Source organism: Bradyrhizobium sp. I1.14.4, assembly GCF_050435825.1.
Taxonomy (GTDB): domain Bacteria; phylum Pseudomonadota; class Alphaproteobacteria; order Rhizobiales; family Xanthobacteraceae; genus Bradyrhizobium.
Map to the genome: position 1 here is coordinate 1 of NZ_JBNDLA010000030.1, position 57,531 is coordinate 57,531.

Annotated in this window: 52 protein-coding genes and 6 pseudogenes (1 of these 58 only partly in view); 14 read left to right on the plus strand and 44 right to left on the minus strand. The window is 59.1% G+C overall.

What is annotated here, in order from left to right; all coding sequences use genetic code 11:
• Positions 1-687: 687 nt before the first annotated feature.
• Positions 688-1,143, minus strand: coding sequence for a hypothetical protein (locus tag ABIB78_RS33815; RefSeq protein ID WP_429032732.1), 456 nt, complete (start codon positions 1,141-1,143; stop codon positions 688-690).
• A gap of 701 nt (positions 1,144-1,844) precedes the next feature.
• Entirely contained in the window at positions 1,845-2,933 is a 1,089-nt protein-coding gene (locus ABIB78_RS33820) for an IS630 family transposase (protein WP_429032735.1), read from the minus strand.
• Between the two features lie 1,583 nt (positions 2,934-4,516).
• On the opposite strand from ABIB78_RS33820, the gene ABIB78_RS33825 reads away from it, so the two are divergent.
• The 4 genes and pseudogenes from ABIB78_RS33825 to ABIB78_RS33840 all read left to right on the plus strand — a co-directional run.
• Positions 4,517-5,029 (plus strand): hypothetical protein, encoded by a 513-nt coding sequence (locus tag ABIB78_RS33825; RefSeq protein WP_429032738.1) that lies wholly within the window; start codon positions 4,517-4,519, stop codon positions 5,027-5,029.
• On the plus strand, positions 5,026-6,162 hold the full coding sequence (gene modC, locus ABIB78_RS33830; protein ID WP_429032741.1) for a molybdenum ABC transporter ATP-binding protein: 1,137 nt from the start codon (positions 5,026-5,028) through the stop codon (positions 6,160-6,162). The genes ABIB78_RS33825 and modC overlap by 4 nt, the downstream gene beginning before the upstream one ends.
• Before the next feature lie 706 nt (positions 6,163-6,868).
• Complete coding sequence (locus tag ABIB78_RS33835; protein WP_429032858.1) at positions 6,869-7,423, plus strand: peroxiredoxin; 555 nt, start codon at positions 6,869-6,871, stop codon at positions 7,421-7,423.
• Positions 7,424-7,429: 6 nt separating this feature from the next.
• A pseudogene (locus ABIB78_RS33840) lies at positions 7,430-7,537 on the plus strand (alkyl hydroperoxide reductase); the annotation flags it as partial.
• A 353-nt stretch (positions 7,538-7,890) separates the two neighbouring features.
• On the opposite strand, the gene ABIB78_RS33845 reads toward ABIB78_RS33840, so the two are convergent.
• The 7 genes from ABIB78_RS33845 to nifH all read right to left on the minus strand — a co-directional run bounded on the left by ABIB78_RS33845 (position 7,891) and on the right by nifH (position 15,772).
• A complete protein-coding gene (locus tag ABIB78_RS33845; RefSeq protein WP_429032743.1) occupies positions 7,891-8,187 on the minus strand; it encodes a ferredoxin family protein in 297 nt (98 codons plus the stop codon).
• Positions 8,188-8,226: 39 nt separating this feature from the next.
• On the minus strand, positions 8,227-9,534 hold the full coding sequence (locus ABIB78_RS33850; RefSeq protein WP_429032745.1) for an FAD-dependent oxidoreductase: 1,308 nt from the start codon (positions 9,532-9,534) through the stop codon (positions 8,227-8,229).
• 11 nt (positions 9,535-9,545) lie between these two features.
• The gene (locus tag ABIB78_RS33855) at positions 9,546-10,655 is read right to left on the minus strand and encodes an electron transfer flavoprotein subunit alpha/FixB family protein (RefSeq protein WP_429032747.1); all 1,110 of its coding nucleotides are present in this window, start codon (positions 10,653-10,655) and stop codon (positions 9,546-9,548) included.
• Positions 10,656-11,653: 998 nt separating this feature from the next.
• Positions 11,654-11,995 (minus strand): nitrogenase stabilizing/protective protein NifW, encoded by a 342-nt coding sequence (nifW, locus tag ABIB78_RS33860; protein WP_429032749.1) that lies wholly within the window; start codon positions 11,993-11,995, stop codon positions 11,654-11,656.
• A 474-nt stretch (positions 11,996-12,469) separates the two neighbouring features.
• A complete protein-coding gene (gene nifV, locus ABIB78_RS33865; RefSeq protein WP_429032861.1) occupies positions 12,470-13,657 on the minus strand; it encodes a homocitrate synthase in 1,188 nt (395 codons plus the stop codon).
• A 363-nt stretch (positions 13,658-14,020) separates the two neighbouring features.
• Entirely contained in the window at positions 14,021-14,755 is a 735-nt protein-coding gene (locus ABIB78_RS33870; protein WP_429032751.1) for a nitrogen fixation protein NifQ, read from the minus strand.
• A 132-nt stretch (positions 14,756-14,887) separates the two neighbouring features.
• The gene (gene nifH, locus ABIB78_RS33875) at positions 14,888-15,772 is read right to left on the minus strand and encodes a nitrogenase iron protein (protein WP_429032754.1); all 885 of its coding nucleotides are present in this window, start codon (positions 15,770-15,772) and stop codon (positions 14,888-14,890) included.
• A gap of 892 nt (positions 15,773-16,664) precedes the next feature.
• On the opposite strand from nifH, the gene ABIB78_RS33880 reads away from it, so the two are divergent.
• The gene (locus ABIB78_RS33880) at positions 16,665-16,895 is read left to right on the plus strand and encodes a hypothetical protein (protein ID WP_429032756.1); all 231 of its coding nucleotides are present in this window, start codon (positions 16,665-16,667) and stop codon (positions 16,893-16,895) included.
• Positions 16,896-17,103: 208 nt separating this feature from the next.
• Positions 17,104-17,847, plus strand: coding sequence for an OmpW/AlkL family protein (locus ABIB78_RS33885; protein ID WP_429032757.1), 744 nt, complete (start codon positions 17,104-17,106; stop codon positions 17,845-17,847).
• 578 nt (positions 17,848-18,425) lie between these two features.
• Here the strand turns inward: ABIB78_RS33885 and ABIB78_RS33890 are convergent.
• The 16 genes and pseudogenes from ABIB78_RS33890 to ABIB78_RS33965 form a co-directional block, all read right to left on the minus strand.
• Positions 18,426-18,773, minus strand: a complete 348-nt coding sequence (locus ABIB78_RS33890) for a (2Fe-2S) ferredoxin domain-containing protein (protein WP_429032758.1) — start codon at positions 18,771-18,773, stop codon at positions 18,426-18,428.
• A gap of 155 nt (positions 18,774-18,928) precedes the next feature.
• Positions 18,929-19,165 carry a hypothetical protein gene (locus tag ABIB78_RS33895; RefSeq protein ID WP_429032760.1) on the minus strand — a complete coding sequence of 79 codons (237 nt, stop codon included), beginning with the start codon at positions 19,163-19,165 and terminating at the stop codon, positions 18,929-18,931.
• 999 nt (positions 19,166-20,164) lie between these two features.
• Positions 20,165-20,638: a Rieske (2Fe-2S) protein gene (locus ABIB78_RS33900; protein ID WP_429032761.1), complete on the minus strand. Its 474-nt coding sequence runs from the start codon at positions 20,636-20,638 to the stop codon at positions 20,165-20,167.
• A gap of 582 nt (positions 20,639-21,220) precedes the next feature.
• A complete protein-coding gene (locus ABIB78_RS33905; RefSeq protein ID WP_429032862.1) occupies positions 21,221-22,375 on the minus strand; it encodes a DegT/DnrJ/EryC1/StrS family aminotransferase in 1,155 nt (384 codons plus the stop codon).
• Positions 22,376-22,419: 44 nt separating this feature from the next.
• A complete protein-coding gene (locus tag ABIB78_RS33910; protein WP_429032763.1) occupies positions 22,420-22,689 on the minus strand; it encodes a DUF6129 family protein in 270 nt (89 codons plus the stop codon).
• Positions 22,690-22,723: 34 nt separating this feature from the next.
• Complete coding sequence (locus ABIB78_RS33915; protein ID WP_429032765.1) at positions 22,724-23,083, minus strand: DUF3024 domain-containing protein; 360 nt, start codon at positions 23,081-23,083, stop codon at positions 22,724-22,726.
• Positions 23,084-23,098: 15 nt separating this feature from the next.
• Positions 23,099-23,338, minus strand: coding sequence for a nitrogen fixation protein NifZ (locus ABIB78_RS33920; protein WP_429032766.1), 240 nt, complete (start codon positions 23,336-23,338; stop codon positions 23,099-23,101).
• A complete protein-coding gene (locus ABIB78_RS33925; protein WP_429032768.1) occupies positions 23,335-23,655 on the minus strand; it encodes a nitrogen fixation protein NifZ in 321 nt (106 codons plus the stop codon). Before ABIB78_RS33925 ends, ABIB78_RS33920 begins: the two co-directional genes overlap by 4 nt.
• Before the next feature lie 378 nt (positions 23,656-24,033).
• Positions 24,034-24,270, minus strand: a pseudogene (locus tag ABIB78_RS33930) (hypothetical protein); the annotation flags it as partial.
• Positions 24,271-24,611: 341 nt separating this feature from the next.
• Positions 24,612-24,825 (minus strand): annotated as a pseudogene (locus tag ABIB78_RS33935) (ferredoxin).
• A gap of 8 nt (positions 24,826-24,833) precedes the next feature.
• Complete coding sequence (gene nifB / locus ABIB78_RS33940) at positions 24,834-26,393, minus strand: nitrogenase cofactor biosynthesis protein NifB (RefSeq protein WP_429032771.1); 1,560 nt, start codon at positions 26,391-26,393, stop codon at positions 24,834-24,836.
• A gap of 342 nt (positions 26,394-26,735) precedes the next feature.
• Positions 26,736-27,599 carry an SIR2 family NAD-dependent protein deacylase gene (locus tag ABIB78_RS33945; RefSeq protein ID WP_429032773.1) on the minus strand — a complete coding sequence of 288 codons (864 nt, stop codon included), beginning with the start codon at positions 27,597-27,599 and terminating at the stop codon, positions 26,736-26,738.
• Positions 27,596-27,820 (minus strand): putative nitrogen fixation protein NifT, encoded by a 225-nt coding sequence (nifT, locus tag ABIB78_RS33950; RefSeq protein WP_429032775.1) that lies wholly within the window; start codon positions 27,818-27,820, stop codon positions 27,596-27,598. Before nifT ends, ABIB78_RS33945 begins: the two co-directional genes overlap by 4 nt.
• Positions 27,817-29,010, minus strand: a complete 1,194-nt coding sequence (gene nifS / locus ABIB78_RS33955) for a cysteine desulfurase NifS (protein ID WP_429032776.1) — start codon at positions 29,008-29,010, stop codon at positions 27,817-27,819. Before nifS ends, nifT begins: the two co-directional genes overlap by 4 nt.
• 11 nt (positions 29,011-29,021) lie before the next feature.
• Complete coding sequence (locus ABIB78_RS33960) at positions 29,022-29,312, minus strand: NifU family protein (RefSeq protein WP_429032779.1); 291 nt, start codon at positions 29,310-29,312, stop codon at positions 29,022-29,024.
• Positions 29,313-29,332: 20 nt separating this feature from the next.
• Positions 29,333-29,653, minus strand: a complete 321-nt coding sequence (locus tag ABIB78_RS33965) for a HesB/IscA family protein (RefSeq protein WP_429032781.1) — start codon at positions 29,651-29,653, stop codon at positions 29,333-29,335.
• 276 nt (positions 29,654-29,929) lie between these two features.
• Here ABIB78_RS33965 and ABIB78_RS33970 point away from each other — a divergent pair, with 276 nt between their 5' ends.
• On the plus strand, positions 29,930-30,520 hold the full coding sequence (locus tag ABIB78_RS33970; RefSeq protein ID WP_429032782.1) for a hypothetical protein: 591 nt from the start codon (positions 29,930-29,932) through the stop codon (positions 30,518-30,520).
• 9 nt (positions 30,521-30,529) lie between these two features.
• On the opposite strand, the gene ABIB78_RS33975 is transcribed toward ABIB78_RS33970, so the two are convergent.
• From ABIB78_RS33975 to ald, 16 genes are all read right to left on the minus strand, one after another.
• Positions 30,530-30,925 (minus strand): Rieske (2Fe-2S) protein, encoded by a 396-nt coding sequence (locus tag ABIB78_RS33975; RefSeq protein ID WP_429032865.1) that lies wholly within the window; start codon positions 30,923-30,925, stop codon positions 30,530-30,532.
• Positions 30,926-31,434: 509 nt separating this feature from the next.
• Complete coding sequence (locus tag ABIB78_RS33980; protein WP_429032785.1) at positions 31,435-32,244, minus strand: host specificity protein; 810 nt, start codon at positions 32,242-32,244, stop codon at positions 31,435-31,437.
• 280 nt (positions 32,245-32,524) lie between these two features.
• On the minus strand, positions 32,525-32,827 hold the full coding sequence (gene fdxB, locus ABIB78_RS33985) for a ferredoxin III, nif-specific (protein ID WP_429032787.1): 303 nt from the start codon (positions 32,825-32,827) through the stop codon (positions 32,525-32,527).
• A gap of 13 nt (positions 32,828-32,840) precedes the next feature.
• Positions 32,841-33,041, minus strand: a complete 201-nt coding sequence (locus ABIB78_RS33990; protein ID WP_429032789.1) for a CCE_0567 family metalloprotein — start codon at positions 33,039-33,041, stop codon at positions 32,841-32,843.
• Positions 33,042-33,049: 8 nt separating this feature from the next.
• Positions 33,050-33,514 carry a NifX-associated nitrogen fixation protein gene (locus tag ABIB78_RS33995; protein ID WP_429032791.1) on the minus strand — a complete coding sequence of 155 codons (465 nt, stop codon included), beginning with the start codon at positions 33,512-33,514 and terminating at the stop codon, positions 33,050-33,052.
• Positions 33,515-33,520: 6 nt separating this feature from the next.
• A complete protein-coding gene (gene nifX / locus ABIB78_RS34000; RefSeq protein WP_429032792.1) occupies positions 33,521-33,916 on the minus strand; it encodes a nitrogen fixation protein NifX in 396 nt (131 codons plus the stop codon).
• A 12-nt stretch (positions 33,917-33,928) separates the two neighbouring features.
• Positions 33,929-35,320 (minus strand): nitrogenase iron-molybdenum cofactor biosynthesis protein NifN, encoded by a 1,392-nt coding sequence (nifN, locus tag ABIB78_RS34005; RefSeq protein ID WP_429032794.1) that lies wholly within the window; start codon positions 35,318-35,320, stop codon positions 33,929-33,931.
• 9 nt (positions 35,321-35,329) lie between these two features.
• Positions 35,330-36,976 (minus strand): nitrogenase iron-molybdenum cofactor biosynthesis protein NifE, encoded by a 1,647-nt coding sequence (gene nifE, locus ABIB78_RS34010; protein ID WP_429032797.1) that lies wholly within the window; start codon positions 36,974-36,976, stop codon positions 35,330-35,332.
• 98 nt (positions 36,977-37,074) lie between these two features.
• The gene (gene nifK / locus ABIB78_RS34015; RefSeq protein WP_429032800.1) at positions 37,075-38,631 is read right to left on the minus strand and encodes a nitrogenase molybdenum-iron protein subunit beta; all 1,557 of its coding nucleotides are present in this window, start codon (positions 38,629-38,631) and stop codon (positions 37,075-37,077) included.
• A 66-nt stretch (positions 38,632-38,697) separates the two neighbouring features.
• Positions 38,698-40,200: a nitrogenase molybdenum-iron protein alpha chain gene (gene nifD / locus ABIB78_RS34020; protein WP_429032803.1), complete on the minus strand. Its 1,503-nt coding sequence runs from the start codon at positions 40,198-40,200 to the stop codon at positions 38,698-38,700.
• A 473-nt stretch (positions 40,201-40,673) separates the two neighbouring features.
• Entirely contained in the window at positions 40,674-41,921 is a 1,248-nt protein-coding gene (locus ABIB78_RS34025; protein WP_429032806.1) for a cysteine desulfurase, read from the minus strand.
• Entirely contained in the window at positions 41,918-43,240 is a 1,323-nt protein-coding gene (gene sufD / locus ABIB78_RS34030; RefSeq protein WP_429032867.1) for a Fe-S cluster assembly protein SufD, read from the minus strand. The genes ABIB78_RS34025 and sufD overlap by 4 nt, the downstream gene beginning before the upstream one ends.
• Before the next feature lie 18 nt (positions 43,241-43,258).
• Positions 43,259-44,011 (minus strand): Fe-S cluster assembly ATPase SufC, encoded by a 753-nt coding sequence (gene sufC, locus ABIB78_RS34035; RefSeq protein WP_429032807.1) that lies wholly within the window; start codon positions 44,009-44,011, stop codon positions 43,259-43,261.
• A gap of 61 nt (positions 44,012-44,072) precedes the next feature.
• Entirely contained in the window at positions 44,073-45,569 is a 1,497-nt protein-coding gene (gene sufB / locus ABIB78_RS34040; RefSeq protein ID WP_429032809.1) for a Fe-S cluster assembly protein SufB, read from the minus strand.
• A 191-nt stretch (positions 45,570-45,760) separates the two neighbouring features.
• On the minus strand, positions 45,761-45,955 hold the full coding sequence (locus ABIB78_RS34045; RefSeq protein WP_091956552.1) for a 4Fe-4S binding protein: 195 nt from the start codon (positions 45,953-45,955) through the stop codon (positions 45,761-45,763).
• 751 nt (positions 45,956-46,706) lie between these two features.
• Positions 46,707-47,819, minus strand: coding sequence for an alanine dehydrogenase (ald, locus tag ABIB78_RS34050; protein WP_429032812.1), 1,113 nt, complete (start codon positions 47,817-47,819; stop codon positions 46,707-46,709).
• Positions 47,820-47,979: 160 nt separating this feature from the next.
• On the opposite strand from ald, the pseudogene ABIB78_RS34055 reads away from it, so the two are divergent.
• Positions 47,980-48,486 (plus strand): annotated as a pseudogene (locus tag ABIB78_RS34055) (IS630 family transposase); the annotation flags it as partial.
• Here the strand turns inward: ABIB78_RS34055 and ABIB78_RS34060 are convergent.
• From ABIB78_RS34060 to ABIB78_RS34070, 3 genes and pseudogenes are all read right to left on the minus strand, one after another.
• On the minus strand, positions 48,459-48,836 hold the full coding sequence (locus ABIB78_RS34060; protein ID WP_429032815.1) for a hypothetical protein: 378 nt from the start codon (positions 48,834-48,836) through the stop codon (positions 48,459-48,461). The pseudogene ABIB78_RS34055 and the gene ABIB78_RS34060 sit on opposite strands and share 28 nt — an antisense overlap.
• A 422-nt stretch (positions 48,837-49,258) precedes the next feature.
• On the minus strand, positions 49,259-49,777 hold the full coding sequence (locus tag ABIB78_RS34065) for a 2Fe-2S iron-sulfur cluster-binding protein (protein ID WP_429032818.1): 519 nt from the start codon (positions 49,775-49,777) through the stop codon (positions 49,259-49,261).
• Positions 49,778-49,992: 215 nt separating this feature from the next.
• Positions 49,993-50,309, minus strand: a pseudogene (locus ABIB78_RS34070) (GntR family transcriptional regulator); the annotation flags it as partial.
• 203 nt (positions 50,310-50,512) lie between these two features.
• Between ABIB78_RS34070 and ABIB78_RS34075 the strand changes: the two are divergent.
• The 6 genes and pseudogenes from ABIB78_RS34075 to tnpA all read left to right on the plus strand — a co-directional run.
• Entirely contained in the window at positions 50,513-51,880 is a 1,368-nt protein-coding gene (locus ABIB78_RS34075; protein ID WP_429032820.1) for a dicarboxylate/amino acid:cation symporter, read from the plus strand.
• Positions 51,881-52,759: 879 nt separating this feature from the next.
• Positions 52,760-55,423 carry a PAS domain S-box protein gene (locus ABIB78_RS34080; protein WP_429032823.1) on the plus strand — a complete coding sequence of 888 codons (2,664 nt, stop codon included), beginning with the start codon at positions 52,760-52,762 and terminating at the stop codon, positions 55,421-55,423.
• Positions 55,420-56,097, plus strand: a complete 678-nt coding sequence (locus tag ABIB78_RS34085) for a response regulator transcription factor (protein WP_429032826.1) — start codon at positions 55,420-55,422, stop codon at positions 56,095-56,097. The genes ABIB78_RS34080 and ABIB78_RS34085 overlap by 4 nt, the downstream gene beginning before the upstream one ends.
• Before the next feature lie 93 nt (positions 56,098-56,190).
• Positions 56,191-56,577 (plus strand): response regulator transcription factor, encoded by a 387-nt coding sequence (locus tag ABIB78_RS34090; RefSeq protein ID WP_429032829.1) that lies wholly within the window; start codon positions 56,191-56,193, stop codon positions 56,575-56,577.
• 116 nt (positions 56,578-56,693) lie between these two features.
• Positions 56,694-56,864, plus strand: a pseudogene (locus tag ABIB78_RS34095) (IS701 family transposase); the annotation flags it as partial.
• 387 nt (positions 56,865-57,251) lie between these two features.
• A protein-coding gene (gene tnpA, locus ABIB78_RS34100) for an IS66-like element accessory protein TnpA (protein WP_429032831.1) crosses the window boundary here: on the plus strand, positions 57,252-57,531 show its 5' portion. 134 nt of this gene lie beyond the right edge of the window; only the first 280 of its 414 coding nucleotides appear in the window; the start codon lies at positions 57,252-57,254; its stop codon lies beyond the right edge, outside the window.

The following is a 57,531-nucleotide window of genomic DNA, read 5'->3' on the forward strand; positions in this document are numbered from 1 at the left end:
GGGCATTCCTTGAACCACCGCAAAGTCCTTCTCGCAAAAGAACTTTCGCTGATTCGCGCCCCGATGCGCCTCAACACTGTGAGAAATCCGGGTTAAATGCCTCTCTGACGTTCGTATTTGATCGCGCACCGATCATCCTGTAGAACGCAGGAATTGTGCAGCGCAGAGGATCTGGACGCCCGAAAAACGTAGCGATCCTCTGCAAATTCTCGTCATAAGCCCGGCGTAAGGTGATAGTGATTGACAACAGCCTTGCATCGAACCGGTCGCCACTTCCGCCGAGGAATGGGCGGCAATCTGCACGTTCTCAGACGCAACCAATCGGCATGAATACGGAGCCATGGACCGGCTGCACACTGAAGACCCGCATGGTTGATCGTTTCCAAGACCAGTGAACCAACATCTGTGATGACGTCGATTGATGATAGATTAAGTGAGATCAGATGGGTGCGGAACGAGATCTGGCGTTGTCGTAGATTGCTTAAAACGGAGCTGCCTCACGTAGAACGTAAGGTCGTTGAGAAGCGTCTACTTGAACAGCTTTCTGCCTTTGAACGGCTCTTGAGCTTCGCCTTTCCTTTGGCCTTGCGCTGTGAAGTGGATTCGACCAAAAGCACCACAATCGGACCGAGCGACTCTACTGAAGCGCCCATCTCGAACGCCGGAACGGCATAAACCCGGCTCCTCTCAGGGGTCGATGCGTGCCGAATCTCCGCCCTCGCGGCCGACAATCAAGGCCAAGCTAATCCCGCACAGAGCCGCTCTGAGTTGGAAGGCCACCCGGGGATGAGCTTCCCGACGTTCACGTTCATCAATTTTTGGCCAGCTATAGCCGATTTGGCCAGTTGCCGGAAACTTTGAGCTGTCGACGATATCGCCATAGATTGACGGATCCATGGATTGATGAACCGTACGGATTGCCGAACGAAGTCCGGCCGTAACCACCTCAAGCGTGCACGCCGATATATTCTCCGGACCAGTTCCAGCGAACTGATGGCAACTCATCAAATTTCTCCGAATTGGCTGCACGGCCGTTGATGACCGCAAGCGGTGCAGCCGCCAAATACGCACTTCAGATCGGATCACCATCTCGCGATGCGCGCACGCGCCCTCTCGATTCGCGCAATCGCGCTTATCATTCATGCAGCTCACGTGCCGCCGGTGACTCAATTGCGAGCCGGCAGGATGACGCTTGCAGCTCGATCAGCTCTAGAGAGAGACCTACCTGGCGAAAGCTCAGCGGCCCATTAGTTTGGGGCACGCGTCGCTTATGTTTCAAAACTTCCGTTCGGGCGGTTCACTCTCGCTGGAGGACGATCGGACATTTGTTGACGCGTCGTTTCGGTCCTCCCTTTCTCTGCGCCGCGGCTGGCATTACGCGGCGACATTCGATACCTAAGCTTTTGAAGTTGTCCTTGAGACAAAATATGGCAGCGTCCACGTCGCTACGTCCTGTAAAGTTGTCACAGAGGCGCATCACGTCTGGCCTGCACGACGTCAAGACCTCCTCTGCGCGCCGCTCTCGCGCCCGAGCGTATCCCGTGCAGCACGTGGCAGCGATCGCAATTGCCGCGAAGACAGTTGCATGGCGATGCGAATTGTAAGTCCAACCCATTCGTCGTTTTCGATTCACCGAACCCCTCTTAAGTCGCATAGGCTTCACTATTCTTCTTCCCCGTGGCCCTCATCTGTTTGCCGGAAACTAGACAAACGCCGCGGCAGCGAGATGCGGGCCCGCCGTTCATTGCGGCACTCACCCAATCGTCGTGCCCGGCCCCGCGCAACGCACCTACTGCGAGCACCAAGACACGACAGAGATCGGCCACACTAGTGTTCTGACTCATTCATTTGCATCCGGCTTTAGCGATCGCGAGCGCTTTTTTGGCTCTGCGGTGCTTTGCAAGGATGGATTTGGCGCTGGCGGTCCACTTGAAGGGCTTTGGGTTTTGGTTTCGATGCTCGATCCACTCGTCAATCGTGGTCTTGAGTTCGGTGACGTCGTTGAAGGTTCCTCGCCGGATGCGCTGGCGAGTGATTTCGGCGAACAGCCGCTCGACGAGGTTGAGCCAGGAACAGGATGTCGGCGTGAAGTGCAGTGTGAAGCGTTTGTGTCGCGCCAACCAGCGCTTAACGGCCGGCGTCTTGTGGGTGGCGTAGTTGTCGAGGATCAGGTGCAGATCGAGATGTGCGGGCGTCTGGCGGTCGATGGTTTTCAGGAACGACAGGAACTCGTCTGCCCGATGGCGCGCCAGACATTCGCCAATGACCGTACCGGCCGCCACATCGAGCGCGGCGAAGAGCGTTGTGGTGCCGTTGCGCTTGTAATCATGGGTCATCGTGCCGGCACGGCCCTTTTTCAAGGGCAAGCCCGGCTGCGTGCGGTCGAGTGCCTGGATTTGGCTCTTCTCATCGACGGAAAGCACCAGCGCCTTCTCCGGCGGATCGACGTAAAGGCCGACGATGTCCTCGACCTTCGCGACGAAGTCGGGATCGTTGGAGATCTTGAAGCTGCGCACGAGATGCGGCTTGAGGCCGTGTTCGGCCCAGATGCGCTGCACGCTCGTGTGGCTGATGCCCATTTCTTCCGCCATCGATCGCACGCTCCAGTGCGTGGCATTGGCGGGGCGTTCCTTCACGGTCTTCTCGACGACCTTGAGCTTCATGGCAGCGCTGAGTGGCTTTCGGCCTGGCGGCTTGGAGCGGCCCTTGACCAGACCACCGATGCCGGCCTCCGCAAAATAGTCCTGCCAGCGCCAGACGGTGGTCTTCGAAACCCCGACCTCACGCATAATCGCCACGACACCATGTCCGTCCGCCGTCATCAGCACGATCCTCGCTCGCTTAGCGATCTTCTGAGCCGTGTTTCCATCGGTGAGCAGATGCTCCAGTTCCCTGCGAACCTTGCGATCAAGTACAATCAAGTCATTTCCCATGCCGCGAGTGAATCATGTTCGCGACAAGTTTGGATTCAAATGTCAGTGACAGAACACTAGCAGCGCGCACTTTGCGCTTGTGACATTCGCGACGTTAGCTACCAATATGATGCTTCTGCAAAGGTCTCCGATTCTGCTTCGCAATGCCTACAACCTGACGCCACGGTCGATTCAAGCACTTTGGGTGTCGCGCAAGTGTGAATACGCTCTGAGACGAGCACATCTGCATCTCGACGTGAGCCAGCAGGGCACACCCTCGACAACTGCACGCCTCACCGGCCGCGGCGCGCGCGAAACGTCATCCAATGTTGGTTATCCCCCGCCCAGTGTGGGGGTAAAGGGCGTCGCAATGTGCACAGCGATTCCGTCGAATCGACCACCGACAAGTTGCGTCAACGCAACTACTTTGTTCGGCGTCCGGCCATGTCATAAACCGGCAGACTAACTAAATGCAGCTTTCGGTGCTAAGCGTCAAGGCGTGAGGTGATGGGCCAGAATACCTGATCTGGACGGTAATTGTCGCGTCTGTGACGGACGCTTGATTCCGCAGGTCAGTCCGTGGTCCTCACGGTAGCAACACTCCGCGCTGTGAATGCCGAGGAATACGGCGCAGGCACTCAGGCCCGCCGTCACGAACTCAAGATGCACGGCCTCTACGCGCAGCTCTCAGTCGGACAAGAAAATTGCGGACTTCTGAGCTCCTGCCCCTACCGGTAGGCTTTCGCGACAGTCGCTTGGGCTTGCGGCCAGGCCCTGAGAGGTTGCCAGCCGCGACTGCTACCTCAGGCGCGATGAGCTCCTCAACGGGTCGTTCGGTTGTGAACCGCCTTTCGCTTTCAAATGCTGAACAAGGCGTGCGTTTCGGGACGCGATCGTGCGAAGTGTCACGGCCTCGACCCGAATGACCTTCGCCTCATTTGTTCTTCGGCAACTCGATCGCTAAGGCGTTCCAGTTAGGCGGTCTCTGACCGAGTAGTTGCGAACAAAGAAGTCCAGCAGCTTGAGCTCGGCATAACCGCCGGAGTGTTCCGTGATCGGCGCCGGTGTTGATGAAATCAGGAGATCGTTCAGGAGTTCGCGCGTGGCGCCTCATCCCTCGGTGTTGCGGGGGCGATCGCGCGAGGCTGCGGACAGGGCTCGGCCGTGATCCACATGAAGTGACGGCAGCTCGCGTCTTTGAACTGTCCATCCGAGGGATCACTAACTTTCTGGTGAAGTGGTCAAAAGCCCTCGGTGCCAATGAGCCAACCTTCTCCTACGCGCAGATCGGAAGGTGCGGACAAATTGGATGGTGCCAGCTTATGTTCTACTCTAACGGGATCGTCAAAACACCATCAACGCAAGAGGCAATGGTATCATCCTTAGCCCCCATCTCGTCCCTCCTGCATGTCGGGTTGATGACGCGAACGTCCGAAACTTAACAATACGATGTGGTCAGCCGCGCGCTGGGCCCGACTCTATGCGAGTTTCCCATGACCAAGCCGGCCGCGCACGGTATTCCTTGAATCGGCACGGGGATTGCTGGATGAGGAGCAAGGAGTTGCCGGAAGAAAGCGGTCGCGGCGGACATCCTCGGGGTCCCAATGAGGCTTATCCAATTGACTCTAATCGATCTGGCTTTGACGCTGCTTGCGCCTGAAATTACAGAAGCCATGGATGTGGGCTCCCGCGCGAACTTCGCATTGGCTACCAAAGCTGTGGCGCTGTTCAAGCGGGTTGTCCACCCCCAGGCGGTATTGAGCTCTGGTGATAGGCGACACTTCTACAGCCGAACAACACAAGCCGTACAGTTCGTGCCAGCGGACAGCCACGGTAAGGCCAAGCTGGCTGAGAGTTCCGCGATTTGCCTGTTTCACCGGCAAGCGCGCGCGGCAGCGTTCGATTGCCACGATCCTCGATGGCGCGGAGACGCTCAAGATGCCAGGTGTGCGGACACCATCGATCTGCAATCCGGCCGCCGCAAATTATGGCTTCCTCGGAGCGGAGACGCCGCGCTGGAGCAAAAGAGGCTGTCTTGTCGCCGGCATGGCGATCATCGCCTTTGCGCCATCCTTCTCGGCACCATGGAAGGATACAGCACAGGCGCGGGCACGTGAGAGAAGCAAAACCGGGCTATATTGAAGTTGCCTTCAACGGCTCTCGCGCCAACGTCCCGCTGGATGCACAATTCAGCGTACCCGCCAACGGGGTTACGGCAATTTTCGGCGCGCCAGGGTGCGGCAACGCCACACTCGCGCGCTGCATCGCGGGCGTACAGCGTCTACCAAGCGGATTTTGTGCGATCGATGGCGAGATTTGGCAGGATGAGACCACGTTCCGGCCGCCTCATCTGCGTCCCGTGGCATATGTATTCCAACGACCAATTCTTTTTTCTCATTTGTCTGTCAAGCGCGCCCTTCTGTACAACGCGTCGAAATCGAAGCCGACACTCATCGATTTTGATGGCGTGGTCGAATTGCTCGGCTTGGGGCCACTGCTTGATTGCTCGCCGTCACGTCTTTCTGGCGCAGAGCGACAGCGGCTTGCCTTGGGCAACGCGCTGCTAGCGCAACCTCGGCTACTTTTGCTGGACGACCCGCTCACTATGCTCGATCGCTCCGCCAAGTGCGAGATCCTGCCGTTTCTGGAGTGCATGCGGGAAAAGCTCCCACTGCCGATGATCTATATCAGCCATGACATGGCTGATATCGAGCGCTTTGCCGATCGTCTCGTCATGATGAAAGATGGCATTGTGACTGCGGTCGGGCCGCTCAACGTCGTTCAGAGCGATCCCGTGCTTGCGGCGTGCGGCGACGCAGCGGTCTGCCTTGATACCGTGGTCGGCGGCTATGACGGGCGCTATGGGCTGATCATCCTCCGCCTCAAAGGTGCGCGCCTTTTGATACCTGGAGCGCCGCTTAGACCGGGCGCGCAGCTGCGGCTGCGCATCGCAGCCGGCGACGTCAGCATCGCGTGCGAACCCCCGCGCGCAAGCTCCTTCCTCAATGTCTTTCCGGCACGCATCAAAGCCTCTCTGCCGTTCGACGAGGCTGAGGTCACTTTGGTTCTGGCTGTCGAAACTGCCCGCTCGGGCGTGCCGCTTCTGGCGCGCATCGCGCGCCGCTCCTTTGATGCGCTAGGGCTCAGCAATGGAATGAACGTATTCGCGGAGGTTGCGCGCGCCGCGCCGGTTGCGGTCCCCGAGCGGTTGCTCATAACGCCTTCCACATCAGCAGGAAACGTTCGATAGGTAAGCGCCGGCACGAGAAACGAGCGGCATTAGGACTACGGCCATGATCGACAATCTTGATGAAATCGCTCCGAATTTCGTGGGGGCAATTCTCTACCGGCCGAAGGACGACGTCGATCGGCTGCTGGCCGATCTCGCGTGGCGAGGCGTACGCGTCGGCGGACTCGTCCGGCGACACGAGAGGGGTGCGGCGGCACGCACGTTATGCTCGCAGTCGACGTTGCGACCGGGCAAGAGATCTCGATTGCCCAGCCACTCGGCAGCGGCGCTATGTCCCGTAAGCTCGATACAAATGTAGGTGCCGAGGCCGTCGCTGTCGTTTGACCGGCGCTTCGCGACAAAGTCGATCTCCTCGTGATCAGCAAATTCGCCAAATAGCAAGTGGCTGGCCGCGACTTGCGTATCGAATTCGTTGACGCGATCACCCGCGGTGCACCACTTCTGACAGCCGTTCAAAGAAGATGTCTGGACTGAGGATGTTGCCACGCTGCTGCTTGCGATCGTCAACTCGGGGAGCAATGGTGGCGCGGCTCGCCGCATACACGCAGTGTGTTGGACAGGCGATTCAATCGAACCATGGATCAAATGCCCGCAGCCAGGCCACCGGGTGGCGTAGTTAGGACAATCGGATATTGAGAACGGATGGCATATGGCTTGCTTCACCAGTGAGGTCACGATCTCCGGAAACAAACCTTGTGAGGGCAGTATGCTTGGAATTGGAAGTCAGTTGCCGCCGTTCGAGATCACAGGCGTGAAGCCCGGCTTTCAGGCTCAGGAAGAAGACGGGCAGAGCGCATTCGAGAAGTTGACCGAAGCGAGCTTTCCAGAAAAATGGAAGATCATCTTCTTCTATCCCAAGGACTTTACCTTCGTCTGCCCGACCGAGATCGCTGAGTTCGCCCGGCTTTCGAAGGAATTCGTCGACCGTGATGCGGTGGTACTGGGTGGCTCGACTGACAACGAGTTCTGCAAGCTCGCTTGGCGCCGCTCACACGCCGATCTGCACAATCTGCCAATCTGGCAGTTTGCCGACACCAAGGGAACGCTGGTCGATGGCCTTGGTGTACGTTCACCCGAGGGTGTCGCCTATCGCTACACCTTTATCGTTGATCCGGACAACACAATCCAGCACGTCTATGCGACCAATCTCAATGTCGGGCGCAGCCCCAAGGACACGCTGCGCGTTCTGGACGCGCTGCAAACCGACGAGCTCTGTCCCTGCAACCGCGAAATTGACGGTGAAACCCTGAAGGTTGCTTGAGCCAGCATGTCCTCGATCGAACAGTTGACCGATAAGATTCCCGATTTCGCCAAGCACGCCAGGCTCAACCTGACGTCCTTGGTGGCCGATGAGACGCTCTCGCCGCAGCGACGGACCGCGGACGTCAGTTCCGAAGCGATCCAGACCGCCGTGCGATTTTCCGCGATCGTGCAGTCAGTGGCTGTCGCAATCGAGGCCGATGGGCCTATCTCCTCGCAGGCGACAGGCTGAGTCCTCCTCTGCCATCGATCGACAGCGTTGTGGCGCCACTCAGCCGCGCCACGATCGTCCTTCGTGTTGGTCCCGGGAGACAGTGATACCCGCAAGCTGTCGCTTGCGGAGCATCCCCTTGAAAGTTGGCGTCTCGCTCGAATTTTGACTTTGCTCCGAAGCGAGGCGGAATGCGCCACAAACAGGTGAGATCCTGTCGCTTAATGGCGATCACACCGGGTCCCTTCGTTGCTTTCTCAGCCAAACTTGAACAGCACTCCATATCCGCCGCGCGGGTGGCTCCATTGGATATCGCCGGTGGGCTCGGCGATCACGCGGCAGGTGCCGCACTCGATGCAGCCGTCGACGGTTATCTCAACCTGGCCATTGTCGTTGAGTTCGTAGCATCGCGCCGGGCAGGCTTTCAAAAGTGCAAGTAGCTGCGGCGATGGCGTCGTGTGCGCGCGGACCTTGACGTGGGGGCGACCGACGTCAACAAGATAGCGGTTGTAGTACAGTTTGTCTTCCACGCGCACTGAGGGTTCGACATTCATGTTTTGGCCTTCCATTGCAGGACTTCACACTCTTGCCGATCAGCGCCAGGCCCGGGCAAAACGACATGCATCGCCGAACAGACCTGTCCATGACCGCGCCTTGACAAAGGCTTTCAGGGTCGCCTTCTCCTTCTCAGCCTTCGGCGTACCATCGACGCGCACAAAGTTATGCATCGCTTTGGAGATGAGTTGTGGATAGGTGAGAAAGAAGTTTCGCGAGTTGGTATGCATCAGGGGCGGCAAATCCTTGTACTTCTTGAGATCCTTCATGACGAAGGAATCGTCCAGCATCTTCTTGTAGAGCGCCAGATTTGCCGCGGTCATCGGCTCGCCGCGCGATTTCACCAGGCCGATCGCTTCGGCCGCGATGCGGCCTGAGGTCATCGCGAGATTGGAGCCCTCGCGATGAATTGCATTGTTGAGCTGCGCCGCATCGCCTACCATCACCCAGCCCTCTCCATAGAGCTGCGGGATCGACTTGTAACCGCCTTCAGGAATGAGATGCGCCGAATATTCCTTGACTTCGGAGCCTGCTATCAGCGGCGCCACAGAGGGATGCTTCTTGAATTGCTCAAGCAAGCCATAGGGCGTCCGGGCGGTACGCTGGAAATCGGCGACGAGACAGCCGATGCCGAGCGAAATGCACTCTTTGTTGGCATAGATGAAACCCATTCCGGTCATGCCGTGGGAAATGGTACCAGCCGCCTCGATCACGACGCCTTCATCGCCCTTGAGATTGAAACGCGCCTCGATCGTCTCGCGAGCCAAAAAGTGCATCTCCTTCACCGCGAGCGCAACGTTATCGGGTGTCGGCCGCGGGCGCAGGCCCGCGCGCGTCCCAAGCAAGCCATTGACACCTTCAGCTAGCACGACGACGTCAGCGTGTATTTCGCCGTCGCGGCGGTCCGTTCGAACACCGACGATCCTTTCACGGTCGTCTCGTGCGAGCTCGGTGACGGTCGTCTCGCACAGCACGGTCGCACCGGCCTCCCGCACCTTCGACGAGAACCATTTGTCAAACTGCGCACGTATGATCGTGTAGCGGTTCGGCCGCTCCTCATTAAAGTCGTCCGAGCGGTAGTGCATGCCAACATGGGAGCGGTCGTCCATCATCCAGAACCGCTGTTCGATCAGATGGCGTTCGAGCGGCGCCTCCTCGCGAAACTCAGGGATCAGCTTTTCCATCATGTCGGCATAGAGGATTGCGCCCTGCACATTCTTCGATCCGGGATATTCGCCCCGCTCGAGCTGCAGCACCTTCATGCCTTGTCTGGCCATGGTCAGCGCCGCCGCGTTGCCGGCCATACCGGCCCCGACCACGATCGCATCGAACCTCTCTTCAATCATCGTCATCTCCTCTAGACCGCGATCCGGGCGCGCGAATTCGGCAAAAGCCGGGCACGAAATGCCGCCGTCAGCGCCGGTAGCAATTGCACGGCGTCACTGACGATTGCGATATGGGCGAAGTCGAAGATCGGAGCGTGCTTGTCGGTATTAATGGCGACGATCAGATCCGCTCCCTCCACGCCGACCCGATGCTGGATCGCGCCGGAAATGCCGGCAGCAATATACAGCTTTGGCCTGATGGTCTTGCCGGTCTGGCCGATCTGCCGGTCAGACGTCACCCACCCTTTTTGCACCAGAGGACGCGAGCAGCCATATTCAGCGCCGAGCAGAATTGCGAGCTCCCGCACCAGCCGAAAATTCTCAGGCGATCCCAGTCCCAGGCCGCCCGCAACCACGACATCGGCGTAGGCGAGATTGGACGTTTCGGAATCGCGGTCGGGGATGAACGACAGCACTTTCGTGACAATATCGTCTTCGACGAGGCCGAGTGGATGGATGATGATGCGAGCGGCATCGCGTACGACGCGCTCAGGCATCGGCATGACCCGCGGGCGGACGGTTGCCATCTGCGGACGATAATTCAAGGTATAGATCGTGCAGAGCAGCGACCCGCCAAAGGTCGGACGCGTCGCCGCGAGGGAACCATCGGCATCGACATCGAGCGCGGTGCAGTCGGCAGTAAGCCCCGTCGACAAGGTCGTGGCCACGGAACCTGCGAGATCGCGACCCAGCGTCGTCGCACCCAGCAGCAGGATCTCGGGCTTGTAGGTGTCGACGAGTTCGGTCAGCGCTTTGGTATAGGATTCGTTGCGGTAATCCGACAAGACATTGTCGCTCACGAGATAGGCCAGATCGGCGCCATAGCAGAAGGATTCAAGCGCGGCGTTACGTGTGAGCTGCCCCTCCGGACCAATAACGACCGCGGCGAGATTCACCTTCAACCTGTCGGCGAGCCTGCGCCCCGCACCCATGAGCTCCCAGGAAACCGGATGGACCTGCCCGCGCTCTAGCTCGACGAATACCCAGACATGCTTGTAGGTCTTAAAGTGCTCCGGCAGTTCTTTTTTGGCTGCCGCGCGGCCGGCCGCTGCCGGCGTCGGCGTTTTGGTGACATTGCTCATGCTCTAAATTTCCCTCAAAAACACGCGCGCCCGCGCCACAGGTTTGCTCTCTAGCTTCGGATAACTGAAGATCACTTTTGATCAGCAAGTGGCCGGCCGGCTACTCGTCTGCTCCATCTGCTCGGTGCAGCTTGACCGCACAACGAGACGCGTCGTCGCGGCAGACTCGCCGGGCGGGCCACAATTGGAGAGGTCCTCGACACTGGTCTCTTGCGTGCTCCATTCGACGAGCGCCACCAGCGGCGGCCAGGCCGCTGCGAGGGCTGTGACCGGTCGTTTCCATGCATGAGTTGATGTGTCCGCTTGCCGCGCGAGACCCGCGCCTCGCTATCGGCCCAGCGCTCCCACATTGAGTCTGATCGCAAAAGCGATCCTGGCATCGCACCTGTTACGCAATCCGTGCCCGGGCTCCAGCGCCCACAACTCGCACTGGCCGCCGTTTGCATCTCATCCTGACGCATGTTGCTATCCGCCTTGCGATGGATGCAGCTCTGCGCACTGTTGCGGACCTGCTCAATGCGGACGGCTATGTCCATACTCTCTCCACATGTAGCGTCGAAGGGCGACTTAGCCATTGACCACCATCTCACGGTCGACGCTGGCTTCGATCGCATCAAAGGCCATTTCGAACGGACCCGGCGCGCATGAGCCATGAGACGTATCGCTCGGCAGGCAGTAGAAGCAACGTCATAGGGTCTTCCTTCAATCTCATCGCGGACGACAATCGTCTGTCGGCGTCGATGACCGGACAGACACGACAACAGCAAGTGTTGTACCAGTTGCAAAAACCATGGAAAGTCAGTCGAACGCAATGATTTTGGAGAGACTTAAAATGGCCGCTGACACCGCTGACACGACCAGTCCAGACATGGGTCGGGAATACGACAGCGCCGCTCGGATCATGACTGCAGAAAGTTGTTCTGAATGAAGGCGAAGGCTTCGCAAGCGGGCCGCTACGGCGCCGCTTGGGGCAAACCTCACTGGCAGTGGACGCGAGATCACTTCAGCGCGTTCAAGGGGACAAAAGCCGGAGGCTTGTGAGTGTCTGCGACGGCATCCTTCAAAACCTTGAACACTCTCTGGTCGATCGGTGTCGATGCCACGAAATCGGCATAGGCCTGCTCCAGCATCGCTTTGCACCGCGCTCTGATTTCCGGCTCTGCGGCACCAGCGAATTGCTCCTTGGCAAAATTTTGTCCCATGCGCCTTAGGATGTGAAGGCGCGCGACATTGACGATCCTTGGGTTGTAATCGACGCCAAGCAGCGAAAAAAACTCCTCCGCCGACGAAGCCTTGCTGAGCCGATCCAGGATACCGGCTGCCGGGGGTGAATTGATCATCGAGAATCTCCTTTGGATTAGCTCGTGGACGTTCAATGAGACGCGATAGAGCCGATTGCTCCTGCTGCAGTGCTAGCTCGCACGGCTCATGCGGGCGCCAACACCTGCCCCTGAAAAGCCGACGCCCTCAACTTCGCTACCCAGATCAGCAGGCGGTGACGACGTCCGTCTCGATGGAGGTGCAGCATCAATGGCCAGACCGCGATCAATGTTGACGTTCGTCAGGGCGGTGGCCGGACCGGAAAGCAGCCGCACGGGGAGCCGCCGCTTGGCAGTCCGGGGACAGCTCGCGATTGGATAGCAGGTCACAGCATGTATGCCGAAATGGCCAGCAAGCTCTGGAGCTGAGATCGCGCCAGGGGATCTGGCATGCGTAAGCAAGACGTCGTTCCCGCCGATCAGCGACAACGGATAACGTCCTTGCGGCGCGTTGGTTTTCGAATGGTCGGCGCAAACGAAGGTGAACACGGCTCTTCACGCGGGGTGGGTTGCCAGGCATCCGCACGCGTCGTGCCAGATCGCCGCCACCGTTTCGCGCCCGACCGGCAGCTTGTGCTCGATGGCATGTTTGCGGACTTGCGACAGGATCTGTCTGGCCTGATCGGCGCCGGTGACGAGTTGTAGTTCATCGAGTAACTCGGTGATCGCCGCAAGTCCGGAATGCTTGCCGATCACAAAGCTGTTGCAGCGGCCAAGCAAAGCAGGATCAAGCGACTGATAGGTGCGTTGATCCTTTAAGAGGCTATCGACATGAATGCCGGATTCATGCGTAAATACATGCTCTCCGACGATGGCCCTGTTCAGAGGAATCGCACGTGCGGCCGCGGCTGCCACCACCGCGGCAACGTTCTCGAACTCCGGCAGTACGATGCCGGTCTCGCGCCCGTAGAGCTGCTTGAGTGCGACCGCGATTTCCTCGAGCGGCGCATTTCCGGCCCGCTCACCCAGCCCGATGACGGTCACCGAGGCGTGGGTCGCGCCAGCCTTGATGGCGGAGAGCGTATTGGCAGTCGCCAGTCCGAGATCGTCGTGGCCGTGAAATTCGAGTTCGAGATCGGTGGTCGCACGCAAACTCCCGACCAACGCGTAGGTTGTGTCTGGATCGAGCACACCGAGCGTATCTGCAACACGAAAGCGACGCGCGCCTGTGGCTTTTGCGGTTGCCATCAGTCTGACGAGAAAATCGATGTCGGCGCGGGAAGCGTCCTCACCGCCGACGGCGACCTCAAATCCCCGCTCACGGGCATAGCCTACCACTCGCTTCACCTGTTCCACCGCCCGGTCGCGATCACCGCCAAGCTTGGCCGCGATCTGCACATCGGAAGTCGGGATCGACATATTGATCATGGACACCTTTGCTTCGATCGCCGCGTCGACGTCCGCTTGCCGCATCCGGCACCAGCCTGTGGTGGTCGGCGGAAGATCTGCTTCGACCATGGCGCGGATGGCTGCGATCTCCTCGTTGCCCATCGCTGGCGTTCCCGCCTCGATCTCCGTGACCCCGGTCCGCGCCAGCGCCTGCGCGATCGCCAGCTTTTCCTCTGTGGTGAACGCAACGCCAGGGGCTTGCTCGCCGTCGCGCAACGTCGTGTCGTTGAGCACGGTGGGCTCGGCGCGCGCCTGATCGGACCAAGACGGTTTGGCGGCGGTGGTGGCGGCAATCACGCAAGGGCTCCTCATTGTTTGACCCGCATATGCTTCAGCAACCGGCATGCCAGCCAGCCGCGCCCGACAACCCATTGACGAGGCTACGCCTCCTTCCTCAACCACTTCGGCAAAAGGATTGTCGCAAATGCGACAGGCTCGTGAAGCGGACGCCTTGCCTTCTCTCGCCAGTGCGAGCTCGAACGTTAACGCGATTGCGGCGCGCCGGGATGCGAGAATTGTCGCGGAGCACTTGACCCTGCGCCGCTTTGCACACCTCACTCGCTCGCATCGAAACGGCGTTAGCTGCGCCCTCCGCCTCCCGCCAAATCGGGCGAGGCCTTCTCGGATGACGGGACGATCGAGGACCCTTGTGGCAACTCAGATGGGCCAGTCGCCGGCAACGACCGGGCGAGCCGGCTGCCGCAGAAAATCACGCCGGCGCTCGGCCATCCGGCTCTCACCGCTTTCTTCACCGAAGCAGAGGCTGAAGTCGTTACATTGTGTGCACACGGGTGTCGTGCACATTGCGAGGCCTTCATCCTCGCAAAGCATGCGGTAGAAGAAGCGCTTCCAGCGCATATTGTTGATATTGCGCGCGGCGAGCGGCGCGAAATGGCGGCTTAGCAGCCGAGAGAGTTCGCCCCGATTGCGCAATCCGAGAGCTTCCCATAGATGGTCTGGCTCAATGGCGCGGCGCGCGATCATCGCAGCCAGCCAGCGGCCGATATCCCCTTCAGTCGAGCGTTGCTTGAGCAAGAGATCGCGTACCATTGCGATCTCGTCGTTCTCATCGCACTTAAAGGTCAGCAGCTGCGCCGCGAGCTTGATCTCAAGCGACGGAAAGTACTGGTGCAGCAAGGCCGCAAGTTCAAGGCCGGACAAGCCGGCCTTCTCGGGAAGCGGGCCACCGTCCATTGTGGCAGCCGCCAGAATAGACGCCAGGACATGGCGATCGAGATTGCTGTCAATGGCAATGTCGGCATCTGCGGGAGACGCACCGGTGAGCAGGCGGTAGGTCGCAATTCCCCTGTGTACCTGGCTGTTCGCACCTACGCCACAAGCAACCATGAACGGAATGAAGTGCGCTTCGGACATGGTTTTGTCGATTTCCATAACGGTCAGGTCTACCTCGCCGCATTTGGTTCCGGTCAGGGGTCGATCGTCAGAATGCCGGCCTCCCCGGATGGGGGGTGGAGGGAGGCCGGCATCCGTCGCGCGCCTTCACAAGGCCGCGACTCGCGACCTTTACGAGGCCGCGAGTTCCGCGGCGGTCTTGCCGACGATGGATTCGTCGACGGGCTTCATAATGCCATGCTCCATCAGCATGTCCTCGAGCTCGTCCATGGAGATCGGGGTCGGAACGATGCCCTTGCCGCCATTGTTGTGAACCTTGGTCGCGAGGTTACGATAGTGATCGGCCTGCTTCGACTCGGGCGCATACTCCAGCACCGTCATGCGGCGTAACTCGGCATGCTGCACCAAGTTGTCGCGCGGGACGAAGTAGATCAGCTGAGTGCCAAGCTTCTTGGCCAGCGCCTCCGCCAGTTCCAGCTCCTTGTCGGTCTGTCGCTCGTTGCAGATCAGGCCGCCCAGCCGCACGCCGCCAGAGTTGGCGTATTTTAGGATGCCTTTGGAGATGTTGTTTGCGGCATACATCGCCATCATTTCACCGGACATCACGATATAGATCTCCTGCGCCTTGTTCTCGCGGATCGGCATCGCAAAGCCACCGCAAACGACGTCGCCGAGCACGTCGTAGGAGACATAGTCAATGTTCTCATAGGCGCCGTTCTCCTCCAGGAAATTGATCGAGGTGATGACGCCGCGGCCGGCGCAGCCGACGCCCGGCTCCGGACCACCGGACTCCACGCAGCGGATGTCCCTGTAGCCGACCTTCATCACGTCCTCGAGTTCGAGGTCCTCCACGCTGCCAGCGCTCGCTGCAAGACTCAAAATCGTGTCCTGCGCCTTGGCGTGCAGGATCAGGCGGGTCGAATCCGCTTTCGGATCGCACCCCACAATCAGGATTTTCTGGCCCATCTCGGCCAGCGCCGCCAGCGTGTTCTGCGACGTGGTCGACTTGCCGATGCCGCCCTTCCCGTAGAATGCGATTTGTCTCAGTGAAGACATGTTGCTCTCCATCAACCGATTTGCCAAAAGTTGCGCGCTTTTTACGCGCGAGCTTGTTTCTCTCTCAGAAGCGGGCACACGGGTTCAAGGGAAGGAGCGCATCGCTCGTCGTACGCGTCGGCGTGCACTCAGCCCTCACTCAGTGTTGCTGCCCCATACTAGCAACCGCCGTGCCAACGCTTGTCCGCGCCCCTTAAGCTTCTGATTACGTTTTATAAAACGCCAACGAGCCGGTGAGTGATCTTGGCTGTTTTGGATCTGACAGCATCTACGCGGCTGTCAGAAAACGAACAAGGCCACAACCGTCAACCCGATAAAGCCGACTTGGCATGACCTGTTCCGACACCTTCATGTGTGGGACGGGACTTGCTACGGTTCCCGCAAGCCGGTTGGCGGCGATTTGAGGAGGGTCAAGATGCATGGCGGGCTCGCAACCTAGCGGACCAGCGACGGGTGTTACGCACACGGTGCGCTTAGTCCGCCGACGTTGGAGATGATCGGCAGGAAAGTCGAATGGGCTTCCGGAGGCGGCGGCACCGCACCGAGGACGTAACCGCCAAGGATATCTTGACGGAGCCGTGCAGTCCGGCGGAATTGCGCCGCTTTTTTTGCGAGCTCGTATCCTGGTTCAACCGAGCCGCGCCCCGTATCAAGTCAGTCGAAGTCAATCCCGACACTATGGACGCGGCAAGGGCACTCGCGTTAATGGCAGGCGATCCCCTCCTGCTACGACGACCTTCGATCAACATCGACAGGGCAGGATGCGCCGGATTCGATCATGAGCCCGCGCTGTCGCTGCTTGGCCGGAAAACGCAAGCTGATCTCGAGAGATGTTCGCACGACGCAAAGGGCACGCTCTATCCGCAGAGGTGAGGAAACGACGGATCGCACCATGCCGGCAAAGGAAGAACGACGTTTGAGGCTTCTTTCACGGGTAGCCGACGGGACCTTCGCTGAGAAGGCCAGCGTGATGGCTCCGTACAACGGCATTGCCCATATTGCGCTCGGTGCGAATGCAGGCTTTCCCGCCCTTGCAGTGTGTGAAAGGCGTCCGCAGTTGCCGCCTTCATCGCGCATGCCCCCTGCGGACCCGATTGGATTGGATCAGAGCATCAAGCGGTGAAACAGTTTCTTGAAGAGATTCGGCTCAGGCGGACTCTTGAATTGAATAACGATCAGTCACAGAGACCACGACACTTCGCGGCCGTGATCCTTATGCAACTTGGCGGCATAATTGCGCTACGGCCGCTCCCATTTTGATCGGCGTCAAATCCTTCGCCATCCGCCATGTGTGACAGAGATCTCGCGCGACTCTTCGCGCGGACTTTGGAATGGAGAATTCGATGAGAACAAGAACAATTCTGACGACGGCATCGCTCCTCGCGCTCGCGACCTCGTTGGCCAGCATCTCGGTACAGGCTGCGGATCTGGGTCCGTCACCAGTCTACTACAAAGCGCCTCCGATCGAACCCTTCAATCCATGGATGATCCGCCTGCGCGCGCTCGGTGTTTTGCCGGACACCGCAGGCAGCTCGGTCAACGTCGCGGGGGCGCCGCCGCTGTCCTCGCCAAGTTCTGGACTGTCGATCAGCGCTCAAGCCATACCGGAGCTTGACATTACCTATTTCTTCACAAAGAACATTGCCGCCGAACTTATTCTCGGCGTGACCAGTCATCACATCAGCGGCACTGGCGCGCTTAGCGGGCTCGATATCGGCAAAGCCTGGCTGTTGCCGCCAACGCTAACCCTGCAATATCACTTCACCGATTTCGGCCCGCTCAAACCGTATATCGGCGCAGGCATCAACTACACCGCATTCTTCAACCAATCGGCCGCCAATACGTCCTTCGCCGGGCTTGCGGTGACGGATTTGCACATCAGCAACCAGTTCGGCGCGGCGGTCCAGTTCGGCTTCGATTACATGCTTGACCGCCACTGGGGCCTTAACTTCGACGTGAAGAAGCTGTGGCTGCGGCCGAACTATTCCGCGACCGTCAACAATGCGATTGCCGTCACCGGGCGCGCCAATATCGACCCATGGCTCGTCAGCGGCGGCGTCACTTACAAGTTCTAACGAACAGCATTCAGAGAATGGCATCGGTTTGATCAACTCGGACGCGCCGAGTCATCGAGCGCGTCCACCAACCGCACCGCAGTCCGACGGCGAGCGAGATGACGCGTCAAAGAAAACGTCGTCTCGCCGGGCATCGGGAGCCACTCGCAGCATTGCTTTCGCTGTGAGCTACGGGTGGGACGGCATGAACTGACGAACCACAAACGGTTCGAGCCAACAGCGATCGATCAGATCATGCTCTTGTTTCGCAGCGCGCTGCAAAAGCGCCACTTGCTTGTGAGAGCCGAAATCCAGCCGGTACGCCGCTCTGTGAAGACGACCGCCTCACAAAGGACTTGACGCTCAGGGCTCACCGACCCCGATCAAGAGCAGCACTCTGATCGGGGATCCTCGCACCGAACATCGCGATGAAATCCCGAGCCATAACGACAAGCTCAGTGGCCCGCTGTTGCGCGCGTCCTGGAGCGTGAGGGCGCCCGGTCATCCTCGGACGATTCGACATATCGAGATGCCAGCTCATGGACGGATAAGCCATCTCTCTGTTTGATAGGCCGCGCAAGCGACGCTAAGCGACGCCTTTAGCTTCTCTTTAGCACCATCACGAGGCGGTTGACACGTTTGCCCTGCTTGAGATGGGAGTTTACGATTTCATCAACGTCCTCAGGCGTTGTCGCGCGATACCAGACTCCGTCTGGATAAACGACCAACAAGGGACCGGCGCTACAAAAGCCGAGACAGCCCGCCATCGTGAAGCCGACATCGTTGAGGCCTTGCACTTCGATTGCCTTGCCCATCCGCTCCCACAGGGCTTGCGCGCCAGAGGCGCCGCAGCTGCCGTGCGGATGAGTCGGTGGACGTTGCGTGTGGCAGGCAAAGACATGATGCCTATAAAGTTGAGGAAGCTCGAATTCCGTTTCTGCGTTCATGCGCCTGTCCTGTGATCATCTGAAAAGAAGCAAGTCCGATCGCGTCGCCCCCCATCTATTGCAGTTGAAGGCGGCATTGAGCATTAATGCTGCTGATTCCCACTCGTGCTTGCTTAAGCAGGCGAAATGAGCGGGCGCCATGGTGATTGTCATCGCTAAAGATCAGCGACAGGTATCTCTGCGTCTGGAGCAGCCTTCTTGATCAGTTTCAACGTCTTCTGCATCGCGATCTTTTTACTCCGCATCGTTTTCTCGACCACCCCACTTCTCCAAAGCAAGTTCCACACCAGAAGCGTAACGCTCGTTTCTGCAACGGTCCCTTGCTCTGCTCCGCCGCAGCTGACAACCGTTGCCGAGGTTGCGACAATGTCGTTTTCTTCTGTTTTGGACACGACAAGCGTCGCATCGCGCGCTTCAGCCTTCCGCAGTTTGTACGCAGAATAGGCGGGAGTCTCGGTTATCCGTTTAGCTCTTGCGCTATCATTTCGTGAAATGAGCAGAGATCTTCATGATCCCCCGTACGGCCTATCGAGGAGCTTTCATTTTGGAAGATCGGCCCGGTAAATAGAGCGCTATGCTCCCCCCTGGCGTGATCAGCTGGCTGCATCGTCCGGCGTGAGCCCGCCGCATCTTCTTTGCCTAAAAGCTGGACGCCGCGTTTTGCCATCGTTTGCCTCAACAGGTTAGCGCCTGGCGCGAGCCCAAAGACACGGGTGATCGTCGAGCCGCGTTTAAGGCTACAAGCTAAGCCGGCCGCAATCCTGATTGGCAGCAACGGCAAACCGACAACACAGCGGTCCGGGCGCCACCGCTTTGCACGATACACGTGAAGACACGCTTGCCGCATCTAATGCGGAATAAGAGCACGTGCTCGTTCATGCATTCGACCCAAACCGGCGCCGTCGGCTGACCATGGTCGCGCCACTCGCTAAGGGCGTCGCATGGACGAAGGTCTGGCATTGCAATTGCAGCGCAGGCAATAACGCCGGTTGCGGCGGACGGCCAAGAACTTCTAATACAGGATCGTCATTCCTCCTGCCCAAACGGTCCTGTCAGTCTGGGTCTCCCCATTCTCCCAGCCCAGACGGTGCCCTCGGCGGACTTCTAGCCACCGAGGGCATTTCCTTCTCGAACGTATTGTACCCGCCGGCAGCAAGGACCGCGTCCTGCCAGCCGGATCCATTGGGGAGCTAGCGCCAGGGCACCTTCTTGATGCGGCGGAGATCGCCGGGGCATGACCGCAATTCAGCGGGCTGCTCGTTTGCTCTCACAAGTTCAAAAGCGACGACACGCGTCTGTGCCGACGCTCACGCGTACCACGGCTTTAGCCGGTGACAAAGCGCCCAAGGCAACTTGCGCGACAGCCAAGTAGCGGCAAGGTGATACGCCTGTTAATCCGGCTGGATCGTGATATCCATGGTTTCGTCGCTGTCCTCGAACGGGTCGGAAAACCGATCGTCCTCCAGCAGCTTGACGCCGCACAGGCAGACGTCACCTTCGATCACCGCGAGCGCTACCGGCTCAAGCGCTTGTCCATCGCAGGGGCCATCGATGCACACCCCAGTGTCGATCTCGAAGCTTGCACCGTGGCGGCCGCATCTGAGAAAGGAGCGGTCCGCCGAGAAAAACTCGCCGGAGCCGATGTTGAGCCAGACGCTGTCATGCGGACAACGGTTGACGTAACCAAAATAGTCATTTCCGAAAGTGCGCACCACAATAATTGGAAATGGCCGGCTCTCGCCGCTATCATCGATCCGCGACAGGCTAAAGCCCCTGACGCCACTCCGCTCGATGGCATCGGCCGGACAGACCACAAACACCTCGATTTGATCGCTCATCAGGTTGCCGATCGTCTCTTCGCTCATCGCGACCCCGTCGTGTCCTGTTTTAACGCTTCGACCGCAATCCTGCTCAACCGAAAAACGCCACGGCTACGAGCGAGCGGCTGATAGGCCGAGCCGGAACGGGCGTTGAGAACATCAAACCATTGGTTCGGCGTGAGCTTCCCCGGGCGCTCACTGATTTGGACCACCCTCCCGTTCGGAGCGAAGCGGACGTGAATGATGACTTGTTGCGAGTTCATAGCAATCCCCTATTTGGCTAACTCCAGAGACCCGAGCCGAGACTGAGGATCTCGATTGTGATGTGCCCGGTTTCCTGCACCTTGGCCCGTGAACCTCGAGCCGCGGCTTGGAGACGTCGTCTTCTGTGTCGAACAGGTCTTCTTCACGCTCGCAGTTGGAGCATTTCTCCTGCGGCCCTCCCCGACGAATACATGACTGGAGCGGCATCCGGCCTTCTCCTCGCATTTACGTGGCTGGTGATCCGCGCGCTAAGCACGTCCGTCGCAAGCGATGTCGCCTCCCCCCCTTGCTCATCTCTCGCTATGACAACTACGATCATCGCCATTCAATCCTCAGTCTTCCATGTCGCGGATGACGACGATCTCAGTAGATCGCTGCACCTGCGCCCACGTTGATCGACGCATCTTTCATGGTCTCGACGATAAACTCGATCTGGTTGTTCGTGAGATGGGTGTGAAACGGCAGCGCCAGAGCGCGATCGGCTATCTTTTCCGTAACCAGGAAGTCGCCGCGCCGATAGCCGAGGTCGAAATAATGGCGCTGCAAGTGCAGCGGGTAGCTGTAGGCGGCGGATTCAACCTCTGCGGCGTTCAGATCATCGACAATGGCATCGCGGGCGGATCGCGTGAAGCGTGTCCCCAGATGAACGAGATAGAGCAGCCAGTTCACCTCCGTCACATGGGGTCCAACATAAGGAGGTTTGATGCCCTCAAATGATTGCATATGCGCGTTGTAGAGCTGCTCGACCAGCCGACGCCGCTCCAGGATTTCATCGAGACGTTTGAGCTGCGCCAACCCCAAGGCAGCCGTGAGATCGCTCATGCCGGCCTGGTAGGGTGCTGTGCCACCGACGACAACGGAGAAGCGCTCGTCCAGGCGGTGGGCGCGATGGCGACGCAAGCCAACCGCAATGTCGATATCATCCGTCACCACCATTGCGCCTTCGCCACAGCTTAGGGCCAGTGGCTGGGCAAAGTCGAACACCGCCAGGTCGCCAAACCGGCCGACAAGCTCACCCTTGTAGCTCGATCCGATTGCCTCGGTGGAATCCTCCAAAAGCAGCAGCTGATGGCGCTGCGCGATCGCGCGCAGTTCCGACCATGGGGCGGGATGACCGTTAGGGTTGCCGGCGACGATCGCCCGCGTGTTGGCCGTGATGCGCTCTTCCGCCTTCGCTGGGACCAATGTTCCCGACCAATAGTCGATATCGGCAAATACCGCCCGTGCGCCTGCGAGACTAATGGCATACGCGGTCTCGCGAAAGGAGTAGGGCGAGGCGATGACCTCCTGCCCCGGCCCGATGCCGAGCGTCTTCAGCGCAAGCAGGAGCCCGATGGTACCACTCGAGACCGCAACGGCATATCTGCGCCCAAGATAGGCCGCGAAAGCGTGCTCGAACGCCTCAGTGATCCGCCCTTTGGAGATTTGGGGCGAACACAATAGCGTTTCCACGGCAGAGAGCTCGGCGAAGGTGATATCGGGATCGGACAGTGGAATGAAGGACGTCTTTTCCTCCACAGTGTGCGCGCCATCAAGCCTATGCTCTGCGAGTTTAGTGCCGCTCACCGCCCAACATTCCTTTTGGCCAACACGATGCCGGTCGCCCGCGCCGGATCGGCCGTAATCTGCACGCAGTGATCCGATCCATCGAGCAGATGAAGATCGAAAGAGGAAAACTGCCGGAACGGCTGGTCCGCTATATCCGACGCATCACAGCGCGCGAAAGCAAGCTGCGGAAAGCGGCGCCGCAGCTCAACAAACTGACCCATCTCGGCATCATCGGCCGCAAGCAGCCGCTCGATTTCGATCAATTCCTCCGCGGTGAGCACCATCGTAGCTCCTCTATGACTCGTCAAAGGTGGTTCGTCATTGCCAGAACAGACGCTCCGGATCTGCATTCAATTCGTCGATTGCTGAAGTCAAGCGGTTGTAAAGGCTGTAAAATTCCCAGATTCCTCGCGTGTGGTTCTTGCAAAACATCTTCCAGATACCGCTCACGGCATCATAAAGAATCAGCGCGACATCAATTAGACCGCCATCCTCGTCGATATTGCGCGAGCAACAGGGACTCTCGACGAGGTAGCCGCCCCTCACCGGCGTCACGTTCGGCACGACATAGAGATAGCGCTTGCGCGAGCTCAAGCCGCGCTCGATCCGCTTGCGATCGAGCTCGTTGGGGTGAGCCACCAGCCCGGTCTTTACCTTCCTCATCAGCGCGGCATTCATTGCCAAAGCCACCCTTCAAAGCACTGTAATTTCTTCTTCAAGACAGCCGATGAGCAGTTGCTCACCAAAATCGACAGTGTAGATCGGTACGTTCGCTTCGGTATGGATAGCAACCCTGATGACCTCGCCGGTCGCTCCGGCGGCGAGCAAGACTCCCTCGGGCTCCGTATTGGGAAAAGAGCCGTCATTGATGAGGTCGACAGCGGTCTTGACCCGCTGGCCCCGTCGATATTTCGGAAAGCCGGGCTCCGTCATGACACGGCCTCGTCCGGCAACGGCAGATCATCGATCTCCTCGCAGGCGTCCACCGAATCGAGTTCCTTACGCTTCATGCCGACGCGGTAGCCGCTTTCCAGAAACTCGACGCCGTAGATGTAAAATTGCTGCAGGAATGTGCCGATCGAGATGATGTAACCTACCTCACCCTTCTTGACCAAAATGTCGCCAATCTCCTTGCCCCGATAGGTCCCGTCATTGCGGATGGCGCGATTAGCTCGCACCTTTTCGTTGAAGCTAAAGACAGGCGGCCCGCTCAGCTCGACGACGTTGCTGTCGCGCACAATGCTGCTCATGTACCGCTCCCTCGTGGACGCGCAGGGACGCTGCCCGGCCCCGCGCAGGCGAGGTCCTGCATCACTTTGTGCTCGACGAACCCAGCCGATTCACCAGCCGCAATGCAGCTCGGCCCCCCCTGCCGGTCAGGACAGCGCTCTAGGGCAGCTCGCGCCTCCGCCAACGGCCGTTGTGCGACCTCGAGCCGCATGCAGGTGTCCAGGTCGCTCGCTATGGCTAGGAGCCACGCATTGGGAACATCGCCTGTCATGATGCGGCGAAACTCGCTATCCTCGTCACTGATCGGCTGAATGCGCAGCTGCGACACGACGTGGCGCGCGACCGCGCGACTAACTTCATAATCCTTGTTGGCCAACATCGGCGTCACTTCCTCGCACCAAACGGAGATTGTAGAAGTAGAAGCGGTAGAGCCCAATCAGGACCGCGGCATGGTCCGGCGCCAGCGCACGCGCTTCGAGCAGATGTTGTTCCGCAACGTCGTCCAAATGATAGGACAGCCCGGCATGCGGCAGATGATCCTCAGCTTCGCGCGGAAGATCGTCACCGGACAGCGTGGACGCGATCAGCGCTCTTTGGCTGCCGGATGGCGGCTTGAATGCTACATCCAGGTTCATTGGCGACTTTGTTCTTGAGTGAGCTTGGCGATGTTCCGGCGCGGCACGACTGATCCCGCGAAAAATGCGCTGATCTGCGCGGCATGGTCAGTCACATCGACGATAACAGCGCCGCCTGGAAGGCGTCTCTCGGTACACAGAAGCGCCTTTGGACCTCCGCACGGAATGAAAAGCCCGCCACGGCTGTGCTGCCCGCGAGCAACAGCACTATCGCAGGGCAATCCAGAGCAGTCGGTGTCCGTGAGGCAGGACCGAACGTCGACGTCTACGGCGCCGCCAACGCGCAGCACGAAGCTTGCGACGTCTTCAGCTCTTGGCATGCTGTTCATGAGGCTCGCCCGTTAGGCTGGCGCCTGGTAGCGCGGCAAGGACGTGTCAAGGACGCGGGTATTGTCGGCCGGCCAGGGGCCGACACATTGCGGCTCGCCGAAATAGCCAATACATTCTGTGCATTTCGCCGGTTCAATGAAGAAGCTCTCCCCTTCTCCGAGATGGCAACGTTCGGTCGCAGGCTGAGCAGCTCGTGCACTGCGAGGCGATGATCTTGAATGGCACATACCCCCTTACGCCGCAGAGATCAGAGCTCCTTGCCGGATCGCGGCGTCGCCGCGCTTGGCGTGCTGGATCTCACCGCTTTTCACCTTGTCGAGATAGGACCTGAACCAGGCGATCGCCGACTTCTCGATGAATTCATGCGCGTATTGATCGACCGGTTCGATCCCGGCCTTAATCAGACTGCTTTTCGGGGAGGCGCCGATCTTGGCCACGAAAACCGCATGGCAGTCATGGATGCCACGGATGATGGTCGAAAGCCTGTCATCCTCGCCATAACCGCCCTGGCAGTAAACGTCTACGCGACGATGGCCGACGAATTTGGCGCCGGATGTAGAAAGTTCGTACACCTTGAACTCTTTTGCATGCCCAAAGTGCTCGTTGATAAGCCCCGAGCCCCTGGTTGCGACCGCCACAAGAAGCGTGATCGTGCTCATCTCGCCGGCGAACTTCGTAACCTCCTCTTGGCCGGCCGCGACTTTGGCGGCACGCTCATCCTCTACCCTGTCTTGATACGCCTTGCGCATCTCGAGGTCATATCTGACATCCATTTTCATGACCTGGTCGGTGGTGAACTCTGCGCTGCGATCCTCTCCGAGCAGACCCACAGCATCGGCGCGGCACTGGCGGCAATGCCGCATCATGTTTATCTGCCCTTCGCAAGCATCCTGCAGCGCCTTCAATTCCTGCGCCGTCGGTCCCCGCTGACCCTTGAGGCCAAATACTGTGCCGTACTCGGGCGCGGAGATCAGCGGCATGATATTATGAAGGAAGGCACCGCGCGACTTCACCGCCTTGTTGACCTCGATCAGGTGATGGTCGTTGACGTGCGGGATCATCACCGAGTTCACCTTGCACAGGATACCCCGTTGGCTAAGCATCTCGAGGCCTTGCAGCTGGCGATCGGTGAGAATCCTGGCCGCGTCGACGCCGGAGTAGCGCTTGTGGTTGAAGAAGATCCACGGATAGATCTTGGCTCCGATTTCGGGATCGATCATGTTGATGGTGATGGTGACGTGGTCGATTCTGGACTTGGCGATGGTGTCAATATGGTCCGGCAGAGTCAGTCCGTTGGTTGACAGACACAGCTTGATGTCGGGAGCCGCCTTGGCGACCAGTTCGAACGTCTTGAACGTCTTTTCTGGATTGGCCAGGGGATCGCCAGGACCAGCGATGCCGAGCACGGTCATCCGCGGAATGGCGGTCGCGACCGCGAGCACCTTTCTCACCGCCTGCTCAGGGGTGATCTTCTCGCTCACCACGCCCGGACGTGATTCATTGGCGCAGTCGTATTTGCGGTTGCAGTAGTTGCACTGGATGTTGCAGGCTGGCGCTACCGCGACATGCATGCGGGCGTAATGATGATGCGCTTCTTCGCTGTAGCAGGGATGGTTCTTCACCTTTTGCCAGATTTCGATCGGCAGATCGCCTTGGCCTGCCCGCGAGCCGCAGCTTGCCTGGTCAGTCTTGGCCGAGGTGCGGCAGCCCTTATGCTCGACGGCAGGCTGCATCATCTTGCCGTGATCCACCGCAGCTTTGGCATATTTTCCGCGCCCGACGACCGCGTTCATGTTCATTTCTCCCTGCAGGCACCATCGACTTCCCAGGATCAACCCTGAGCAAGCTTCAAGAAGATGAGTAGCAACTCACATGCCACGGCGGAGACGATGACGTTGCAGCCATACGTCAAGGAGTTAGCAGAACTGATCGACCCTGACGCATGTAGAGCAGTCATGATGCGCATGTTGGAAATGCGACACGGACGCCGTCGTTCTGACAAAGAGGCTCCGCGGTGGGCCGCTTCGTTCTCGCGCTAAGCTCGCGAGAACCCTGCTCCATCTCGACCGAGTTTGATGCGATGCGGCGTCTCACAATAGGCCGACGAGGTGAGCGATCCGGCCTTTACAACGCCGTTAATTGGCGAGCAGTATCTCCACCGCACGAGGGAGCCCAATCGCAAGCGGCGTCAGGCCTTGCTCGATCAAAAATCGGACCTCGTTGCGTGAAAGCGCATCCGGATCAACGATCGCATAACGGGTGTCGGCCGTACGCTTGATGATCTGCCGCGCATAGCTACGCAACAGCTGGTCGTTGAAGCGACAGCCGATGAAGAGAAAGGTTTGTCCGGTCCGCTTTTTCTTGATGATGTCCGGAATCGGGGTCTGGATGTCGATTTCTGTCAACACCTCGACATAGTCAGCGTCGGAGATCAGGAAGTTGTTGGCCGGCTGCACGCCGCCGTGCGGCTTGTACAGCACCGTCGCCCAGCTGCTGGCCACCACACTGTCGACCTCTTGGCCAACGGAGTCATAAAAGCGGTACCAGCGATTCTCGCCAACGCCGCCGCGGGTGATACCCTGCACTTCGCCCCATCCATCGCGCTTACCCAGCGCCGCGCGCATCGCGCCATCGTACCACGCATCGACTATGACGGGCAGCGACAGGGACGCAAGATGATGGTGCAAGCGCGTCGGCTCGACTGGCCGAGCGAAGGCCTGCGTCATCAATGCCGTCACGGCAGAGCGATGTTTGCTGATCTCGATATGCTGCGCCGACGCCCACGCATTGCCCTTGGCCCGTCGCGGCAACGCTACCCTGCTGGCGAAGAAGCCGGCAAGCGCCTCGGGTGTGGTCGGCACATCGCATCTGGACAAGTCGACGAGGCCAGGTCCAAGATAAGGCACAACGCTCGCGGCCCTCAGCCCGGCAGCGACGTCCACGAGAATGGCCTTTGCATTGGCCGCATCGACGAAATCGATCCGCGGGGTCGACTTCACGGATCGTCCCCGTTCTCGCCCCGTTTTTTGGCATTGATTGTGATCGGTAACCGTGTGTCGCTCGCCATCTCGGGTAGATCGAGCACCCAGCCATTCGCTATTTTGATCCAGCCGCCCCAGAGCGTCTCGTACTCGGATTCCACGATCGGTTCTTCGAGATCCTTTTTGGGCACGTAGATCGACAGGCCCGCGTCCAAAGACCGGCGGATCATAATTTTCACGAGGGCAACTCCTTGAACTGTGACGTATAGCTGGCCAGACCGGCAGACTCCCGCGACGTGGCGCGCAGGCGAGCCACAATGTCGGACACTGCGCACACGACCTCATCGACCTCCGCGAAGGAGGTTTCACGCGACAGAGAGAAGCGCACCGCGCCGCGCATGCTCCACGCCGGCACCTGCATGGCGCGCAAAACATGCGATGGCGCCATTGAGCCGGAGTTGCAGGCTGATCCGAGCGACACGGCTATGCCCGCACGATTGAGATGATGGACGATTGCTTCGCCTTCGAGATGGCCGAAGGCAATATTGGCTGTGTTCGCCAGCCGGTTGCTGACATCGCCGAGCGTGACGCACTCGCCATTGTGCAAAAGCCCCTGCTCCAGGCGGTCGCGCAACGCACCAATGCGAAGGCGCTCCGGTTCGAGCCGCTCCACCGCAAGCTCCGCAGCCTTTCCAAGGCCGACGATGCCCGGAATATTCTCAGTTCCAGCGCGGCGCCGTCGTTCCTGTGATCCGCCCCAGATCAGCGGCCGGAATCTTGTCCCTTTGCGCAGATAGAGCGCGCCGATCCCCTTGGGGCCATGCAATTTGTGCGCGGATAGCGACAGCATGTCGATCGCGCTGTCCTTTAGGTCCACGCGCACCTTGCCCATGGCCTGGACCGCATCGGTGTGAAACAGCGCGCCCGCCTCACGGGCCAACCCGGCCAGAAACTCGACAGGAAAAATCGTGCCGGTCTCGTTGTTGGCCCACATGACAGAGGCAATCGCCGTGCGTGGCCCGAGCGCGCAGCGAAATGCCTCGATGTTGAGCCGTCCCCGGGAATCCACGGGTACGATATGCGTCTTGACCCCTCTTGTCGCCAATTGCTCGACTAGCGCAAGCACGGCGGAGTGCTCAACCGAACTGGTCACGATCTCGTCACGGTCTTCCTGGGTCGCAAGCGCAGAGAGGATTGCGGCATTGTTGGCTTCGGTCGCACCCGAGGTGAAAACGATCTCATGATCGTAGGCGCTCCCTAGCAGACCCCGCAAGCTGCGCCGGGCCTGCTTCAGCGCGACCGCGACCTCGCCGCCGAAGGCATGCGTGGATGAGGCGTTGCCGAACTGCTCAGTAAAGAACGGCAACATGGCTTGCACGACAGCCGGATCGGTCCGCGTCGTCGCATTGTTGTCGAGGTAAATCGGCATTTTATCCCCGCTCAATCCGGAGTCTTGCCTGCCGCACCAACCGGGATCAGGCGGATGAATTCTCCGAGCCTCTCGACCAGCCGCGCCTGAATGCCTTCCAGCATCAGCCTCGAAAGCTTACAGAACGTGCAGGCCCCGGTCAGCCCGACCATGATCTTGCTGCCATCGATCCCGATCAGCTGACAGTCGCCCCCATCGCGTTGCAGATTGGGGCGGATCTCCTCGATGACGCTGCGAATGCGCAGCTCTCGCTCGATTGCAGTCGCCGACGATTGCCTCAGTTGTTCGGTTTCGGCCAACATGCCTCGACGCCTCTTCTTCATCAGCTGAACGATTTGCCGCAGGAGCAGCGCGCGGTGGCATTCGGGTTATGAAACGTGAAGCCAGGGTTCTCCAGCGCCATCCCGAAATCGATGGTCGTACCGACGAGATAGTCATGGCTCTTGTTGTCGACAAATACCTTCAGACCGTCGCACTCGATCACAGTGTCTTCAGGCTTCGGTTCCTCGGCGAGACCCATCATGTATTTGAACCCGTTGCAGCCGCCTGCTTCGACCATAATGCGCAGACCACTAGCCGGCCGCGTCGACGATGAAATCGCGCTCTTGATTGCATTCACTGCGCTATTCGTCAGGTTTATCACGGCTTACCCCTCGTCGGCTTAGGTCTGCCTGCCCAAGGGCAAGTCATGTGCCGGCGCGCAGACGCTTGACGATGCTCACATTTTCCGGTCGCGCCTGCCGGCTTTGGAAGCCGTGTCGGATTTCTGACAAGGCTACGTGAGACTGATCGCCGCCCGCTTACGCGGTTTCTTTCTAAGCTCCGCCGAAGGCCGCCACACATGCGACGGCAAGCAATTTGCATTGCATCTGGCACCGGCCAAGGCGTCGGTGAAGAGCTCAGATCGAGGACGCATTTAATGACTGCAATCGAGAACACCGCACTCAGCAGACTTGAGAAGGAGGGCCGCCTGCTCAATGCCGTACTCAAAGGCGGGACGACCAAGCCGGGCCGGTTCGGCTTTCGCGGCGACATCGCACTACACTTCCAGACTCAAGTCGCGGACGAGAAACGGCCGCCGGACTATTCGATCGAGCAGGTTTTGACGATCGCGCAGGACGGAGAACGCACCATTCCGGTCCTGGCCGGCTACCTGCATTCCTTCGCGTATCTTGCTGACGTCGCGACCGTCCTTGATGGTGCCTTAAGCCCGGGCGGAAGTTACTTCATGTTCTGCAACAACATAGATTTGCTGGCAAAATACCGAACCAAGCTCGGTGATACTACCTTCCACGTCCTACCGTGCGATGAATCCACGGTTTGCAAGGAGATGATGGACCTGGTCGGGGTCAACAAGGACGACATCAAGAAGCTCGATGCGGGCGGCAAGCTTGATTACCTGCTCGATGCCGCAAAGGATCTCGATCTGTCCTATGACGAGATCTCCTATGAAGACGCGCTGAAGAGAATGGAACCGGTGAAGAACCGCAACGAGAACCGGCCGGTCTGAGCGCGGACTTCATTCGTTCCGGGACGCATGGTCTTCGACAAGACGTACGCCGACGACACAGACGTCACCATCCAGAACTGTCAAGGCGATCGGCGTGAGTGCACTGCCCTTACATGGACCTTCGACGCACCGCCCGGTGCCGAGTTCGAAGGTCGATCCGTGCTTGCCGCACATCAGCCGGACGCTGTATGGATCGAGGAATCTGTTCCGCTCCCAGTCCAGATTGACGCCGTTGTGCGGGCACTTGTTGATATAGCCAAGCACCTTTTTGCCCCATCGCACGACAACGATGGCCCATGGTCGGTGAACGCCGTCGTTGTCGATAGCTATAAGGTGGGCGCCGATGGCGTGGCGGTTTGGAATGTCGTCAAAGCCGCAAATTGCATAGATAGCTTCTGGCTGCATTGATTGCTCTTCGGGCATTCTTCATTGTTGCGGTGCGATCGCCCCTGCAACGACCGTAGGAGGAGGAACGACCGGCGTTCTGGTATTCCAAGCAGCGGGCTGCACCACTCGAGCACACCTCATCGGTGCGGGTGCACAATTCAGACCAGTTCGCAGACCCTTGCTTCCCGTTCACGCGCGTGCGGCGCAGGGACAGCGTTCGCGACATCTAAAGTCAGCGCCTGCTCGCAAAAGCAGTCGTGCCGAATAGCCAGAGCGCGTTAGCAATTTCACGCCGGCACAGCTTTGAGATGCGCGCAGCCACTACTTGCATGTCCACGTCTCGCCCGCTGTTGCAATCGACCGGAAGACTAAGGCCGCGACCCGGATTAATCTTCGCCGAAGGAATTGAGCTGCTCCGCCCCGTAAGTGTGAACACATCGCCGGGGTTGGGACAACCGTCGCGCTTTGCGAACAAGCTTGTTGCAACATCGACGATCTTAGCTTGCCCATTTCGGCACTCCCCGTCATCAAGCTGACTTATGGATGCGGCTTGTTCGCCACGTGATTGCTGTCTTCGAATGCACGTTCGGCGAACCGTCAACCAAACGTAAACCTGGCGTCCTGGCGGCGCAAAACGGAGCACACGCTTCGGACGCGCGCAGCGCTTTTTGAAGGCCAAGACTGTTTGCCGGCGTTGGCGTTGACGGGAGACCAGTCATTTCGGCGCTGCAGTCCGATTCGCCTTGCTCCCTAGCCAGCTTTTCCATGGCCCGATCCAAATAACACGACGGGTCATCATCAGACGAGTCACTATCGACGCTACCATCGTCGCTAGCTTTGGAAGGATACTTTGTCGGCCTGTCTACCCGCTGCCACTCGTCGTTATCGTTCTTCGTCCACACCTCAGGATGCTGGCTAGGATCACGCACCCTGCGATTACGACCCACATGAACAAAAACCCATTTCCGCGAGTCGGGGCTCCATGCCGGGCAAGGCAGGACGTGACAAGACCAACGGGTAATCGCCGTCTTCTCGCAGCTGATGTTCCGGTAGAATATCTCCGGCGTTCTGGACCAGGGATGAGTAATCCGCAGATCTACTTGAGACGTGATGTCGTTTCGCCCAAACTGCTGCCGAAAATGCTCTCTCTTAATCAGATCTGGGCCTCCCATCCTTAACATTCCGACAGCTTCGTCACCCAACTGATAGCTGAAAAATCGAGCCGGGATGTCCGGATCATCGGAACTGTTGGCAAAGCTTCCAGCAACCGTTGCTGCGCGCTCAGCTTTATCTGCGACGAAATCCGAGTATTCCTTTGGGCTACTGGCGATGCGCACGACTCAATATGATCTCATCATCAGGCACGTACTCTGTACGCACACAGATCCGCGCCCGCGAGCACTCGTCTGACCGCGCTGCCGCTGTTGAGAAGCGCCCTCCCGTTCCCCCATGTCGACGAAGTTCACGAACTGACCGCTCCTTTGGTCGGCGCAGCGATGTCGTTCGCGAGTGAGACCTGCTCAGAAGGATCGAGAGCCAGCCCAAAAATATTCGGCTGAAGTGCGAGTTACCCCAATCAAGGCAGAGATGATTGGCCGCGATAGAGCCAGCCGTCACTCACGCCGCTGCCGCTGTGGCCGAACCGTGGGTCTGGCAGTTGGCTGGGCAGACCCTGGCGCAGGCGCCGCAACCGATGCAGGCGCCCTGATCGTTGAGAACCATGATCTTCTTTTCAATCTCGTCGTCGTCCTCATCATCGTCGAGGTCGACAAGCTCGCCCTCCTCGTTGATTCCCTTTAGCATCATGACATCTCGACCGCACACCTTGAAACAGCGCCCACAGCCGATGCACTTCTTGGCATCGATCGAGATCAGGTAGTTTGGCGTCCAGTCACGGCCGTCGCGCGTTGCAAATGACATGATTCGGGCCCCTTTAAGTATTTTCCAGCGCCTTCAAATCGCGGCTCTTGCGCTCGAGCGCGGCATAGGCATCGTGCGCCTTCTGCGCCACCACCATGATTGAGGCCCAGTTGATGGGCAACTCTTCCGAAAGGTCATGCAGATCCATTTTTGCCTGTATCGCTTTGGCCGACAGCTTCTTGAGATCTGCCCTCAGTGTTTCACGATCGCTCATGAGCGTCCTCAATATTTCGCCACCTCGGGAAATTTACGAATCAGGTCGATTCCGTCGCGGACATATTTGTCACCCTCCTGCGCGAGCTTTACGAAGTTATCGAAGCCGAAGCGATGCACATCGCGAAGCTGCTTGTTCACGGCGATCAGCCGGCCTCCGATCAGCACCACGCGGCCGAAGCCTTCATGATGCAGCTTCAGAATCGGCTGGATCATCACACCGGTCACCCTCTCGATCGACAGCGCGACCGCATCGAAGAACAGCTCAAGCCGCCACACCGTATCGGGATCAGGATCGCCGACAATCGGCAATGCGCGCCGCTTTTCCTTGTCCAAGGTATAGGGTTCGAGCAAGTCGAGATCGCTCTTGGCCTCCCAGGCTCCGTTGGTATCCTGAGCGCGCCAAATCTTGACTAGCTCCATGAGGAACGGCGCATCGACGGCGCTGCCCTGCTGCTCCATCTTTGTGCTCATATCGCCTCATTCGTCGAACTCGAACGTACGCCGTTGGTCCTTTGCCATGGCCTTGCGTAGCCAGGGAGGTGGCGTGCCGTTCAGGGCGTTCTCGAGTTTTTCGAGCAGCACCAGGATGCTTTCCGGCTCGTTCACCTTGATAGGGTGGATTTTGTTGGCGACCACCCGCGCGGCTCCGGCACCGCCGATGGCGGCGACGTAAAGAATTGTGCAATCCTTGATCGCCTCAATCTTCGGCGCCAACTTGTCGTCGTTGCCGTCTTCCTTGAGATCCCCCTCAAACTCAATCGCCTTGAGAAACACGTGCCCGCCTGGCGCGACATCATAGATAGCGATATTCTTTGCCCAACCAAAATGGGCATCGACCCGTCTCAGGTCTTGAGTTGCGAATGCGACCTTCATGCAATCGACCTCTCAGCTGCACTGATGGAGCTGTGGTTCCCGGACCTTAGTGGCAGTGGCCGGAGCCCGCCATCTGTCTGGAGTAGGCTGATGGTTCGCCTCGCGGTCCGCGATCACAAGATTGGCGATATCGAAGATCAGATCGCGCGTACCACGATAACCGATGGATCGTTGGTGCCCTGCGCCAAGCCGATCGAACATCGGAAAGCCGGCTCGATAGAACGGGATTTTCAGCCGAGCCGCCGCTTGCCTGCCATGCGAATGCGTGATCAGCAGGTCGCAATGCTTGGTTCTGGCAAGCTCTTCCAGATCCTCAAGATCGCCGATCAGCACCTCCTCGGTCTTGATCCGCTCAATGACCGCCGAGTGAGTAGTCGTCACGGCCGCCGTCACCTGCGCGCCCATGTCGTGCAGCATACCGGACAGGTCAAACAGGAGGTCTGGCTCGGCGGCGATTGCAACTTTGCGACCACCAATATGGAAGTGCGCGTCCAGCATTGCATCGGCGAGCTGGCCGCGCTGGCGCCGATATTTGAATGGTACGTGGCGGCCGCTGATCTCGCTCAAAAACGTGATGAAGTCATCGTTCGGACCGAGACCGCACAGCCGTTCGAACAGCCGAAATGGCACGCCGGTCTTGGCCTGGATGACCTCTGCCGCTCGCCGCATCTGGGCGCCAATTGCGATAGTCCAGTTGGCGCGGCCCATGCTCGCAATTTCGTCGACGCCGATGCCGCCAATGGTCGTTGCCGTAAACTCATCGGGGATATGCCCATCGAGCGATCCCGCCAGGTCAGGCAGGAAGGACGGCCGCAAGCCAAAGTCCTCCAGCATGGCCCGGAGTTCATCAAGATCACCCGGCGTGAGATGACATCCTGGAAGAACATTCACCCTCGAGGGATCGCGCAGGCCATTGACGCTGGCCGGTTCAACCAGCAACTCCACAATGCGCGCCACAGCCTTCTCCCAGCCGTCCTGGAACGCACCCTTGAAATCAGGGGTCGAGACATAGACCAGCGGCAATTTCGCGAGTTGCGGATGCTTGTCGAGGATTAGCTTGAGGTAGGCATCGACATCGTCCCCATTGGTCTCGGTGACGCCGGTCGAGCAGATTCCGATGATTTTTGGCTTGGTACGGTTGTAGATATTGAGTATCGCCTGCTCGAGATTGCCGTAGCCGCCAAGCACGGTCGCGACCTCGCTCATCGCGGTGGTCTGCAGCGGCACGGCCTCCCTGAAATGCCGGACAAAGAGCGTGAGCCCGAAGGATGTGCACCCTTGCGAGCCGTGCAGAAGCGGCATTGCCCCACGCAACCCCATGAAGGCGAAGGCGCCACCGATCGGTTGGCTCATCTTCAGCGGATTGACGGCACAGGCTTTTGTGGACGCCGTGAGGCTGGCCATGACACTTCCCTATTCTGCGGCCTGTCGCATGGCCGACGGCGTGGACACCAGGATCCCCTCGATGCGTCTGTTGCAGCAGCCACCGACCGCATTGGTGTGCTCTCTGACCGCCTCCACGCTCCTCAGGCCGTGCCCGTCGATTGCATCCTCGATGGTGCCGAGATCGACCTTGTTACAGAAGCAGATCCTCCTCGCGCGGCGCGCCGTTTCGGCGAGCACCGAATCGCAAGCGATCCCGGCCATTGGCGATCGCATCTGCACCATCGCCTTCGCCAATGCCTCCCATGGCGCTGGTCGCCGTAGCTGCTCCCACATTGGATTGGAGAGCGCCTTGTCGATCTCCTCCACCAGCTTGACCATTCCGAAATAGCCCATATAGGCATGGCACCGCTCCTGGTTGATATCGAGCCAGGGCATCGCCGCTTTCAGCGCGATGAACTGCGACTTGCCGCCCGAAAGCATGATGTCCGCTTTGGCGTCCTTCAACATCTTGTACATTTCGCGCGGCGTCATGTCCTCGATCATGTGGGCATCCTGCCCCATGAGCTCTTTGATGCGCTCCTTGTCCTGCCTTGTCGATTTCTTCACGCTGGTTCCGACTAATTCGAGCCCGGCTTCCTGCAGTGCCGCAACGACCGACCATGACTTGACGCCGCCGGTAATCAACAAGGCCTTCTTGCCTTTGAAGCGTGGCTTGTACGGCTCGATCGCAGCCCAGGCCCACGCTTCCTGGCGCGCGATCACCGCTTCGGTGCGCGCGAGCAGAGCGTTCGGCGCGCCGCGTTCAACCAATAGGCGCGCAATCTGGCGCAGCGATTCGCTTGAATCCTGAATACCGTAGAACGACCCCTCGAAGAACGGGATCCCGTAGCGTTGCTCCATCTTGCGTGCCACGTTGATCATCGACTTTGAGCACACCAACATCGCCGCCCGCGCGCGATGAGATGAAGCGACTTCGCGATATTTTCCATCGCCGGAGATGCAGGAGAGAATCCGAACTCCAAGCTCGTCCAACAATGGCTTCACTTGCCAGAGCTCTCCCGAAAGGTTGTATTCGCCGATCAGGTTGATATCGTATGGTGTGGTGTAGTCCGGTTCCTGCGTCCCGATCACATAGTCGAGCAAGGCCTCGCCGGCGAGCTTGTTACCGAGGTTCTTGGAACCGACGAAGCCCGGGGAATTGATCGGGATCACCGGCTTTCCGAACCTTCGAGATGCTGCCTTACAGACCGCGTTGATGTCGTCGCCGATCATCGCCGGGATGCAGGTTTGATAGACGAAGATGGCGGGCGGGTCGTACTTGTCGATGATCTCCTTGATCGCTTTGCAAAGCCGCTTCTCGCCTCCGAATACGATATCGGTTTCGCTCAAATCGGTTGTGAATGCGATGCGCCACAGATTCGAGCCGGAAGACGCCGCGCCGCGATTGTCCCAGGAGTTGCCTTCGCACGCGATCGGACCATGCACCAGGTGAGCGACATCGGTAAACGGCTGCAGCGCAATCTTGGCGCCGTCGAAAGCACAGCCGCCCGCAGCGCTGCCCGGCTGCAGCTGTTTGGTGCACCCCTTCTTGCGCTCAGCCTCCGACTTACTGCCATTCCTGGCGCAGCCCGGCTCGTTGAAAATGTCCTGGACCGTGGCCGCTAGCGAACTCATCCGTTTTTCCTCTCAGCCGAAGCAAATTGCAAGGTCAATCGTCTTGCGCTTGTGCCATCGTCGCGTGTTTTCGACGATGGCACGCGCACTGCCCGCCATCAGCGAATGATGTCGAAGCTGTAGTCAGTTTTGCCAAGAACATTGGTCTTCTTGTCGATTTCGTCGAAGATCTTGTCGAGGATCTTCACCAGCACATTCAGGCCCCCCTGATAGCCCCATACAGGGGAGCGGTGATGGTGATGCCGATCAAAAATCGGGAAACCGATGCGGATCAGTGGCGTTCCAGTGTCACGCTCCAGGTACTTGCCATAGGTGTTGCCAATCAGAAGATCGACCGGCTCGGTAAACAAGAGCGAGCGCATGTGCCAGAGGTCTCGGCCCGGATAGGCGTGGCAGGCTTCCCCAAACGGTGAGCTCGCAAATAGCGCCTGCATTTTTTCATGCCAGGCCTTGTTGCCGTTGGTGGACAGTACGTGGGTTGGTTCGGCGCCGAGCTCGAGCAGAAAGGCAGCTAACCCATAGCAGAGATCCGGGTCGCCATAGATCGCGAACTTCTTGCCATGGATATGCGCGCTGGAGTCCGCGATGGCATCCACCAGGCGGCCACGCTCGCGCGTGAGTTGTTCCGGAATCTCCTTGCCGCTGATGCGTGATAACGTCAGGAGAAGGTCATCCGTTGCGGATATGCCCACCGGGTAATTGAAAGATACGACCTCCTGGCCATGCTCGGACACGAACGGCAGGGTCTTTTCCGTACACCACTGCTGCATGGAGACTGTCGCTTTGGCGTGAACCGCGTTGGCCGTGTCTTCCAGCGTGGTGCCGCCGTCATACATCCGGAACTCGCCATCTGTCGGGGTATCGAAGACTTCGGAGTTATCCGCGAGTATGGTGTGCTGGATACCCATCAATGCCAGGATGCGGCTAATCTCGCGAAGGTTTCCGACGGTATAGCCATCGAACCCACCAATGATGTTGATTGCCTCGTTGGGGCTGCGTTCTAGCTTCGGCGCTGTTCCGGCCTTGCCGTCCCAAAAATGCCCCAGAATGCCCTTGAGCGCGTTGTCATAGCCAGTGATGTGGCTGCCGACGAACGCTGGTGTGTGTGCGAACGGCACGTCGAACTCTGCCGGAACAGAGCCTTTTTCCTTCGACGTCTTGATGTAGGCGTTGAGGTCATCGCCGATCACCTCAGCCATGCAGGTCGTGGAAACCGCAATCATCTTTGGCTTGTACATATTGTAGCTGTTGGCGAGTCCGTCGATCATGTTGTTCAGGCCGCCGAATACAGCAGCGTCTTCCGTCATCGATGAAGAGACGCAGGAGCTCGGCTCCTTGAAGTGTCGCGCCAGATGGCTGCGGTAGTAGGCCACACAGCCTTGAGATCCGTGGACGAAGGGCAGCGTGCCCTCAAACCCGACCGAGGCGAACACGGCGCCAAGCGGCTGGCAGGCCTTCGCCGGATTTATCACCAACGCCTCCCGCGCAAAGTTCTTCTCGCGGTATTCGGGTGTCTTCGTCCATTCCTTGGTACGTTCGACCTCAGCGGGATCGCGAGGATTCTCGAATATCTTCTTGTCGGCCAGCATCTGCTGGTATTCCGGACCGCGGAACAGCTCGAGATGATCGAGCACGTGTTCGGCACTCTGCGCCATTTTTGGAATCCTTCGTTATCGACACTGGTATCGCCCAGCTCTCCGCGAGAGCGGGAATTAGTAGCTTTATTCTGCAGCCAAGAGTCTTGGCTTCGAAGCTTCCTTCCAAGGCGCCTTCGTCTTCTTCCAGACCGGCGAGTTGACAGCCATGTCCATGTCGCGCGCGAAGATCGCAAAGCCGTCATAGCCGTGATATGGGCCCGAATAGTCCCAGGAATGCATCTGCCGGAACGGCACACCCATCTTTTGGAAGACGTATTTTTCCTTGATGCCCGAGCCGACCAGGTCGGGCTGGAGCTTTTCGACGAAGCGCTCAAACTCATAGCCTGTGACGTCGTCGTAGATGAGCGTGCTGTCCTTTACGTAGTGCTGGGCGGTGCGCTGATAGTCGTCGTTGTGAGCGAACTCGTATCCGGTGCCCACGACTTCCATCCCAAGGTCCTCGTATGCGCCAATCACGTGACGCGGACGAAGCCCGCCGACGTACAGCATCACCGTTTTACCCTGCAGGCGCGGACGATATTTTGCGATCACGGCGCTCACCAGCGGCTGGTACTTTTCAATCACCCGCTCGGCGCCTTCTTTGATCTTATCGTCGAAATGTCCCGCAATCTTGCGTAGCGATTCTGCGATCTTTGAAGGTCCGAAGAAGTTATACTCGCACCAGGGGATACCGAACTTCTCCTCCATGTGGCGGGAGATGTAGTTCATGGAACGATAGCAATGCAGAATGTTGAGCTTTGCCTTCGGCGTTGCCTCAAGCTCAGCGAGCGAACCGTCGCCCGACCACTGCGCAATCACCCGCAGGCCCATTTCCTCCAGAAGAATTCGCGATGACCAGGCATCGCCGCCGATATTGTAGTCTCCGATGATCGCAACATCGTAAGGCGTCGGCTCGAACTTTGGTTTGCCATCCGGCTCGAGCTTGTCGAAAATCCAATCGCGCACCGCGTCGTTGGCAATGTGATGGCCGAGCGACTGCGACACGCCGCGAAAGCCCTCACAGCGGACCGGAACGATGGTCTTGCCGCCATACTCCTTCGATTTCGCTCGTGAGACGGCTTCGATATCGTCACCGATCAGTCCGATCGGGCATTCCGACTGGATGGTGATGCCGTTGTTGAGCGGAAACAGCTCCTGGATTTCGTCCAGAACTTTGACCAGTTTCTTGTCGCCACCGAATACGATATCCTTTTCTTGGAAATCGGAGGTGACCTGCAGGGTCACGAAGCTATCGATCCCCGTCGTGCCAACGTAATAGTTGCGACGCGAGCCCCACGAATACTGACCGCAACCGACCGGGCCATGGCTGACATGGACCATGTCCTTGATCGGTCCCCAGACCACCCCCTTCGATCCCGCATAGGCGCAGCCTCTGATTGTCATCACGCCGGGTATGGATTTGATGTTGGACTTCACCCCGCAGTCGGACTTGCCGGCTTGGTGAACGTTGAGGTGCTTGGCACGCCGTTTCGCGGTTTTCTCCGGATAGACCTTCAGCACCTCCTCGATCAACTCTTTGTTGCGAGCCCTGATTTCTGCGATGCTCTGGGTCGTGGCGAGACTCATCTGATGTCCTTCAAGGTTAGCTGTTGCGAGAGCGGCTTCTTGATCAAGACTTTTGCAACCAGCATGCCAGCGGCTCGTAAGCACAAAAAACAGAACGATCAAAACCGGTTAGCGCGTCTCGCGCTGTGACAATGGATGTTGTTGCGAATGCGACATCGCGCTTTGCGCGGAGAACTCTTGGTTTGGCCTGTTCGAAATGGAACAAGGGCTGATGCGTGTAAAATTTCTCGCTCAATTCTCCGCGCGTGTCCGCGTTCGCAGCACTTTGCGATCGCGCTCGCTGAAGGCGGCCGCAACAAGGAAACCCGGCTGCAAGGTCAGCTGGCCGACACAGACTTGCAATACGATCTCTGCTTGCCGAGACCTACAGGAGCTTACCCTCTGCGATGACGATGATGCTCAGGTGCATGACGTCATCCTCCTCCAGAGCTCAATGCAAGCCCCCTCCCACCTGGACGTGGCGGGCTCGTCGATCACGAGAACAGCTGCCGCGCCTTGATAAGTGCACGCACGAGCGTATCAATCTCTTCGCGGGTGTTGTAAAGTCCGAGGGACGCACGGCACGTCGCCTGCACGCCGAAGCGCTTGAGCAGCGGCATCGCACAGTGAGCTCCCGCCCGCACCGCTATACCGGCGCGATCGATGACGGTGGCAATATCATGCGCATGCGCACCTTTCATATCAAAGGAGATGATCGGCCCTTTCTCGGCCGAAGTCCCAATCATGCGCACGGAGTTGATGTCCCCCAGCTTTTCCTGCGCGTAAGCAAGCAGTGCGCTCTCGTGCTTGCGGATCTGCACCTTGCCTATTGAATTGATGTAATCCACAGCCGCGCCCAAACCGATCGCCTCAACAATCGGCGGCGTACCCGCTTCGAACCGGTGCGGCGGATCGGAATAAATGACGCCGGAACACGAGACCTCGCGGATCATTTCGCCGCCGCCATTGAAGGGCGACATCGATGCCAGATGCTCAGACTTGCCGTAGAGCACGCCGATCCCGGTCGGACCATAGAGTTTATGGCCGGTCATGACGTAGAAATCACAATCAATGTCGCATACGTCGGCGCTCAGATGGACGCATCCTTGCGAGCCGTCGACCAGCACCGGGATACCACGAGCATGTGCGATTCTCACCGCGTCTTTCACCGGCAAGACCGTGCCGAGCACGTTCGACATCTGTGTGATTGCAACCATCTTGGTGCGCTGGGTCAGCAGTCGCTCAAATTCGTCGAGCAAGAAGTTTCCGTCATCATCCACTGGTGCCCATTTGATCACTGCACCGAGCCGCTCCCTGAGAAAATGCCATGGCACAATGTTGGAGTGGTGTTCCATAATCGACAGAACGATCTCATCACCCGGGCTGATGCGTTCACGGCCAAAAGTCTGGGCGACCAGATTAATTGCCTCGGTGGCGCTGCGGGTGAAGATGATCTCTTCGTTCAAATGCGCGTTCACAAACCGCGCCACCCTCGTACGGGCGCCCTCATACGCCTCGGTCGCCGCGTTAGCGAGGTAGTGCAAGCCGCGATGAACGTTGGCATATTCGCTGGAGTATACCTGCATCATACGGTCAAGTACCGCATTGGGCTTTTGCGCGGATGCAGCGTTATCGAGGTAAACAAGCGGCTTGCCGTACACCGTCATGGCCAGCGCAGGAAAGTCCGTACGCAGACGGTTGACCTCGTAACTACCATTGCTAACCGCGGGATGTGCGCTCATCGCCGCGCCTGCAGCCAGTGTTCAGCTTGCGCGGTCACAAAATCGCGCAGATTCTCGGCCGCAATATCTTCAATCGACTCGCCAATGAACGCTTTAATCAGCAACATCTGCGCATCCTTCTCGGATAGACCCCGAGCGCGCAGATAAAATACGAGAGTGCCGTCCAGCGCACCTGATGTCGATCCGTGGCCGCAGGTCACGTTATCGGCCAAGATTTCAAGTTCGGGCTTATGGTCGGCCTCGGCCTGGTCAGAGAGGAGCAGCGCTCGCGTCGTCAGCGTGGCGTCCGTCTTCTGTGCGCCGGGACGAACGACGATTCGGCCCTGGAACACCGAGCGGCCGCGATCATCAACGATCGCGCGGAACTTCTGCCGACTGGTGCAATGTGGCACAGCGTGGTCGACTACGATTGTTGTGTCGGCGTGCTGCTTGTGGCTGATGAGATTGACGCCGTTCGCTGAGAGCTTGGATCCCTCGCCTGCCAGCGTGACGAATCCCTGATAGCGGCTAATGGAGCCACCACAGGTCATGGTGAAAAGATTGAGCTTCGCCCTGGAGCCGACCGCGATGATCCCCGACGAGATGTTCATGGCGTCAGCAGCATCGGCTGCCACTCGGATATGCGAAAGGCTCGCCTCGTCACCAACCAGGACGATCGTCGCATCGTTGGTCTGATAGCCGCTCGCGCGCTCAGCCGAGACGAAGCTTTCCACAAAGGCCGCATGCGCGCCCTTACCGAGTTGCAGATAGGAACGCGTGAAGTTGGATACCGACAATCCGGTCGCGACATGAACGATGTGAATCGGGCGCTTCACCGAATTGCCCTCGGCGATTGCAATCACCAGGCCATCGGTCGCCATTGCGGCATTGAGCGAGACCACCGCATCAGTCGTCGTCGATAGCACCAGACGGGCCGTCGCGCTGTTGGCCGAATTCTCCAGAACGTCTCGTAACGACACGACATCGACCCCATTTTCCAGCCTGCCGAGATCGGATAGCTCAGGTGCGAATATGCCATCCACCAAAACCAGCTTGACTGCCTGGTCCAACGCCGCTTGCCTGGCTGAGGCCTTCGCGCGCACCAGCGCAGCTGCATCCGGTCCTGGAGCGAGTGGCAGCACCTTGCCGATCAGGGCGCGTAGATCGGTGTATTTCCATGCCTCCATGTGCCGATGCGGGAGGCCGGCACGCTCGTAGGCCTCGAATGCCCTCGCACGGATATCGGGGACAGCGCCCACGCCTGGCAGCCTTCCAAGCGCTGCAGCGAAGACATTTCCCATTGCGCGTCCGGCGTCGCTTTTGGCCAAAACTTGCTTCATCATGAAATACTAGAGCCGTCAGGCGGCGTCCTCGAATTTGGCGTAACCGGTGGCCTCGAGCTCCATGGCCAGTTCTTTACCGCCACTCTTCCTGACCCGCCCTTTCGCCATCACGTGCACAACGTCCGGTATTATGTAGTCGAGCAGCCGCCGATAGTGGGTGATCACGACCATCGCGCGCTCCGGCGAGCGCAGCGCGTTGACGCCGTCCGCCGCAATCCGCAGCGCGTCGATGTCGAGGCCGGAATCCATTTCGTCGAGGATGCAGACTGCCGGCTCGAACAGCGCCATCTGCAAAATCTCGTTGCGCTTCTTCTCGCCGCCGGAGAAGCCGACATTGACGCCGCGCTTCAGCATGTCCTGCGGGACGTTCAAGGACTTGGCGACATCGCGGACCTTCTTCAGGAAGGCCGGCGAGGACATCTCCTCCTCGCCGCGCGCCTTGCGCTGGGCGTTCAGCGCGGCATGCAGGAAGTTCCAGGTGGTCACGCCGGGAATCTCGACCGGATACTGGAACGCCAGGAACACGCCCTTGGCCGCGCGCTCGTTCGGCTCCATCTCCAGCAGGTCCTCGCCCCGGAACAGGATTTGCCCGTCGGTGACTTCGTAACCCGGCTTGCCGGCGATGACGTGGCTCAGCGTCGACTTGCCGGAGCCGTTCGGCCCCATGATCGCGTGCACCTCGCCCGGGTTCACCGTGAGCGAGAGCCAGTGGAGAATCTCACGCTCCTCGACACGGACCTTCAGATCTTTCACTTCAAGCAGAGACATCTCATTCTTCCTGAGCATCATCCGGAAAGCGCGCGGCGGCCGCGCCCTTCAGCGGGATGGATTAGCCAACCGAACCTTCAAGGCTGATCGAGATCAGCTTCTGCGCTTCCACCGCGAACTCCATTGGCAGTTGCTGCAGCACGTCCTTCACGAAGCCGTTGACGACGAGGCCGACGGCTTCTTCCTGCGAGAGCCCGCGCTGGATGCAGTAGAACAGCACGTCCTCGGAAATCTTCGACGTCGTCGCCTCATGCTCGAACGTTGCCGAGGAATTCTTGGCCTCGACATAGGGCACGGTGTGCGCGCCGCATTTGTCGCCGATCAGGAGCGAGTCGCAGGCGGTGTAGTTGCGCGCGCCGGTGGCTTTGCGGTGCGCGCTGACGAGGCCGCGATAGGTGTTCTGCGACTTGCCGGCGGCGATGCCCTTGGAGATGATCCGGCTCGACGTGTTCTTGCCGAGGTGGATCATCTTGGTGCCGCTATCGACCTGCTGGAAGCCGTTCGAGATCGCGATCGAGTAGAACTCGCCGCTCGAATTGTCGCCGCGCAGGATGCAGCTCGGGTACTTCCAGGTGATCGCCGAACCGGTCTCGACCTGGGTCCAGGAGATCTTGGAATTCCGGCCGCGGCAGTCACCACGCTTGGTGACGAAATTGTAGATGCCGCCCTTGCCCTCGGAATTGCCGGGGTACCAGTTCTGAACCGTCGAATACTTGATCTCGGCGTCATCGAGCGTGACGAGCTCGACCACGGCGGCGTGCAGCTGGTTCTCGTCGCGCTGCGGCGCGGTGCAGCCTTCGAGATAGGAGACGTAGGAGCCCTTGTCGGCGATGATCAACGTGCGCTCGAACTGGCCGGTGTTGCGCTCGTTGATGCGGAAATAGGTCGACAGCTCCATCGGGCAGCGCACGCCCGGCGGCACGTAGACGAACGAGCCGTCTGAGAACACCGCCGAGTTCAGCGTCGCAAAGTAATTATCCGAGGTCGGCACCACGGTGCCGAGATATTTCTGCACCAGTTCGGGATGCTCGCGGATCGCCTCCGAGATCGGCATGAAGATCACGCCGGCCGCCTTCAGCTCCTTCTGGAAGGTGGTCGCGACCGACACCGAATCGAACACGGCATCGACCGCGATCTTGCGATTGGCCGACGGCGGTCCGCCCGGCGGCGGCTCGACGCCCTCGAGAATGGCGACCTCGCGGAGCGGGATGCCGAGCTTCTCGTAGGTCTTGAGGATTTCCGGATCGATCTCGTCGATCGAGGACAGCGTCTTCTTCGGCTTCGGCGCCGAGTAATAATAAAGATCCTGATAATCGATCTTCGGATAGTCGACGCGCGCCCAGGTCGGCTCGGTCATGGTCAGCCAGCGGCGATACGCCTCCAGACGCCATTCCAGCATCCAGGCCGGCTCGTTCTTCTTTGCGGAGATGAAGCGGACGGTGTCTTCCGACAGGCCCTTCGGGGCCTTGTCGGACTCAATCAGCGTCTCAAATCCATAACGATACTGGTCGACGTCGATGCGCCGGACGCGCTCGACCGTCTCTTGTACAGCTACCACTGCCCGCTCCGTTCGCGCAAGAACAACTCCCGCCGGCGATGATTTCGCCGAGCCCTCTCCGAGCGGATCGTGCAAGTCGCGGCCAACTCGGGACCAGCGAGTGAGAGAACCAGGAGACGGATCCAAAAGGCGGCAGCCGCCGATAGGGTCTTCATCATGTTTCGCGCCAGAATTCCACTTCGGCTACCTACCTATGCCGGCACGCACGTATCGGGCACCGGGCAAACGACGGCGCATTGCGGCGCATCAAAATGCCCCTCACATTGGGTGCACTGGGTCGGATTAATCACATATATGTCGTTCTTCAGGTTGATCGCGGCGTTAGGACATTCGAACTCACACGCACCGCAGACGGTGCACTGGGATGCGATTATCTTGTAGGCCATCACTGCGATTCCATAAGCAAAAGGTGCGGGACAATTTGTTGCTTTCAAGTCTTGTGCCAGACAGTTTACGCTTGATTTGTCTTGGCTATTGCCGATAACGCAAGTCGCCGCCTCGACACGGTGTCGCAAATCCTACAATTGGCATTACAGCGGCTTGATCTCGATGCCGTAGTTTGGGCATCGTCGATCTCACGGCGGTCAGCCAGGTGAATCGCGTTCGCCAGCCGCAGGAACCGATCTACGATCCTTCCCATGGCCGCTGTGGCGCGGCGACGATCGATGGGCCTCGCCACTTCGCAAGGGCTCTGCCGCTGCGTCAGGTCGACCGCATCTTATCGGTTCTACTCACCGGGACAGCGGCGGATTCAGCGACAGCACCAGATGACCAACCGGCGCGGTCGTCGCTGGTCCGGTCCGCGTCTCCACAGCGCAGCCAGAAAAGGTCGCGGCGATCGCGCCAGATAAAGCTGCTCCGGTGATCGCGGGCCCCTGGGGGAGCGGCCGCACGCAATTTTCAATCGCCGCGGATTGCCGGCTAACCGGCATTTATAGGCCCTGTATGGGGCAAAAGTACATTGTCCCGCATCGCGAGGACGGCTGAACGCCAACCGTGGACCGCCTGCTGATCCCCGGCTTCCCTTCGCGCTCCAAACAAATGCAAGTGGTGCGCAGCAGATCAATAGAGCCGAAAAAGGCCACCCCGCAGGGTGGCCCAAGTCAGGGAGGAAACGTCCCGTAGGGACCTCTGGGATCAGGCTGCAACCTGCTCGATCGGTGAGAAAGGGAGCCCGAGGCTCTCGGCCACGGCCTTGTACGTTAGCCGGCCCCGATGGACGTTGAGGCCCGCGCGCAGATGCGGATTTTCGAGCACGGCGGAAAAACCCTTGTTAGCCAAAGCCAAACCAAACGGCAGCGTAGCGTTGTTCAATGCTTGGCTCGAGGTCAGCGGCACGGCGCCGGGCATATTAGCCACGCAATAATGAATGACGCCATCCACTTCGTAAGTTGGATCAGCGTGAGTGGTTGGGTGCGACGTCTCAAAACAGCCGCCCTGATCGATGGCGACATCCACGAGTACCGCCCTCTTACGCATCGAGCTCAGCATGTTCCGACGGACCAGCTTTGGCGCGCTCGCACCTGGAACGAGCACCGCACCAATCACCACATCCGCCGCAAATACCTCTTCCTCTACGGCATCGATGGCCGAAAACCTGGTGCGAACGCGTCCTTCGAATAGCTCGTCCAACTCGCGGAGCCGGGGTATCGAACGGTCGATGATGGTCACCTCTGCGCCCAGACCGACCGCCATGCGCGCCGCGTGCGTACCAACGACGCCGCCTCCGATCACCACGATCCGGGCCGGCTGAACGCCGGGCACCCCACCGATCAACAGCCCTCGTCCGCCTGCACTCCGCTTCAGGGCGCTACCCGCCGCTTCGATCGCAAGCCTACCCGCGACCTCGCTCATCGGCGCCAGCAGTGGAAGACCACCATGCGCATCAGTTACGGTCTCATAGGCGATCGCGGTGCATCCAGATTTTAGGAGGCCCTTCGCCTGCTCAGGGTCGGGGGCTAGATGCAGATAAGTGAAGAGGATCTGATTCTCCCGCAGCTGGCTCCATTCGGACGGCTGAGGCTCCTTAACCTTTACGATCATCTCGCTCGATGCAAACACCTCAAGTGCGGAAGTTAAAATCGCTGCGCCGGCGTTGCGATAGTCGTCATCGGTTGCACCAATGCCGGCGCCGGCATTGGTCTCGATCGTCACGCGGTGGCCCGCTGCCACGTATTCGCGGACGGCTCCAGGAGTCAGGCCCACGCGATATTCGTGCGCCTTGATTTCCTTGGGAACTCCGACCTTCATTTGAAAACTCCCTGCCTGAAGCGCCTTTCTAGTCGGAAGAGCGCAACGATATTGCGACACAGTCGCCAGACTGGCGCAGGAATTCAGCGATATTTGACAAGCTACGCAGGATTTCAAACACACGGGTGCCGAGCGGGTCGAGTGACCTGCTCGCCGACCGCGCCTCGTCTTTATCGACGAGACGGCGGTTACGACCAAGATGGTCCGGCATCGCGGCCGCTCACCGCGTGGCGAGCGTCTCGTTGCGAGCGTGCCGCACGGCCACTGGAAGACGCTGACGCTCGTTGCCGCGTTGCGCATCAATGGCCTGACGGCGCCTTATGTCATTGACGGCGCGATGGATGGGCCATCGTTCCTCGCTTATGTTGAGCAGATCCTCGCGCCGACGCTGCGCAAAGGCGATATTGTCTTCATGGATGACCTGCGCACCCACAAGATCGACGGCGTTCGCCAGGCGGTCGAAGCGGTCGGCGCCAAGGTGCGCCATTTGCCGGCCTACTCGCCGGACTTCAATCCGATCGAAATGGCATTCTCGAAGCTGAAGGCGGCGCGGCGCAAGGGTGCCGCTCGCACCGGGGCAACGCTGATGAAGCTGATCGGCAAGCTCATCAAGACATTTGCGCCCGAGCAGTGCGCGAACTACCTTCGACATGCCGGATACGTGTAGTGACCCATATCAAGTGGAAAGCGCTCTAGCCACCACGCGAGCGGCGCGCCAATCACCAGGAGGATCATGGTCGTCAGGCTGGCGAGCTCTATCGTGAGCGCACCGGATTGCCAAATCTCTGCCGAAACGGCATCCATGTCCGTCAGCCCGGCAGTGAGAGCACGTCGCCATACCGATACAGTGATCGCCTGCATGTCCGGCTCGCCGAGGCGATGTGGCGCGCGTCGCCTTTTAGTCGAGCGGAACTTAGTGGCGGCCGCTACATTGACGCGCGTCGTTTCTGCGAGCAAGAGCAGCATCGCAAGCCTCATCGAAAACTCCAGTGACAGGGCCGCTTCGACCGGTCTCACCGGCAGCTCCGTGCACGTCACCCAGCAATGCCCGTGCCGTTTGCGAAATGTGGTGCGCCCTATGCTCCAACGTGAGAAAAATGCGCGGAGATGCCGACGTCGCTGTGGAGCGGACCTGACGTTCTGTCAGTTTTCCGGCACCTTTGTTCCCGAGCAGACAGCGACGGCTCGATGCAGCGGCAGGATTTGACGGCCCCCAGGAACTCTTGTTGGGTTTTCCCGCGCTCCATGATCACGCGATGTAATCCTTACGTCCATTATGCTTCGAAGAATTGGCTGCGCATTGAGAATCCTGCAAGCGGATATGAGCGCCACCACCCGCCGCAGTCCCATTTGCGAGAATGGACGCGGCTACGAAAGTTCCGAAATTCAAGTGTTGCCGGACTATCGTTTGGAGAAAGACATCCAAGCACCGACCGCCTTCATCCGGCGATCATGCGCACATTGTTTGCGGGGCGCAACCTTGGGACATGCGTGATTCTGCCGGGCGCTGGGTCGGAACCTGCTGCCGAAAAACAACACCTTATAACGCGTCCGGTCGGAACAGGATATCGATTGTGATAGTGCCGCGGGCGCGAGAGACACAGGCACAGATCCTTTTCGTTTGCGCGCTTTTGTTGCTCGTTGAAGACGTCACGGTGGTCAACCTCGCCGTCGACGTTGACGAGCTCGATCGCGCAAACGCCGCACGCGCCGCGCCGGCAATCTGCGATCACCTCGTAACCGGCCTCGCCGAGTACTTCTAGCAACGAACGATCGCGCGGAATCTCGATCCCGACAGCCCAATCTACAAGGCGCGCCCGGAAGCTTTCAGTCGGCAGCGAGGCGAACAAGTTATCGAAATCGAGGCGGCGCCCTTCATTACCTGCATCGACACTAAGCCACTCGTTCAGCAAGGGGGCGAGAACATCCAAATAGACGGCTTGCTCGCGGGAAGGCACAGCATAATGCAGGATGAAACCGGCATTGCGGCGGGCGAGCGCCTGGGCTGGTCCAACCGGTGGCGTAATGCCGATGCCGCCTTGCCGACCGGATAGGCTGCGACATCAAACTTTTCCGGTTTGATCAGGAGCTCGCGGATCGAAGGCGTCAGATCGCGCGTCGCGACGACGGTTGCGGGGTGCCCAGCTTTCAATGAAACGCATGCAGATTTCCTTTAATCGCCTGCCATCCTGATGAGCGCCAGTCCTGACAGCAGATCAAATGCGTCGTGTTCTTGAGCACCATGCGCAAATTGCGCGCGGCCACTTGCACGTGCTCGCGCATGAGCGCTTCGGTCCGCGCGCCTTCGAGGTTTTCGATTGCGTCGATCACGACGCGGTGTTGATCTTGCGCAATCAAGAGCGTGCGGCGCTCACCCAGCAGAGTGGATTGGGTCATCACAAAGCCGCTTGGCGAGGCGAATGGCAACGCGGACGCGCGGTCGACCTGCCGGATCACGAGCGGGCTGCGCGACAATTCAGTCAACAGGGCCATCTTATCGGCCGCATGTTGACGTGTGGCGCATATCTTGCTTGACGAAAAACGATAATAACTGAACGTCCGCCTTTTGCAATGACGCCCGGCTCTCGGAACCGTCCTCAATCGGCCACGGCGAAAATGACAGCCTCGTATGATGACGTCGCCTCTCAATGAAGAAGCGGCTCGTATTCGAGTGCATTCGGGAAGGAAGCGTCATGACCACCATGGCAACAACGGCGCCCGCGCGCGCGTCGCAGACTTGGTATAAAATTCTCTACGTCCAGGTATTGATCGCAATCGTAATTGGCGCCATCCTTGGGTGGTCGTGGCCATCGGTCGCGACCAACGACTGGGTCAAGGCCCTCGGTGACGGGTTCATCAAGCTGATCAAGATGGTGATCGCGCCGATCATCTTCTGCACCGTCGCATCCGGCATCGCGCATATTCAAGATGCAAGAAAGGTCGGACGTGTCGGCGTCAAGGCGCTGGTTTATTTCGAGATCGTCTCCAGCTTCGCCTTGGCGTTGGGGCTTGTTATGGGCAATCTCGTCCAAATCGGCCGTGGCCTTGCGGTCAAACCCGACGCTGCGGCGGTCGCCAATTACGTCAAGCAGGCGGAAGCCTCGAAGACCGTCGATTTCTTTCTCAATATCATTCCCGATACGGTGGTCGGCGCCTTGGCTCGCGGCGACGTTCTGCAGGTGCTCCTGTTCGCGATCCTGTTCGGCTTCTCGCTGATGGCGCTGGGAGAGCGTGGAGAACGGTTGCGCGGCATAATTGATGACCTCGCGCACGCCGTATTCGGCGTGATCGCCATCATCATGAAAGCGGCCCCGATCGGTGCGTTCGGCGCGATGGCCTTCACGATCGGCAAGTTCGGGCCGGCGGCGCTCGGGAATCTGATCGGTCTGATCGCGCTGTTCTATGCGACGGCGGCGATATTTGTGGTAGTCGTGCTCGGTCTGATCGCGCGCATCGTCGGTTTCTCGATCTTCAAGTTCATCGCCTATATCAAGGACGAGGTCCTGATCGTGCTCGGCACCTCGTCCTCGGAAAGCGCGCTGCCGCAGTTGATGGAGAAGCTCGAGCGGCTTGGCTGCTCCAAGCCCGTGGTCGGCCTCGTGGTGCCAACCGGCTACTCTTTCAACCTAGACGGCACCAACATCTATATGACGCTTGCGACACTGTTCATTGCCCAGGCACTCGGGGTCGATCTCACGTTTGGCGAGCAGCTCACGATCTTGCTCGTGGCGATGCTGACCTCGAAGGGAGCGAGCGGCGTCACCGGCGCAGGCTTCATCACGCTCGCCGCGACATTGTCGGTGGTCAACCCAGCGCTCGTGCCGGGGATGGCAATCGTGTTCTCGATCGACAAGTTCATGAGCGAGGTGCGAGCTCTTACGAACATCACCGGCAATGGCATCGCCGCGGTGTTCGTGTCCTGGTGGGAAGGCGAGCTCCAGCACGCGACGCTGCACGCCCGCCTCAACCAGCCCACCGATTCCAGCAGCACCGCCAACGGAAGAAGGAGGCAGGCTTCGGATTTTACGCATGATGACAAGAAGCGTCGAACTCGACCGTAACCAATTCACGCTTCTTCGCTGTTCAAGTCGGTAGAGCCGAGTTGGAATGCGAACGGAGCGTTTTTCACCAGGTCTTCGGACCGCTCCGCTGGATCAAGGCCGCACCCCGGCAACGGCCTCTGAAAAGATCCGCTCACACGGGCGTAAACGAAATTGTTTTCGGCAGTCATCTGCAGGTCACCTTTCGAGGTGAAAGCTCCTGGCTGTCCAAATGCCGGCACAAGGTTGGCCAAGTCAGACACTACGTTAGGACAGAACGCACCCGCCCTGGCGGCCAAGGTAGCTGGGCTGCGCATGAAACGGCTGGTGCGCGACCACCGCAAACGTCGCCCGCCCATGTGGTGGCGATCTCACTGGCGCAACTCGATTCATCCCTTTGTTCCGGTGCATGTCGGGCATCGGACCGCGACGGAGATTGGCACCTTCGCCAAGCCGAGATGAAGCTCACAGAGCTAATGTCACGCCCTCCACAGCTTTGTCGCTGCTCTTTGCAGATTCGGCAGCGCGTGCCTTATTGTTTCAGCCTCAGCTTCCAAGCTGACGCGATGTAGCCGTTTTCTGCCGCGTAGGATGTGCCTGGCCGCCACGCAGCTGTCTGTGCTCGGCCGGCTGCCTTCAGCCTCAGGCGCCGCCAGAGTAATAGGCAGCGAAGGAAAACAGACGTCTCATGCGCGATTGTACGCACGTCAGCGCGTCATATCGAAAGGTTTAGGACAACTATACCTACGTTTGTAATGCGTCTTTCTTCGCCGCGTGCTGAGTCCCTGCAAGCAATCGATCTCCGAACCACCCCGCGAGCATGTCTTGGGCCGAAGGATTGCCTCATTTTTGCCTAAGATGTTATAGTTCTCCGCTGGAGAAAGGCCGGACGGTCCAAAAATGTATAACCAGTTCAGCAATTTCAAACGTTCGGCCACGCAGCTTGCTTTCGGCAGCATAACGCTGGCGGGGATGACGCTAGCTTCCCTGTACCTTGATACGCATTTTGCTGCGACGGCGTTCGCCTATTTGCTGGTGATATTGCTGTTTTCGTTGATTGGCAGCTTTATCGCATCGTACGCGCTTTCCGTCTTAGCCATGGCTGCTTTGTCGTACTACTTTACTTCGCCGGCATTCAGTCTGAGGATCGACGACCCTCAAGTCTTTCCAGTGGTTGTCGCATTCTTTACTGTCTCGATTGTCGGAACGCACCTCATCGGAAAAGTCCGGCGGGAGAGAGAGGTTGCGCGTGAAGCTGCCGCTGAGCTCCGGCGCAGCGCGGCCGATTTGAAGGATCGCGAAAAGCAGTGGCGCGCAATCTTTGAGCACAATCCGGCCATGTACGTCATGGCCGATGAAGCCGGTACTGTCCTCAACGTCAATACGTTCGGCGCGACAGAACTCGGCTATGCGCGTTCCGAACTGATCGGTCAATCCGTCCTGGGAGTCTTTCTGGAGGAGGATCGCGAGTTCGCTCGCAAATGTATTCGGACGTGTCTTGATAATATCGGTCGATCGCAAACCTGGGAGGCCCAGAAAGTCAGGAAAGACGGCTCGGTACTGTGGGTACGCGAAAACGCCAAAGCCATGCTCTGGGCCGACGACCGGCCCGTTGTCCTCATAGCGTGCGAAGATATCACGGAGCGAAAGCGGACCGAATTTGCCCTGCAGCGCAGCGAAGCACATTTGGCCCAGGCGCAGGAGCTGAGCCAAACAGGCAGCTTCAGCTGGAACGTCGCCACCGGCGAGGCCTTTTGGTCGAAGGAGACCTTTCGAATTTTCCGGCTAGACCCGCAGACGGTTCCGGCGCCGCACCTGGTCGTCGAGCGCACTCATCCAGAGGATAGGGCTTCGGTTCAAGAGGTCATCGATCGAGCGAGGCGAGATCCAAAGGATTTCGAGCATGAATACCGGCTGCTGCTGCCGGATGGCTCGGTGAAGCACGTCCACGCGCGGGCGCGAGCCACGACAACCGCCACTGGTGACATCGAGTTTGTCGGAGCAGCGACGGATGTCACGGCAGCACGGCAAGCAGAACAGCAGCTGCGCCGCAGCGAGGCCTATCTGGCCGAAGCCCAGCATCTCAGTCACACGGGCAGTTGGTGCTGGGATGCCCACCGTCTCGATTTTATATATCGCTCCGCCGAGGTCGATCGTCTGTTTGGCTTTGATCCGCAAGAGACCGTGTCGATAGAGACCATTCGATCGCGCATCCATCCAGACGACCTGCCGCGGCTTCAAGAAGTGCAGCGACTGGCTAGAGACGACAAGGAAGGCCGTTTCGAATATGATTTTCGAATCCTTCTCCCAGATGGCTCGATGAGGCACATACATTCTGTGGCCCATGTCGCGGTTGGCAGCGAAGGCAATGTCAGCGAGCTCATCGGAACACATATGGATGTCACTGAGCAGTACGCAGCCAGGGAACGCCTTGAAAACGCACTTGCTGCGCTGCGCGAAAGCGAGCAGCGCTTTCGCGACTACGCCGAAACGGCTTCCGACTGGCTCTGGGAGACCGGGCCAGATCATCAGGTCACCCACTTTTCCGAGCACACCAGCGCTGCGGGGATCCTGGCCAAAGGACTGGTGGGTCTGGACATTGCTTGCGACGTCGAGGACGAACCCGAGAAATGGCGGCAACATCGTGCGAGGCTGGACGCACATCTGCCGTTCCGTGATCTGGTCTATCGCACCGTCAACCGGATCGGATGTCCGATCTACGTCCGGACGAGTGGCAAGCCATTTTTTGATGTAAACGGCAATTTTCTTGGCTACCGCGGCGTCAGCACCGACATCACCGCTATAATTCGCGCAGACCAGGCTGAACAAGAGCTGCGGAAGGCACAGGCGGAACTCGCCCATGTGACGCGCGTGACGACACTTGGGGAGCTGACAACCTCCATCGCCCACGAAATCAACCAGCCGCTCGCCGCTATTATCAACAACGGCGACGCGTGCCTTGGTTGGATGGGGCGCGAAACTCCCGATCTCTCCGCCGCGCGCTCTTCGGTTGAGTGGATAATCGAAGATGCAATCCGGGCAAGCGAGGTGATCCGTCGTATTCGCGCGCTTGCGAAGAAAGGCGAGATCGAGATGCTGCCGCTCGACATCAATGATGTCGTTAAGGACGTCATTGCGCTGGTGAGACGTGAGCTGGTCAGCCACCGAGTGACGCTAAGAACGGAACTGGCGGCAGCGCTGCCAGCAATTCTCGGTGACCGGATTCAGCTGCAACAGGTGATCATCAATCTGGTCATGAACGGGATCGAAGCCATGGACGCAGTTACGGACCGGACCCGCGAACTGGTGATCCACTCATCTAGGGACGATATCGGACACGTGCAGCTTGCCGTGACTGATTGCGGCGTCGGGATCGCCGACAATGACCCTGAGCGAGTGTTAGACCCCTTTTTCACAACAAAATCGAATGGCCTTGGCATGGGTCTTTCGATCTGCCGTTCGATAGTGGAAGCTCACGGAGGGCGCCTTTCGATCGTCCCCAAGCAGCCGCCGGGAGCGAGCTTTCGGTTTGACTTGCCGTCGCACAAGGAGGTCGTCACGTGATCGAGCGCCCCAACTTCCCGCGCGAAGACAGCAAGTCCGAGGCGTCGACAAATGCGATTGTCTTCGTTGTCGAAGACGACGCCTCGATGCGTCGCTCGCTTACGAACCTCTTTCAATCCGTCAGCCTGGAAGTCGTTGCATTCGGATCGGCCCGCGAAATGCTGCAGAGCAAACTTCCGGACGTTGTTAGCTGCCTGGTTCTTGACGTCCGGCTGCCTGGCTTGAGCGGCCTAGAGTTCCAGACTGAGCTAGCCAGATTGAACATTCGTATTCCCACCATTTTCATTACCGGACATGGCGACATCCCCATGAGCGTCAGGGCTATGAAGAGTGGAGCGGTCGATTTTCTGACCAAACCGTTTCGCGATCAGGAACTGCTGGACGCCGTGATCGCGGCGACCGAGCGCGATCGCAAAAGACGTGAGGCCGAGCAGACCGTCGCGAACCTGCAGTCCCTGTTTGAGACCCTAAGCCCGCGCGAGCAGACGGTGATGAAACTGGTCGCCACCGGCCTGATGAACAAGCAGATCGCCGCCGAACTGGGGCTCGCCGAGATTACGGTCAAAATCTACCGCGGACACGTGATGAGAAAGATGGGCGCCCGGTCGCTGCCGGCTTTGATCAGAATGACTGATTCGCTGGGAATCCGCGCCAATCGCTCCGAACAAACCTAAGTATGATTTTACAATTTAACGACTCAAGCCCACTTTTCGGCCAGGGTGGCTAATGCCTCGGGAGCCGCTATTCCCGCCTCAGGAGGGCTTGTCTTGTCCACGCCTTTAATTTCTGTGGTTGATGACGACGCGTCGGTCCGTGCGTCGACAGAGAATCTTTTGAAATCGCGTGGCTACATCGTTCAAACGTTTGCGTCGGCCGAGGCGCTTTTGAGGTCGCCTCGGTTGAACGAAACCTCCTGTGTAATCACGGACGTGCAAATGCCGGTTATGAGCGGCTTGGATCTGATGGTGGAAATGCGGATTCGTGGTTACGCTGCGCCGTTCATTTTCATTACTGCATTTCCCAACGATCGCTTGCGCGCCTCAGCCCTGAGCGCGGGAGCGATTGGCTTCTTGGCTAAGCCCTTCGCCGGGCATACCCTGATCGAGCGCCTCGATGCCGCTCTGAAGGAGAACCGCGGCGGGGCTGACACCTGAAACGATCGGCAGGCCGCCAACCTCATGTCGATCTCAGCGCGTCTCATGCGAGACGATCTCGATCGACGCCCTGGCAGTCGAGCACGCTGCCCATTCAGTTAGGCTCCCCTCAGGCGGGTCTGCTGATTCGTCGTCGTATCGCCGGTGGCGATCTCGCCTCCTTCACCACCTGGTGTCCAGCGGGAACGTCTATCGAAACGCCGGTGACGGTCGAAGGCCGTCGGTGGGCGATCGAGGACAGCGTTGAGACTGCGAAGAACGAGTTTGGTCTCGATCACAACGAGAGCACCGGCCCCTGCCGAGAGGCGCTTGAAATAGAGAGGCTGCCTACGCCGCCCCACTCCAGACATGCGCTGACAGCAGTTCGTTCGAGGAGCGGGACAGCAATTCCCGCGCCGAGAATGAGGAGCGGCTCTCTTGGTCAACCAGATCTGCGGCCTCGCGATAGGAATCCATTGCGATCGCTGGCCGACAACCGTATTTGCTGTTGTACCAATCCGCGTCGCCGCGAGGGCGTCAGCCGGTCGGCTGTTCCCGAGGTCGCGCAGCCATGCGGCAGCTACGAGCAACTTCGTATACAGCAGATTGAAAGTAAGCGGTTCTCTGCCCCCACCTTGTCGGGTGCGCGCTGACCGGCAAGATACGAGCCGTCACATACAGTACGGTTCGCATATATGGTTGACCATATCGTTGACGCTTCGGGGCCGCGGGGCCGGGTGGATATCCAGGTCGGTGCGGGACGTCGCCGCCGATGGAGCGACGAGGTCAAGGGGCGGATCGTGGCGGAGTCGTATGCGCCGGACGCGGTCGTGTCGGAGGTGGCGCGCCGGCACGGCATCTCGCCGCAACATCTTTTCGTGTGGCGCAAGGCGGCGCGTGCCGGTGTGCTCAGCCTGCCGGCCGACGAGGCGCCACTCTTCGTTCCGGTGGTGACGGAGCTACGTGGCGCTGGGC

What these genes read in the sequence shown, in the direction of transcription:
- ABIB78_RS33815 (WP_429032732.1), bottom strand. Translation starts at nt 1,143, where the DNA reads ATGAATGATAAGCGCGATTGCGCGAATCGAGAGGGCGCGTGCGCGCAT.
- ABIB78_RS33820 (WP_429032735.1), bottom strand. Translation starts at nt 2,933, where the DNA reads ATGGGAAATGACTTGATTGTACTTGATCGCAAGGTTCGCAGGGAACTG.
- ABIB78_RS33825 (WP_429032738.1), top strand. Translation starts at nt 4,517, where the DNA reads ATGAGGCTTATCCAATTGACTCTAATCGATCTGGCTTTGACGCTGCTT.
- ABIB78_RS33835 (WP_429032858.1), top strand. Translation starts at nt 6,869, where the DNA reads ATGCTTGGAATTGGAAGTCAGTTGCCGCCGTTCGAGATCACAGGCGTG.
- ABIB78_RS33845 (WP_429032743.1), bottom strand. Translation starts at nt 8,187, where the DNA reads ATGAATGTCGAACCCTCAGTGCGCGTGGAAGACAAACTGTACTACAAC.
- ABIB78_RS33850 (WP_429032745.1), bottom strand. Translation starts at nt 9,534, where the DNA reads ATGATTGAAGAGAGGTTCGATGCGATCGTGGTCGGGGCCGGTATGGCC.
- ABIB78_RS33855 (WP_429032747.1), bottom strand. Translation starts at nt 10,655, where the DNA reads ATGAGCAATGTCACCAAAACGCCGACGCCGGCAGCGGCCGGCCGCGCG.
- nifW (WP_429032749.1), bottom strand. Translation starts at nt 11,995, where the DNA reads ATGATCAATTCACCCCCGGCAGCCGGTATCCTGGATCGGCTCAGCAAG.
- ABIB78_RS33870 (WP_429032751.1), bottom strand. Translation starts at nt 14,755, where the DNA reads ATGGAAATCGACAAAACCATGTCCGAAGCGCACTTCATTCCGTTCATG.
- nifH (WP_429032754.1), bottom strand. Translation starts at nt 15,772, where the DNA reads ATGTCTTCACTGAGACAAATCGCATTCTACGGGAAGGGCGGCATCGGC.
- ABIB78_RS33880 (WP_429032756.1), top strand. Translation starts at nt 16,665, where the DNA reads ATGCCGGCAAAGGAAGAACGACGTTTGAGGCTTCTTTCACGGGTAGCC.
- ABIB78_RS33885 (WP_429032757.1), top strand. Translation starts at nt 17,104, where the DNA reads ATGGAGAATTCGATGAGAACAAGAACAATTCTGACGACGGCATCGCTC.
- ABIB78_RS33890 (WP_429032758.1), bottom strand. Translation starts at nt 18,773, where the DNA reads ATGAACGCAGAAACGGAATTCGAGCTTCCTCAACTTTATAGGCATCAT.
- ABIB78_RS33900 (WP_429032761.1), bottom strand. Translation starts at nt 20,638, where the DNA reads ATGAGCGAAGAGACGATCGGCAACCTGATGAGCGATCAAATCGAGGTG.
- ABIB78_RS33910 (WP_429032763.1), bottom strand. Translation starts at nt 22,689, where the DNA reads ATGGTGCTCACCGCGGAGGAATTGATCGAAATCGAGCGGCTGCTTGCG.
- ABIB78_RS33915 (WP_429032765.1), bottom strand. Translation starts at nt 23,083, where the DNA reads ATGAATGCCGCGCTGATGAGGAAGGTAAAGACCGGGCTGGTGGCTCAC.
- ABIB78_RS33920 (WP_429032766.1), bottom strand. Translation starts at nt 23,338, where the DNA reads ATGACGGAGCCCGGCTTTCCGAAATATCGACGGGGCCAGCGGGTCAAG.
- ABIB78_RS33925 (WP_429032768.1), bottom strand. Translation starts at nt 23,655, where the DNA reads ATGAGCAGCATTGTGCGCGACAGCAACGTCGTCGAGCTGAGCGGGCCG.
- nifB (WP_429032771.1), bottom strand. Translation starts at nt 26,393, where the DNA reads ATGAACGCGGTCGTCGGGCGCGGAAAATATGCCAAAGCTGCGGTGGAT.
- nifS (WP_429032776.1), bottom strand. Translation starts at nt 29,010, where the DNA reads ATGCCGATTTACCTCGACAACAATGCGACGACGCGGACCGATCCGGCT.
- ABIB78_RS33960 (WP_429032779.1), bottom strand. Translation starts at nt 29,312, where the DNA reads ATGTTGGCCGAAACCGAACAACTGAGGCAATCGTCGGCGACTGCAATC.
- ABIB78_RS33970 (WP_429032782.1), top strand. Translation starts at nt 29,930, where the DNA reads ATGACTGCAATCGAGAACACCGCACTCAGCAGACTTGAGAAGGAGGGC.
- ABIB78_RS33975 (WP_429032865.1), bottom strand. Translation starts at nt 30,925, where the DNA reads ATGCAGCCAGAAGCTATCTATGCAATTTGCGGCTTTGACGACATTCCA.
- fdxB (WP_429032787.1), bottom strand. Translation starts at nt 32,827, where the DNA reads ATGTCATTTGCAACGCGCGACGGCCGTGACTGGACGCCAAACTACCTG.
- ABIB78_RS33990 (WP_429032789.1), bottom strand. Translation starts at nt 33,041, where the DNA reads ATGAGCGATCGTGAAACACTGAGGGCAGATCTCAAGAAGCTGTCGGCC.
- ABIB78_RS33995 (WP_429032791.1), bottom strand. Translation starts at nt 33,514, where the DNA reads ATGAGCACAAAGATGGAGCAGCAGGGCAGCGCCGTCGATGCGCCGTTC.
- nifX (WP_429032792.1), bottom strand. Translation starts at nt 33,916, where the DNA reads ATGAAGGTCGCATTCGCAACTCAAGACCTGAGACGGGTCGATGCCCAT.
- nifN (WP_429032794.1), bottom strand. Translation starts at nt 35,320, where the DNA reads ATGGCCAGCCTCACGGCGTCCACAAAAGCCTGTGCCGTCAATCCGCTG.
- nifE (WP_429032797.1), bottom strand. Translation starts at nt 36,976, where the DNA reads ATGAGTTCGCTAGCGGCCACGGTCCAGGACATTTTCAACGAGCCGGGC.
- nifK (WP_429032800.1), bottom strand. Translation starts at nt 38,631, where the DNA reads ATGGCGCAGAGTGCCGAACACGTGCTCGATCATCTCGAGCTGTTCCGC.
- nifD (WP_429032803.1), bottom strand. Translation starts at nt 40,200, where the DNA reads ATGAGTCTCGCCACGACCCAGAGCATCGCAGAAATCAGGGCTCGCAAC.
- ABIB78_RS34025 (WP_429032806.1), bottom strand. Translation starts at nt 41,921, where the DNA reads ATGAGCGCACATCCCGCGGTTAGCAATGGTAGTTACGAGGTCAACCGT.
- sufD (WP_429032867.1), bottom strand. Translation starts at nt 43,240, where the DNA reads ATGAAGCAAGTTTTGGCCAAAAGCGACGCCGGACGCGCAATGGGAAAT.
- sufC (WP_429032807.1), bottom strand. Translation starts at nt 44,011, where the DNA reads ATGTCTCTGCTTGAAGTGAAAGATCTGAAGGTCCGTGTCGAGGAGCGT.
- ABIB78_RS34045 (WP_091956552.1), bottom strand. Translation starts at nt 45,955, where the DNA reads ATGGCCTACAAGATAATCGCATCCCAGTGCACCGTCTGCGGTGCGTGT.
- ald (WP_429032812.1), bottom strand. Translation starts at nt 47,819, where the DNA reads ATGAAGGTCGGAGTTCCCAAGGAAATCAAGGCGCACGAATATCGCGTG.
- ABIB78_RS34075 (WP_429032820.1), top strand. Translation starts at nt 50,513, where the DNA reads ATGACCACCATGGCAACAACGGCGCCCGCGCGCGCGTCGCAGACTTGG.
- ABIB78_RS34080 (WP_429032823.1), top strand. Translation starts at nt 52,760, where the DNA reads ATGTATAACCAGTTCAGCAATTTCAAACGTTCGGCCACGCAGCTTGCT.